The sequence below is a fragment of the Leifsonia sp. KNZ12-8B genome (genome assembly GCF_056755495.1).
The window spans coordinates 1-53463 of record NZ_JBPGXM010000013.1 but is presented as its reverse complement, the minus strand read 5'-3'; the positions used below and the strand labels follow the sequence as shown (position 1 = coordinate 53463).

The 53463-nt window shown below is 71.3% G+C and carries 48 protein-coding genes; 11 read left to right on the top strand and 37 right to left on the bottom strand.

The genetic code is table 11. The annotated features are described in order from the left end of the window. The 4 genes from ACR9ZG_RS03755 to sucC all read right to left on the bottom strand — a co-directional run. The coding region (locus tag ACR9ZG_RS03755; protein ID WP_481283481.1) for a cell division protein PerM at positions 1 to 584 on the bottom strand (584 nt) is incomplete at its 3' end. A gap of 55 nt (positions 585 to 639) precedes the next feature. Next, positions 640 to 2037 (bottom strand): hypothetical protein, encoded by a 1398-nt coding sequence (locus ACR9ZG_RS03750; RefSeq protein WP_481283480.1) that lies wholly within the window; start codon positions 2035 to 2037, stop codon positions 640 to 642. A gap of 150 nt (positions 2038 to 2187) precedes the next feature. Further along, positions 2188 to 3075 (bottom strand): succinate--CoA ligase subunit alpha, encoded by an 888-nt coding sequence (gene sucD, locus ACR9ZG_RS03745; protein ID WP_481283479.1) that lies wholly within the window; start codon positions 3073 to 3075, stop codon positions 2188 to 2190. A gap of 26 nt (positions 3076 to 3101) precedes the next feature. After that, positions 3102 to 4265 carry an ADP-forming succinate--CoA ligase subunit beta gene (sucC, locus tag ACR9ZG_RS03740; RefSeq protein ID WP_481283485.1) on the bottom strand — a complete coding sequence of 388 codons (1164 nt, stop codon included), beginning with the start codon at positions 4263 to 4265 and terminating at the stop codon, positions 3102 to 3104. 243 nt (positions 4266 to 4508) lie between these two features. Here sucC and ACR9ZG_RS03735 point away from each other — a divergent pair, with 243 nt between their 5' ends. Together ACR9ZG_RS03735 and ACR9ZG_RS03730 are read left to right on the top strand one after the other, a co-directional pair. Then, positions 4509 to 6110, top strand: coding sequence for a hypothetical protein (locus ACR9ZG_RS03735; protein ID WP_481283478.1), 1602 nt, complete (start codon positions 4509 to 4511; stop codon positions 6108 to 6110). A gap of 48 nt (positions 6111 to 6158) precedes the next feature. Next, positions 6159 to 7013, top strand: a complete 855-nt coding sequence (locus ACR9ZG_RS03730) for an oxygenase MpaB family protein (protein ID WP_481283477.1) — start codon at positions 6159 to 6161, stop codon at positions 7011 to 7013. Here the strand turns inward: ACR9ZG_RS03730 and ACR9ZG_RS03725 are convergent. Genes ACR9ZG_RS03725 through ACR9ZG_RS03715 form a run of 3 tightly spaced genes read right to left on the bottom strand, consistent with a single transcriptional unit; the run spans position 7010 to position 11685 of the window. After that, complete coding sequence (locus ACR9ZG_RS03725; protein ID WP_481283476.1) at positions 7010 to 8020, bottom strand: FUSC family protein; 1011 nt, start codon at positions 8018 to 8020, stop codon at positions 7010 to 7012. The two genes, ACR9ZG_RS03730 and ACR9ZG_RS03725, sit on opposite strands and share 4 nt — an antisense overlap. A gap of 38 nt (positions 8021 to 8058) precedes the next feature. Next, positions 8059 to 10575, bottom strand: a complete 2517-nt coding sequence (locus ACR9ZG_RS03720; RefSeq protein WP_481283475.1) for an ATP-dependent helicase — start codon at positions 10573 to 10575, stop codon at positions 8059 to 8061. 42 nt (positions 10576 to 10617) lie between these two features. After that, positions 10618 to 11685 (bottom strand): glycerophosphodiester phosphodiesterase family protein, encoded by a 1068-nt coding sequence (locus ACR9ZG_RS03715; protein ID WP_481283474.1) that lies wholly within the window; start codon positions 11683 to 11685, stop codon positions 10618 to 10620. Positions 11686 to 11749: 64 nt separating this feature from the next. On the opposite strand from ACR9ZG_RS03715, the gene ACR9ZG_RS03710 reads away from it, so the two are divergent. Continuing rightward, positions 11750 to 12277, top strand: coding sequence for a hypothetical protein (locus ACR9ZG_RS03710; protein ID WP_481283473.1), 528 nt, complete (start codon positions 11750 to 11752; stop codon positions 12275 to 12277). A gap of 41 nt (positions 12278 to 12318) precedes the next feature. Continuing rightward, positions 12319 to 13113, top strand: coding sequence for a Bax inhibitor-1/YccA family protein (locus tag ACR9ZG_RS03705; protein WP_481283472.1), 795 nt, complete (start codon positions 12319 to 12321; stop codon positions 13111 to 13113). 87 nt (positions 13114 to 13200) lie between these two features. Here ACR9ZG_RS03705 and ACR9ZG_RS03700 read toward each other — a convergent pair whose 3' ends face one another. Next, positions 13201 to 15030, bottom strand: coding sequence for a DUF4012 domain-containing protein (locus tag ACR9ZG_RS03700; RefSeq protein WP_481283471.1), 1830 nt, complete (start codon positions 15028 to 15030; stop codon positions 13201 to 13203). Between the two features lie 240 nt (positions 15031 to 15270). Between ACR9ZG_RS03700 and ACR9ZG_RS03695 the strand changes: the two genes are divergently transcribed. The 3 genes from ACR9ZG_RS03695 to ACR9ZG_RS03685 are packed head-to-tail and all read left to right on the top strand — an operon-like array spanning position 15271 to position 19234. Next, the gene (locus ACR9ZG_RS03695; RefSeq protein WP_481283470.1) at positions 15271 to 16539 is read left to right on the top strand and encodes a nucleotide sugar dehydrogenase; all 1269 of its coding nucleotides are present in this window, start codon (positions 15271 to 15273) and stop codon (positions 16537 to 16539) included. Continuing rightward, positions 16536 to 18002, top strand: coding sequence for a hypothetical protein (locus tag ACR9ZG_RS03690; RefSeq protein WP_481283469.1), 1467 nt, complete (start codon positions 16536 to 16538; stop codon positions 18000 to 18002). Before ACR9ZG_RS03695 ends, ACR9ZG_RS03690 begins: the two co-directional genes overlap by 4 nt. Then, positions 17999 to 19234 (top strand): hypothetical protein, encoded by a 1236-nt coding sequence (locus ACR9ZG_RS03685; RefSeq protein ID WP_481283468.1) that lies wholly within the window; start codon positions 17999 to 18001, stop codon positions 19232 to 19234. The genes ACR9ZG_RS03690 and ACR9ZG_RS03685 overlap by 4 nt, the downstream gene beginning before the upstream one ends. On the opposite strand, the gene ACR9ZG_RS03680 is transcribed toward ACR9ZG_RS03685, so the two are convergent. The 15 genes from ACR9ZG_RS03680 to ACR9ZG_RS03610 form a co-directional block, all read right to left on the bottom strand. Next, on the bottom strand, positions 19187 to 20239 hold the full coding sequence (locus ACR9ZG_RS03680) for a glycosyltransferase family protein (protein WP_481283467.1): 1053 nt from the start codon (positions 20237 to 20239) through the stop codon (positions 19187 to 19189). The genes ACR9ZG_RS03685 and ACR9ZG_RS03680 overlap by 48 nt on opposite strands. After that, positions 20236 to 21666 (bottom strand): O-antigen polymerase, encoded by a 1431-nt coding sequence (locus ACR9ZG_RS03675; RefSeq protein WP_481283466.1) that lies wholly within the window; start codon positions 21664 to 21666, stop codon positions 20236 to 20238. Before ACR9ZG_RS03675 ends, ACR9ZG_RS03680 begins: the two co-directional genes overlap by 4 nt. Next, the gene (locus tag ACR9ZG_RS03670) at positions 21663 to 22796 is read right to left on the bottom strand and encodes a glycosyltransferase (protein ID WP_481283465.1); all 1134 of its coding nucleotides are present in this window, start codon (positions 22794 to 22796) and stop codon (positions 21663 to 21665) included. Before ACR9ZG_RS03670 ends, ACR9ZG_RS03675 begins: the two co-directional genes overlap by 4 nt. A 44-nt stretch (positions 22797 to 22840) precedes the next feature. Further along, positions 22841 to 23779 carry an NAD-dependent epimerase/dehydratase family protein gene (locus ACR9ZG_RS03665; RefSeq protein ID WP_481283464.1) on the bottom strand — a complete coding sequence of 313 codons (939 nt, stop codon included), beginning with the start codon at positions 23777 to 23779 and terminating at the stop codon, positions 22841 to 22843. A gap of 75 nt (positions 23780 to 23854) precedes the next feature. After that, positions 23855 to 24493 carry an acetyltransferase gene (locus tag ACR9ZG_RS03660; RefSeq protein WP_481283463.1) on the bottom strand — a complete coding sequence of 213 codons (639 nt, stop codon included), beginning with the start codon at positions 24491 to 24493 and terminating at the stop codon, positions 23855 to 23857. Next, complete coding sequence (locus ACR9ZG_RS03655) at positions 24490 to 25107, bottom strand: sugar transferase (protein ID WP_481283462.1); 618 nt, start codon at positions 25105 to 25107, stop codon at positions 24490 to 24492. The genes ACR9ZG_RS03660 and ACR9ZG_RS03655 overlap by 4 nt, the downstream gene beginning before the upstream one ends. Further along, positions 25104 to 26240, bottom strand: a complete 1137-nt coding sequence (locus tag ACR9ZG_RS03650; protein ID WP_481283461.1) for a DegT/DnrJ/EryC1/StrS family aminotransferase — start codon at positions 26238 to 26240, stop codon at positions 25104 to 25106. The genes ACR9ZG_RS03655 and ACR9ZG_RS03650 overlap by 4 nt, the downstream gene beginning before the upstream one ends. After that, positions 26237 to 28120, bottom strand: a complete 1884-nt coding sequence (locus ACR9ZG_RS03645) for a polysaccharide biosynthesis protein (protein ID WP_481283460.1) — start codon at positions 28118 to 28120, stop codon at positions 26237 to 26239. Before ACR9ZG_RS03645 ends, ACR9ZG_RS03650 begins: the two co-directional genes overlap by 4 nt. A gap of 152 nt (positions 28121 to 28272) precedes the next feature. Further along, positions 28273 to 29859 (bottom strand): glutamine-hydrolyzing GMP synthase, encoded by a 1587-nt coding sequence (gene guaA, locus ACR9ZG_RS03640; RefSeq protein ID WP_481283459.1) that lies wholly within the window; start codon positions 29857 to 29859, stop codon positions 28273 to 28275. Positions 29860 to 29881: 22 nt separating this feature from the next. Beyond that, entirely contained in the window at positions 29882 to 30343 is a 462-nt protein-coding gene (locus ACR9ZG_RS03635) for a DUF3817 domain-containing protein (RefSeq protein WP_481283458.1), read from the bottom strand. A gap of 4 nt (positions 30344 to 30347) precedes the next feature. Next, positions 30348 to 31160, bottom strand: a complete 813-nt coding sequence (locus tag ACR9ZG_RS03630) for an SURF1 family cytochrome oxidase biogenesis protein (protein ID WP_481283457.1) — start codon at positions 31158 to 31160, stop codon at positions 30348 to 30350. Positions 31161 to 31217: 57 nt separating this feature from the next. Then, the gene (locus tag ACR9ZG_RS03625) at positions 31218 to 32612 is read right to left on the bottom strand and encodes a cation:proton antiporter (protein WP_481283456.1); all 1395 of its coding nucleotides are present in this window, start codon (positions 32610 to 32612) and stop codon (positions 31218 to 31220) included. A gap of 3 nt (positions 32613 to 32615) precedes the next feature. Next, complete coding sequence (locus tag ACR9ZG_RS03620) at positions 32616 to 33146, bottom strand: cation:proton antiporter regulatory subunit (RefSeq protein WP_481283455.1); 531 nt, start codon at positions 33144 to 33146, stop codon at positions 32616 to 32618. An 85-nt stretch (positions 33147 to 33231) separates the two neighbouring features. Next, on the bottom strand, positions 33232 to 35106 hold the full coding sequence (locus ACR9ZG_RS03615) for a glycerol-3-phosphate dehydrogenase/oxidase (protein WP_481283484.1): 1875 nt from the start codon (positions 35104 to 35106) through the stop codon (positions 33232 to 33234). Between the two features lie 34 nt (positions 35107 to 35140). Beyond that, a complete protein-coding gene (locus ACR9ZG_RS03610; RefSeq protein ID WP_481283483.1) occupies positions 35141 to 36259 on the bottom strand; it encodes a GuaB3 family IMP dehydrogenase-related protein in 1119 nt (372 codons plus the stop codon). A gap of 46 nt (positions 36260 to 36305) precedes the next feature. On the opposite strand from ACR9ZG_RS03610, the gene ACR9ZG_RS03605 reads away from it, so the two are divergent. Continuing rightward, positions 36306 to 37451, top strand: a complete 1146-nt coding sequence (locus tag ACR9ZG_RS03605) for a MalY/PatB family protein (RefSeq protein ID WP_481283454.1) — start codon at positions 36306 to 36308, stop codon at positions 37449 to 37451. Positions 37452 to 37474: 23 nt separating this feature from the next. On the opposite strand, the gene ACR9ZG_RS03600 is transcribed toward ACR9ZG_RS03605, so the two are convergent. From ACR9ZG_RS03600 to groES, 6 genes are all read right to left on the bottom strand, one after another. Then, positions 37475 to 37741, bottom strand: coding sequence for a hypothetical protein (locus tag ACR9ZG_RS03600; RefSeq protein ID WP_481283453.1), 267 nt, complete (start codon positions 37739 to 37741; stop codon positions 37475 to 37477). Then, positions 37722 to 39410, bottom strand: a complete 1689-nt coding sequence (locus tag ACR9ZG_RS03595; RefSeq protein WP_481283452.1) for an ABC-F family ATP-binding cassette domain-containing protein — start codon at positions 39408 to 39410, stop codon at positions 37722 to 37724. The genes ACR9ZG_RS03600 and ACR9ZG_RS03595 overlap by 20 nt, the downstream gene beginning before the upstream one ends. A gap of 121 nt (positions 39411 to 39531) precedes the next feature. After that, positions 39532 to 41034 (bottom strand): IMP dehydrogenase, encoded by a 1503-nt coding sequence (guaB, locus tag ACR9ZG_RS03590; protein WP_481283451.1) that lies wholly within the window; start codon positions 41032 to 41034, stop codon positions 39532 to 39534. Positions 41035 to 41133: 99 nt separating this feature from the next. After that, complete coding sequence (locus tag ACR9ZG_RS03585; protein WP_481283450.1) at positions 41134 to 42177, bottom strand: Fic family protein; 1044 nt, start codon at positions 42175 to 42177, stop codon at positions 41134 to 41136. A 219-nt stretch (positions 42178 to 42396) separates the two neighbouring features. Next, entirely contained in the window at positions 42397 to 43356 is a 960-nt protein-coding gene (rarD, locus tag ACR9ZG_RS03580) for an EamA family transporter RarD (RefSeq protein ID WP_481283449.1), read from the bottom strand. A 134-nt stretch (positions 43357 to 43490) separates the two neighbouring features. Further along, entirely contained in the window at positions 43491 to 43787 is a 297-nt protein-coding gene (gene groES / locus ACR9ZG_RS03575) for a co-chaperone GroES (protein WP_301212289.1), read from the bottom strand. Positions 43788 to 43924: 137 nt separating this feature from the next. Between groES and ACR9ZG_RS03570 the strand changes: the two genes are divergently transcribed. Continuing rightward, positions 43925 to 45112: a THUMP-like domain-containing protein gene (locus tag ACR9ZG_RS03570; RefSeq protein ID WP_481283448.1), complete on the top strand. Its 1188-nt coding sequence runs from the start codon at positions 43925 to 43927 to the stop codon at positions 45110 to 45112. 21 nt (positions 45113 to 45133) lie between these two features. Here the strand turns inward: ACR9ZG_RS03570 and ACR9ZG_RS03565 are convergent, their stop codons facing one another. The 8 genes from ACR9ZG_RS03565 to glmS form a co-directional block, all read right to left on the bottom strand. Then, a complete protein-coding gene (locus ACR9ZG_RS03565; protein WP_481283447.1) occupies positions 45134 to 45763 on the bottom strand; it encodes a DUF4190 domain-containing protein in 630 nt (209 codons plus the stop codon). Between the two features lie 117 nt (positions 45764 to 45880). Beyond that, the gene (gene tsaD / locus ACR9ZG_RS03560) at positions 45881 to 46948 is read right to left on the bottom strand and encodes a tRNA (adenosine(37)-N6)-threonylcarbamoyltransferase complex transferase subunit TsaD (RefSeq protein ID WP_481283446.1); all 1068 of its coding nucleotides are present in this window, start codon (positions 46946 to 46948) and stop codon (positions 45881 to 45883) included. Continuing rightward, positions 46945 to 47430 carry a ribosomal protein S18-alanine N-acetyltransferase gene (gene rimI / locus ACR9ZG_RS03555; RefSeq protein ID WP_481283445.1) on the bottom strand — a complete coding sequence of 162 codons (486 nt, stop codon included), beginning with the start codon at positions 47428 to 47430 and terminating at the stop codon, positions 46945 to 46947. Before rimI ends, tsaD begins: the two co-directional genes overlap by 4 nt. Then, complete coding sequence (tsaB, locus tag ACR9ZG_RS03550) at positions 47427 to 48047, bottom strand: tRNA (adenosine(37)-N6)-threonylcarbamoyltransferase complex dimerization subunit type 1 TsaB (RefSeq protein WP_481283444.1); 621 nt, start codon at positions 48045 to 48047, stop codon at positions 47427 to 47429. Before tsaB ends, rimI begins: the two co-directional genes overlap by 4 nt. Positions 48048 to 48072: 25 nt before the next feature. After that, positions 48073 to 48597 (bottom strand): tRNA (adenosine(37)-N6)-threonylcarbamoyltransferase complex ATPase subunit type 1 TsaE, encoded by a 525-nt coding sequence (tsaE, locus tag ACR9ZG_RS03545; RefSeq protein ID WP_481283482.1) that lies wholly within the window; start codon positions 48595 to 48597, stop codon positions 48073 to 48075. A 44-nt stretch (positions 48598 to 48641) separates the two neighbouring features. Further along, complete coding sequence (gene alr, locus ACR9ZG_RS03540) at positions 48642 to 49760, bottom strand: alanine racemase (protein ID WP_481283443.1); 1119 nt, start codon at positions 49758 to 49760, stop codon at positions 48642 to 48644. Further along, a complete protein-coding gene (locus ACR9ZG_RS03535; protein WP_481283442.1) occupies positions 49757 to 50113 on the bottom strand; it encodes a holo-ACP synthase in 357 nt (118 codons plus the stop codon). Before ACR9ZG_RS03535 ends, alr begins: the two co-directional genes overlap by 4 nt. 4 nt (positions 50114 to 50117) lie before the next feature. Continuing rightward, positions 50118 to 51968, bottom strand: a complete 1851-nt coding sequence (glmS, locus tag ACR9ZG_RS03530; protein ID WP_481283441.1) for a glutamine--fructose-6-phosphate transaminase (isomerizing) — start codon at positions 51966 to 51968, stop codon at positions 50118 to 50120. 42 nt (positions 51969 to 52010) lie between these two features. Here glmS and coaA point away from each other — a divergent pair, with 42 nt between their 5' ends. Both coaA and ACR9ZG_RS03520 read left to right on the top strand, forming a co-directional pair. Beyond that, positions 52011 to 52979 (top strand): type I pantothenate kinase, encoded by a 969-nt coding sequence (gene coaA / locus ACR9ZG_RS03525; RefSeq protein ID WP_481283440.1) that lies wholly within the window; start codon positions 52011 to 52013, stop codon positions 52977 to 52979. A 95-nt stretch (positions 52980 to 53074) separates the two neighbouring features. Beyond that, complete coding sequence (locus ACR9ZG_RS03520; RefSeq protein WP_481283439.1) at positions 53075 to 53383, top strand: helix-turn-helix domain-containing protein; 309 nt, start codon at positions 53075 to 53077, stop codon at positions 53381 to 53383. Positions 53384 to 53463 lie beyond the last annotated feature (80 nt).

Here is a 53463-nt window from a genome sequence, read left to right as displayed (position 1 = left end):
GTGTCGGGGCGGGCGCCGTGCGTGTCGCCCTCCGGCACGGCCGGAACCGACGAGGCCGTCGAGCGCGAGGCCGCCGACCGCAGCGCGGCGAGCACGAACCCGCAGCCGACTCCGACCGCGTAGACGAACGGCGGCAGGAGGAACCCCTGCCACACCGACGGCCGCACCACCGCACTGCCGGCCGTCAGCGCGACGAGGGCCGAGATCACGAGGAACACGGCGATCGCGGTGACCGCGCCGGTGATGCGGTGCGGCGTCTCCGCAGCCCTGGTGCCGGTGCGCACGCCCAGACCGGCGGTGAGCACGGAGAAGCCGAGCAGCGCGATCGTGAGCTGGAAGGGCGCCGCGGCTCCCGGCAGCCCGAGCGTCGCGACGGTCTGAGCGTCGAGCGCGACCGTCAGGTTGACGCCGTGGCCCACCAGCCAGATGTCCGCCGCCGCCCGCCAGACGACCAGCCAGTCCGCCCCGAGCTGGTACTGCACCGCCCACAGCAGCGTGAGCGGCACCAGGCAGACGCCCAGCCCGATGGCGGCGACGATGACCGCCTCCAACGCGGCGAGCAGGGCGACGGATGTGCGATTCATGACCGGATGGAGCCTACCCGGCCGCACCTCCCCCGTCCGGCCGACACTTCGCTGCTCAGGAGACGGTCATGATCGGCGTCTCCTCGTCGGCGCCCGCCGGGACCTGCACCACCGGCCGCTGCAGCAGCTCGAGCAGCGCGACGACCACGGCCGCGATGACGAGGGTCCAGACGATCAGCGACGTGGTGAGCGGCCGCACGAACAAGACGACGGCCGCCGCGATCACCGCGACGGCGGCGCGCAGCAGCGTCCGCTGGGCGTAGAGCCACTCCCCGACGCGGCCCGTCGTGATGCCGTGCCGCTCGGCCGCACCGCGCACCCAGGCGACGCCGTCGCCGAAGAAGCCGCGCAGCCTCCGCGGGACGCCGAAGGGGCCGGCGTACCACCCGACCAGCGCGACGACGATCGCCAGCACCAGCACGGCCACACCCGTCTCCCGCATCGCCGTCGTGACCGCGCTGTAGAACGTGTCGGCCACACTCGACGGCATGTACGCCGGAGAGACGGAGGCGGTGAAGAGCAGGCGCCCGATCCCGAGTCCTGCGACCACGACGACCATGGCGATGGCCAGGGCCACGGCCGCCCAGACGAGGGCGAGGGCACGTCGGCGAGCGACGATCACCCCGAGCGCGAGGAAGGCGATGGCGATCCACGGCAGCCAGGCGCCGGCCGCGACGGCGAGGCCGTAGAAGAGCTGTACGGTCGGGATGGAGCTGGACTGGGCGACCGTGATCGTGCGATCGATCGCGGGGATCTGGGCGGCGATCGTGAGCCCGCGGTCGACGAGCACCTGCTTCACCCGCTCGATGATCGGCCCGAGCTGCACGCCGATCGAGCCGTTGGAGCCGATCTCGACAGCGGCGTTCTGGTCGTTCTGCATCACCGCGACGAACTGCGTGTGCGTCGCCCGCAACGCCTCCTGCCAGACCTGTTCGAACGCATCGGAGGCGACGAACGACGAGACCGTCGACCGGATGAGCGACTGGATGCCCTGGGCGAGCGGAGCCTTCAGCGCTTCGAGCGCCTTCGTCGCGACCGGGCCCGTGCCCAGCTGGGTGATGCCGTCCACGACCTGGTCGGTGAGCTGCGGGATGTCGACGGAGTCCTCGATCGCGCCGACCGCCTGATCGGTGACGTAGGACTGCACACCCGGATCGTTCGCCAGCGGAGCGTACGCAGCGACGAAGGTGCTCGTGTCGGTCAGCTGGACCCGCGCCCACGACGCCACCACCGCCACCGGGGCCAGCACGGCGCCGATCACCAGGAGGACCACCGAGAGCAGCGTCCAGCCCCAGCCGCGCGACGTGCGGCGGACCGGGCGCTGGCCGGTCCCCGTGTCGACGCGGGGTATCTGCTCGGTGGGGCGGTTCTCCAGCTCCTCCCGCAGGCGGGCGTTCTCCGCCTCGAGGTCGGCCAGCCTCTGCAGCACATCGGTATCGGACGAGCGAGCCATGGCGCGCCCCCTTCCGGTCGCGGCCAGGGTAACGCGGGGAGGGCTCGGCGGGGCATACCCATCTGCGGACGAGCCGGGACGCGGAAGGCCGGGACCTTCCGGCCCCGGCCTCCCGATGTCGCGTGTCGCGTGTCGCGTGTCGCGGTGCGCTTACAGCGCCGCGTACACCTCGCGCAGCAGCGCGGCGGTCTCGGACGGGGTCTTGCCGACCTTCACGCCCGCGGCCTCCAGCGCCTCCTTCTTGGCCTGCGCGGTGCCCGCCGAGCCGGAGACGATGGCACCGGCGTGGCCCATGGTCTTGCCCTCGGGGGCGGTGAAGCCGGCGACGTAGCCGACGACCGGCTTCGTCACGTTGGCCTTGATGAAGTCGGCCGCGCGCTCCTCGGCGTCGCCGCCGATCTCGCCGATCATGACGATGGCCTTGGTCTCGGGGTCGGCCTCGAACGCGGCGAGCGCGTCGATGTGCGTGGTGCCGATGACCGGGTCGCCGCCGATGCCGATGGCGGTCGAGAAGCCGAGGTCGCGCAGCTCGTACATCATCTGGTAGGTCAGCGTGCCCGACTTCGACACGAGGCCGATCGGGCCCTTGCCGGTGATGGTCGCCGGGGTGATGCCGACGAGCGACTCACCCGGGGTGATGATGCCGGGGCAGTTCGGGCCGATGATCCGGGTCTTGCTGCCCTTCTCCTTGGCGTACGCCCACGCCTCGGCGGAGTCCTGCACCGGGATGCCCTCGGTGATGACGACGAGGAGCGGGATCTCGGCGTCGATCGCCTCGACCATCGCATCCTTCGCGAACGCCGGCGGCACGAAGATGATCGACACGTCGGCGCCGGTCTTCTCGATGGCCTCGACCACGGTGCCGAAGACGGGGAGCTCGACGTCGCCGTGGGTGACGGTCGTGCCGGCCTTGCGCGCGTTCACGCCGCCGACGACCTGGGTGCCGGCTTTCAGCATCAGCGCGGTGTGCTTGGTGCCCTCGCCGCCGGTGATGCCCTGGACGATGACCTTGGAGTCCTTGTTGAGGAAGATAGACATTCTGTTGTTCGTCCTTTACTCGGCGCTTACTTCGCGGCCAGCTCGGCGGCCTTGTCGGCGCCCTCGTCCATGGTGAGAGCGAGCGTCACCAGCGGGTGGTCCGCCTCGGTGAGGATGCGGCGCCCCTCGTCGACCTTGTTGCCGTCGAGACGGACCACCAGCGGCTTGTTGGCCTCGTCGCCCAGGATCTCGAGCGCCTTCACGATGCCGTTCGCGACCGCGTCGCAGGCGGTGATGCCGCCGAAGACGTTCACGAAGACGCTCTTCACCTGCGGGTCGTTGAGGATGACGTCCAGGCCCGCCGCCATGACCTCGGCGGACGCGCCGCCGCCGATGTCGAGGAAGTTCGCCGGCTTGACGCCGCTGTGCTTCTCACCCGCGTAGGAGACGACGTCGAGCGTCGACATGACGAGGCCCGCGCCGTTGCCGATGATGCCGACCTGCCCGTCGAGCTTGACGTAGTTGAGGTCGGCGGCCTTGGCCTTCGCCTCCAGCGGGTCGGCGGCGGCCTTGTCCTCGAGCGCCTCGTGCTCGGGGTGGCGGAACTCGGCGTTGTCGTCGAAGGTGACCTTGCCGTCGAGCGCGATGATGTCGCCCTCCTCGGTCAGGACCAGCGGGTTGACCTCGACCAGGGTCGCGTCCTCGCCCTTGTAGACGTCGTAGAGCTTGACGAAGACGTCGGCGACCTTGTCGACGAGCTCGTCGGGGAAGCCGGCCGCCTTCGCGATCTCGACGGCCTTGGCCGCGTCGATGCCGGTGGTGGGGTCGACCTCGATGCGGGCGAGCGCCTCCGGCTTCTCGACGGCGAGCTGCTCGATCTCCATGCCGCCCTCGACGCTCGTCAGCGAGAGGTAGGAGCGGTTGGCGCGGTCGAGGAGCACGGAGAAGTAGAACTCGCGGGCGATGCGGGCGCCCCCGGCGACCATGACGCGGCGCACGACGTGGCCCTTGATGTCGAGTCCCAGGATGGCCTTCGCGGCCTCCTCCGCCTCATCGGGCGACTTCGCGACCTTGACGCCGCCGGCCTTGCCCCGGCCGCCCGTCTTGACCTGCGCCTTGACGACGGTCACTCCGCCGAGCTTCTCGGCGGCCGCGCGCACCTCCTCGGGGGTGTCCGCGACGATGCCCGGCAGGACCGGGACTCCGTACTTCTCGAACAGGTCTCTGGCCTGGTACTCGTATAGATCCACGGTCATCCAATCCGCTGCTTGGTTCCGTCGCGCTCGTGGCGCTTCCGGCTGATTCTCCTGGCGGGCGACGCGAGAATAGCTCGACGCCGAGATAAATTCGCCACTGAGAACCTTACCGCGTCCCGCTGGACGGCCCGAATCTGTGGACCCCCGCGATCGTCCACCGCACCGGCCCTGCGGCGACTTCTCCACAGATCCGCCGCCCGCCGTCCGCGCCGCCCTCCGCCCGCCGAGGGTGGACCCATGATCAGTCGCATCTCACATCTCAGAACCATCGTGTCCCTGGCCGGCGCGGCCGTGCTGGTCGGCATCCTGAGCGGGCTCCTTCCCGCGAGCGGTGCCCGCGCGCTCGAAGGCGTCGGCCACGGGCCCGGCTACATGTCGACCGACGGGTGGTGGCTCGGCACGTACCGCCTCGACGACGGCGCCCAGGGCTTCTGCCTCAACGCCGGCAAGCCGAGTCCGACCGGCCACACGCTCGACTACGCCGACGGCGCAAGCCTCGGCTGGTACACGCCGGAGCAAGGGGCCCAGCTCGCCTACATCTCCCGCAACTGGGCGGGCACCGACGACCGGCTGACGGCGGCGGCCGGGCAGCTCGCGACCTGGCTGGTGGCCGGCCTGGGCGGTCATTCGCTCGAGAGCGTGGCGGCACGCGCGGGCGCCGATGCCGACGCGGCCATCGCCCGCGCGCACGAGATGAAAGCGGAGGCCGAGACGCGCGGATCGACGGGAGTGCACGCGGAGGCGCTGGTCGAGCTCGCCGAGACCGGCCCCGGCCGTGTGCGGGTCGAGCTGACCGTCGACCGGCTCTCCGGGGCCGAGGTGCTGCCGCCCGGTGCCCATGCGGCCACGGTGACCCTGACCGGAGCGACGTTCGAGGACGGATCCATCACCTCCGCCATCCCGACGGGAACCGACGTGGCGATCGTCCCGACGGGGTCGGACGCCAGCGTCTCGGTGACCGCGACGGCAGCACTGCAGGCCCTCCCCTATGGTGACGGCCTGCGCGTGGCCGTACCGCAGGACGACGCCCAGGCGCTGCTCGTGGCCGTCCCGGCCACCGCGACCGCCGCGGCCGGGGCGAGCGTGACCGGACCCTCTCCCCTCCCCTTCCAGCCGACCGTCACCACACGCACGAGTGCGACGACGGCTGAGCCGGGAGCGACCATCCTCGACCATCTGACGGTGGCCGTCGCCCCGGGCGAAGGCCTGCTCCCCACCTGGCCGGTGCGCAACGGCGAGGACGGGTTGGTGCCCGTGGAGGTCGTCGTCGAGAGCCGCCTGCTCGGCCCGTTCGAGACCCCGATCGAGCAGGCGCCTGCGGTGCCGGCGGACGCGCCGGAGGTGTGCACCGTCCGGACGGCCGTGGCCGGGACCGGCGACTACAGCACCCCCGAGTGCACCGTGCCGTCCCCCGGCTACTACGTGTGGGTCGAGCGGATCGATCCCGCGGCCCTGGCCCCGGGATCCGGGGGTGAGCGGGTGAGGGAGTGGCAGTCTCCGTTCGGGATCGCCGAGGAGGTGACGCACGTGGAGCCGCCGGCCGCGGCTCGCGTCGTGCCCGAGACGACGGCCACGGCCGCGCCGACCGCTCCTGCGGCGTCGGAGGCGCCGGCTGCCCCTGCGGCGGCGGCCGCGGTCGCCGGCGTGTCCACCGTGGAGCTGGCGGAGACGGGGTCCGACCTGCCGGCGACACCGGCGTGGCTGGCCCTGGGCGCGCTGGCGGGTGGTGGCACCCTCCTGCTCGCGGGTGGTCGGCGCCGGCGCAGCGCCTCCCACGCCCTGCGGACCTCCCGGGTGTCGCGGGCGCGGCTGTTCCGGACCCGCGGGGAGGCGGCGTGATGACGTGGCCTACGGGGCATTCGCAGGTGGTCCGGGCACGATGGGCGGGTGGAGACGACGCACGCGACCGCCCTCGAACAGCTCGCGGGCGAGGCGCTGCCGCTGGTGGGCGCCGGGCGGGCGCTGCTGCTGCAGATCGCGCACCCGGCGGTGGGCCGGGCGGTCGCCGAGCACAGCGACTTCCAGCATCGGGCGATGGACCGGCTGCACTCCACGTTGACCCTCGTCTATGCGTCGGTATTCGCGACGCCGGAGGAGCTCGCGGTGGTGCGGCGGGCGGTGAACCGTGCGCATGCGCCGGTGCGGGCGCGGGCGAACGAGGAAGGGCCGGCCTACAACGCGTTCGACCCGGAGTTGCAGCTGTGGGTCGCGGCGACGCTCTACGACACGATGGCGCAACTGCACGACCGGGTGTTCGGATCGCTTCCGCCATCGACGGCGGACGAGGTCTACAGCGCGGTGACGCGCTCCGGTCTCAACCTCCAGGTGCCGCCGGAGCTGTGGCCGCCCACCAGGGAGGCGTTCGCGGAGTACTGGCAGGCGATGGTCCCGCGGCTCCACGTCACCGAGTCGACCCGGCAGGTCGCCGCGCAGATCCTGTATCCGCGGGCCGTGCCGCTGTGGCTGCGAGCGTTTCTTCCGGATGTACGGCTGGTCACGGCGGGCCTGCTCCCCGGCACCGTGCGCCGGCAGTTCGGACTGCCGTGGGACGAGCGTCGCGCACGGAGGTTCGACCGGTGGATGCGGCGCCTGGCCGCCGTCTACCCGCGCGTGCCGCTTCCGCTGCGCCAGGCGCCGCGGGATGTGTACCTGCGGCGCCTGCGGCGGGCGGTGGCCGCGGAGGCGGCGGAGGCGGCGCGACGACCGGACGCGAACCGCGGTTCGGACAGCGTGCCCGGCTAGGGCGCCAGGCCGCGGGAGCGTTCGACCCAGCGTGCGAGCAGCACCAGCACGATGCCGATGCCCGCGCCGAGCAACGTCTCCAGCACGCGGTCCACGACCAGCTGGCCCAGCGGAGCTCCCGCCGAGAGGTAGGACACGGCGAGTGCCAGCGGGGTGATGAAGACGAGGGCCGCCCCGTAGTGCCGCCCCACCAGCACCTCCGCGAAGAACTGCGAGACGACGATCACGCCGATCACGAAGAGCGCGGGCGGGCTCCAGAACAGCAGCAGCGCGGTGACCGCGACACCCACGATCGTGCCGACGATGCGGTGCAGCGAGCGCGAGATCGAGTGCGCGGCACGCGCGGGCGGGATGACCGCGACGAGACTCACCACCGCCCAGTACGCGTGCCCGAGTCCCAGCGAGAGCGCGATGCCCCCGGCGATGAGCACGCCCACGACGTTCTGAGCGGCCGTCAGCCACACCCGGGGGTCTCGGACGGCCGAACGGTCGACCGCGGGGCGACGCCGCAGTTCCTTCAGCAGCGCCAAATGCGGGCGCGGGCCGGCCAGCCGGCGCAGCAGCCACCCGGACATGGTCAGCAGCCACGCGTACACGGCCACGACGACGGCCAGGCCGATCCGCGGCAGCGCGTCGGCGGCCGTGGTGGGCACCGCCGCGCAGACCAGCAGCGCGAACACGAAGAACAGCGTCTGCGGCGGCATCAGCTGGAAGGCGGTCGCGAGCACGGTCCCGGCGGCGACGATGAACACCAGCAGCAGCGCGGCGAGCCACAGCGGCTCGTGCAGCACGGCCAGCCACACGCCCAGCGAGATGCTGACCAGCAGAGCGATGCCGGCGACCGTGACGCTGCGCACGCGGAGGCGGTACGGCTCGTTGCGGCCGTAGAGCGCGGTCATGGCGCCGAAGCTCGCGTACGCCGCCAGGTCGAGGCGATCGGCCGCCAGCAGGATCAGCAGCGGGACGGCGACCGCCAGCGCGGCGCGCAGGCCGACTTCGACGCTCATCGAGGAGGGAGCGGACGCTCCCCCGGCTCCTCGCGCCCTCACAGCTTGTCGATGGGGGCGATCTTGATGAGGAGCTTCTTCGCGCCCACCTTCTCGAACTGCACGTGCGCGACGCGCTTGGCGCCCTCGCCGGTGACGGCCGTCACCCGGCCCTCACCGAAGTCGGTGTGCCGGATGCGGTCACCGGGAGCCAGCTCCAGGCCGCTGTTGTCCCGGACCTGCCCGGTCACCCGGTTGGGCCACTCCGCCTTCGGCCGTTCCGGCTTGGTGAAGCCGCCGGCCCGGAAGCTGTCGTTCCAGCGGCCGGAGTCGCCGGCGGCGAGACCGGGCCGCCTGGCGTTCAGCGCCCGCGACTGCGATCCGCCGCGGCCGTTGGCCGCGCCGGGCGACTGCCGCCAGTCGATGAGGTCTGCGGGGATCTCTTGCAGATAGCGGCTCGGCATCGCCACGGCGGTCTCGCCGAACTGCGCCCTGGTCATCGCGAGCGACAGGAACAGCCGCTTCTTCGCCCGCGTGATGCCCACGTAGAACAGCCGGCGCTCCTCCGCCGGTCCGCCCGGCTCGTTCGCCGACATGCGGTGCGGCAGCAGGTCCTCCTCCACACCGGTGAGGAAGACGGCGTCGTACTCCAGACCCTTCGCGGTGTGCAGCGTCATCAGCGAGACGGCTCCGCTCGAGTCGTCGATCTCATCCGCCGCGGCGACCAGCGACACCTCGGTCAGGAAGTCCACCAGCGTGCCGTCGGGGTTGTTGCGCGCGAACTCGCGCGTCACGGCGACGAGCTCGTCCACGTTCTCGGCGCGCGCCTCGTCCTGCGGGTCCCTGCTGTTGCGCAGCACCTCCAGCAGGCCGCTGCCGTCGAGGAGGAAGGTCAGCACATCCGGGACCGACGAGGCACCGGCCGGGTTCGCCGGATCGATCTTCGCGGCGGCCTCGTCGAGCAGGTTCGACAGCTGCAGGATCGCCGCGGTCACCTTCGGGCCGAGACCGAGCGAGCCCGCGTCGCGCATGGCGTCGCGGAAGCTGATCCCGTTGTCCTCCGCGTAGCTCGCGAGCTGCGTCTCCGTCGCCGGCCCGATGCCGCGCTTCGGGGTGTTCAGGATGCGCCGCAGCGCCAGGATGTCGTCCGGGTTGGCGACGCTGATCAGGTACGCCATCGCGTCCTTGATCTCGGCCCGCTCGTAGAACTTCGTGCCGCCCATCACCTTGTACGGCAGCGCGGAGCGGATGAAGATCTCCTCCAGCGCACGGGTCTGGGCGTTCGTCCGATAGAAGACGGCGATGTCCTTGTAGTCCATGCCGGCGGCGTGAAGCTTCTCGATCTCGTCGGCGACGAACTGCGCCTCGTCGTGACCGGAGTATCCGGTGTAGCCGATGATCTTCTCGCCGTCGCCGACCGCGGTCCAGAGCCGCTTGTCCTTGCGGTCGAAGTTGTTCGCGATGACCGCGTTGGCGGCGTTCAGGATGTTCTGGGTCGAGCGGTAGTTCTGCTCGAGCAGCACGACCTTCGCGCCGGGGAAATCGCGCTCGAACTCGACGATGTTGCGGATGTCGGCGCCGCGGAAGGCGTAGATGGACTGGTCGGAGTCGCCGACCACGGTGAGCGAGGCACCCGGGATGGCGCCGACGGCGTCGCGCATCCGCTCGACGTGCTGGCCCTGAGCCTCGAGCTCGTCGGCGATGGCCGGCGCGATCGGCATGGTCAGCTCGCGGATGAGGGCGTACTGCGCGTGGTTGGTGTCCTGGTACTCGTCCACCAGGATGTGCCGGAAGCGCCGCTGGTACAGCGCGGCGACCTTGGGGAAGGCACGGAACAGGTAGACCGTCTCGGCGATGAGGTCGTCGAAGTCGAAGGCGTTCGCCCGGCGCAGCGCCCGGGTGTACTGACGGAAGATCTCGAGGAACATCACCTCCTGCGGGTCGCTGAGGTTGGCGTTCCGCGCATGGGTCTCGAGATCGGTGAGCTCGTTCTTGAGCTTGGAGATGCGGTTGGCGGTCCCGGCGACCGTGAAGCCGAGCGTGTCCGCGTCGAGCTCCTTGATGATCCGCTTGAGGAGTGCGCGGGTGTCACCGGAGTCGTAGATGGTGAAGCTCGACGTCTTGCCGAGCGTCTCGGCCTCCCGTCGCAGGATGCGGACGCAGGACGAGTGGAACGTCGAGATCCACATGCCCTGGGCGCGGCCCCCGAGCAGCGCCTCCACGCGCTCGCGCATCTCGTTCGCCGCCTTGTTCGTGAACGTGATGGCGAGGATCTGGCTCGGCCAGGCCTCCCTGCTCTCGATGAGGCCGGCGATGCGCCGCGTCAGCACGCTGGTCTTGCCGGAGCCGGCGCCGGCGACGATCAGGAGGGCCGGGCCGCGGTACTCCGCCGCCTCGCGCTGCTGCGGGTTGAGCCCCGCGAACAGCCGGTCGTCGAGGCGGCGCCCGCCGCCGCGTCCGGCGGCGGAGTCGCTTCCGCCGCGGTCGTCGCCGCCGCGATCGCCCTCCCACCCGTCGAGGATGATCGGGACGGAGGAGGAGGGAGAGGAGGAGGTGGCGTCGGGGAGGCTCGTCATGTCTCCAGCGATTTTAGCCGCCCCCACTGTCATTGCGCCGGGTCAGCGGCCGTCGCGGACCGCCACGGCGAGATCGGGATGGTCGGCGAACACGCCGTCGACGCCCGAGTGCAGCAGGATCGAGTAGTAGCGGCGCCAGTGTCCCCAGGCCGCATCGCCTCCCTCGCCGCGGAAACGGTCGGGCATCAGCGCGTTCTCGGGCCGGAGCGTCCAGGTGTACACCGAGAGCCCGGCGGAATGCGCGAGATCGACCAGGTCAGAGGTCACCGAGCCGATGTCCCCGCCGTCGCCGTCATCCGCGAACAGCGCGACCGTCACCGAGCCGGAGGCCAGGATGCGGGAGGTCTCGACGCTGATCCCGTCGACCCGCTCGGCGGCGGACGCGGCGGAACCCAGCGCGTAGAGGCCGCGCAGGCTCAGGTCCGACTCGTACGACGCGGCTGCGGAGCCGTGCGCGGCGACCCGGTCGTATGGCGCGCCCGTGTCCTCCAGCAGGTAGACGCGCCGGCCGCGGAAGCCGCGGTCGTGCAGCAACTGCAACACCGTCGGCTCGAAGCTCTCCACCACGAGCCCGGGATGATCGGCCCAGCCGGCATCCGCCAGCTCGGCGGTGAACAGCTCGTCGAGCGGCAGTCCGGCCGCGGCGAAATGGGTGGCGTGCTTCAGCTCCGCCACGAGCCCGAGGGCGCGCCCCGCGGGCTCCGAGGCGGCGTCGATGAGCTGCAGCAGGTCGCGCAGGCGCAGGATCGGGTACTGACCGTCGAAGGTCGAGCTCGCCTGACGCAGGTGAGGCAGGCGCTCCCGCGCCCGCAGGGCGGACAGCTCGGCCCACGTGAAGTCCTCCGTGAACCAGCCGGTGAGCGGCGTGCCGTCGACCTCGCGCGTGGTCCGCCGGTCCGCGAACTCCGGATGGTCGGCGACGTCGGTGGTGCCGGAGATCTCGTTCTCGTGGCGGAGCACCAGCACGCCGTCCTTCGTGGCGACGATGTCCGGCTCGACGGCGTCGGCGCCGAGGGCGAATGCGAGCTCGTACGACGCCCTGATGTGCTCCGGCCGGTAGCCGGGCGCCCCGCGGTGACCGATCACCAGCGGGGTCGGACGGGCGCGCATGGTGCGATCCTAGCCCGCTCTCGGGGGCTGTCCCGGGTGGCGCAGCCGATGCCAGAATCGTGCCGTGCGCGCCTGGACCGAGCCGACCTCCCGCCTCCCGCTGCGCTGGGGCGGCTACCGGAGCAGGCTGGTCGCCGGGCTCGCGATGATCCTCGTCGGCAGCGGCTTCATCCTCATCACGACGGCGTACAGCCTCCCCTTCCTCCTGATCGGATCGATCATGCAGCCGGCCGGGTGGGCGGTGCTGCCGTCGACGATCGGGCGGCGGGTCGCCGTGGTGCTCCCGGTGCTGGGGTTCACGTGGCTGATGCTCGGCGGCTCTGGCTTCGCCTGGTGCTACGCCGTGCCGCTCGCGGCCTGGCTCCTGGTGCGGTTGCGCCCGCTGCCGAGCTACGCGGTGCTCGCCCTGCCGATCGCCGCGAGCCTCCTGCTGGTCCGGGTCGTGACGACGTACGAGCAGGGCTGGATCACCGTCGCGGTCGGCGTCGTCGTCGACGTCGCCGCCGCCTGGCTGGCCCGCTTCATCGCCATCCACCTGGATTCATGGCAAGCTGTCAGAACTCTCAGAAAAGCAACGGATAGATTGGACTGACCGAGACCCCGTCAGGCGGTCCCCGACAGAGCGAGGAACCCATGGCACTCACCAACCCGGCGTTCTCAACGAACCCGGCGTTCCAGAACGGCAAGGGCGCGGCCACCGCGACCGTCACCGCCGAGAACCTCGAGCAGATGTATGAGGCGCCGTCCGCGACGGCCGCCCAGACCGACCGGATGACGGTCGAGGATACGATCAACAAGACCGCGATCAGCTTCGCGGTGCTCGTCGCGGGCGCCGTGGTCGGCTGGCTCGTGCCGGTCCTCGCGCTGCCCGCCGCGATCGTCGGTTTCGTGCTCGCGCTCGTGAACATCTTCAAGAAGCAGCCGTCGCCGGCGCTCATCCTGAGCTACGCCGGAGCGCAGGGCATCTTCATCGGCGCCATCTCGATGGTGTTCGAGAGCCTCTACTCCGGCATCGTCCTGCAGGCCGTCATCGGCACGCTGGCGGTCGTCGGCGTCACGCTGGCGCTCTTCGCCTCGGGCAAGATCCGCGCGTCGGCGAAGGCGACCAAGGTCTTCCTGATCGCGATGTTCGGGTACCTGGCGTACTCGATCGTCAACGTCATCCTGGTCTGGACCGGCGTCACGAACAGCGCCTTCGGCCTGAGCGGCGACGTGAAGCTCTTCGGCATCCCGCTCGGCGTCATCATCGGCGTCCTGGTCGTCATCATGGGCGCCTACTCGCTCGTGCTCGACTTCGACTTCATCCAGCGCGGCGTCCGCAACCGCGCACCGCGCATCTACGGCTGGTCGGGCGCGTTCGGCGTCATGGTCACGGTGATCTGGCTGTACCTGGAGATCCTGCGCCTCCTCGCCATCAGCCGCGACTAGCGACAAGCCGCAGAGAACGACCGCACCGCCTCACGAGGAACGGGCCGGGAGCATCAGCTCCCGGCCCGTTCTTCGTGTCGGAGGGGCTTACTTTCCGATGGCCGCGCAGTCGAGGAGCGGCCCGCCGGTGATCTCCGTCGGGTTGACGGTCGGCGTCGCCGTCGCCTTCAGCGTCTTGATCGGGGTCTTGCCCGCGTCGAACAGGGCGTCGAACTCCACGGTCTGCCCCGGCGCCATCTGCTGCACCGCCTGGGCGACCGGGTACTTCCCATCGCTGCCGACCATCGGGGCCGCCTGCGGCACGGCGTCGATCGCGGTGCCGAGCACGGTGTAGCCGGGAGGGGCGTAGACCGAGGTCCCGATCTGCACGTTCCCCTGCGCCACGAGCACGCCGTTGCCGAGCACGTACTCCGGGAGCACGTCGGCGGCGTCCGCCGGCGCCGTGCTCAGCAGCGAGACGCGCGTCATGACGTAGCGGTGGCCGTCGGAGCAGATGTTCTGTCGCACGTTGAACTTCACCCGCAGGAAGTAGTCCATCTTCGAGGGCGTCTGGTCCATGAAGTAGGCGCCGAACCAGTCGGTGGTCTTCGTGCTGACCGGCGGCTCCGCGTAGAACGGCGTCAGCTTGATGAGCTTCTGCTCGGCCTTGTCGCCGGTCCACGCCTTCACGCGGCCCTCCTCGCCCGCCTTCATGAGGATCTCGAGCATCTTCTTCGGGTCGGCTCCCCCGCCGAGGATCTTGGTGAACGTGTTGATCGCGACGGCCTGCTGCACCTTGTCCACGGTCGCCGGGTCCGGGTAGAGGGCGTAGATGTCGATCAGGAGGAGTCGCGCCGCGTTCTCCGCGTTGAGCTGCAGACCGGGGAGGACGTCGACCGGCCCCGTCGCCTCCAGGAGCTTGCCGAGGGTGACGGTGTCCATCGCGAGGATCCCGTCGATGTCATCGCCCTTCGCCGTCTTCCACATCGCCTTCGCGACGTCGTAGGTGAGCGAGAAGCGCGGGGTGATCGTCAGGTCCTGCACCTGCTTGCCCAGGCCCTGCGGGTAGAGCTTCTTGATGTCTTCGGGGAGCGGGATGATGTAGTCGTCGAACCGCGGGAACTCCCGGCCCGACGCCGACGACTGCTTGACCAGGCTGATCTTGCCCTTGTCGAAGTTGAGCAGCGCCATCGACCCGGTCGTGCCGCCGTTCGCGAGCAGCTCGCCGCTGTTCTCGAAGATGATCAGGTAGTTGCGCGGCTTGTCGGAGCCCAGCGCCACCGGGAGGGCGTGCACGGCGGCCTTCGCCTGCTGCATCTGCTCGTCGACCTTGCCGAGCATGTCGCCGAGCTGGGTCGTGGCCGCCCGGACGGGACCGAACGTCGAACCCTCGTCGATCGAGGCGACCTGCTTGTTCGCCTCGGTCATCGCCGCTGCGGCCTTGTCCACGGTCGGGATGGCCTTCTCGAGGGGCTTCAGATCGAGCGCGCCGTCGACGGGCTTGAGATTGGAGGGCGAGACCGTGCCGAGGACGCCGACGAGCGGCTTGATGGACTTCGCGACGACGTCGTCGGTCGAGCCGGCGAGGATGCGGACGGCGGAGAGGTTCGGCCCGAGGACGGGCACCAGCTCGGCGACGCGCCAGATCGGATCGCTCGTGTTCGCGCGTGCGGCGGCCGTCTTCGGCTCCAGCTTCGCCAGCGTCTTCTTCGCGCCGGTCACATCCTGTGCGACGACCTGGGACTTGAGGGTGTTCACGAGCGGGAGGGCCGACTCCAGCTCGTTCTTGGCCGCGATCCCCCGCGCGCCGATCCAGATGGCGGCGAAGACGCAGACCGCCAGGGCGATCACCACTCCCATCGTCCAGCGGAAGCGGCGGCTGCGGGTCCGCCGGGCATGCGAGATCGAGACTCGCGTCGCGGAGGCGGAATCGGGCATTCCACTATTACAGCAGAGCGAGGTTGAGCGCCCGGTGAGGACGCGGGCTCCCGGACGGGCCGTGTCCCGCGAACGGGGGACGCCCTGAAAGGCCTCTCACCACAGCCCCCGGGCGCTCGGAGGCAGCACTGGGAGTGTTCTGATAATTTGGCACGGTGGGGCGAGCATGGCACGCCCCATCGTCGCGTCAGCGCCGCTCGCGCGCTCCGTTGCGAAGTTCGAGCGAGCGAACCGGGGATCATGAGTTCACAGACCAAACGCGCCGTCATCGTCGGACAGGGATACGTCGGGCTTCCCGTCGCCATGCGCGCCGTCGACGCGGGCTACCAGGTGGTCGGCCTCGACGTCGACGACCGCCGCATCGACGGCCTCCGCAACGGCGAGTCCTACGTCGACGACATCACCTCCGAGACGCTGGGCGCCGCGCTGCAGTCGGGCCGGTACGTGCCGAGCAAGGACTACGCCGACGCCGCCGGGTTCGACGTGGCCGTCATCACGGTGCCGACGCCGCTCAGCGAGGGCATCCCCGACCTGACCTTTATCGAGGAGTCGGCGAAGTCGCTGTCGGCGCATCTCACGCGGGGCGCGACCGTCATCCTGGAGTCGACGACCTACCCGGGCACGACCGAGGAGCTCCTCATCCCGCTGCTCGAGCAGGGCTCCGGTCTGACCGCCGGCGAGGACTTCTTCGTCGGCTACAGCCCCGAGCGCATCGACCCAGGCAACAAGACGTGGAACTTCGCGAACACCCCGAAGGTGGTCTCGGGCATCGACGCCGCCTCGCTGGAGCGCGTCCAGGCCTTCTACGACGACCTGGTCGAGCGGACGGTTCCCGTGAGCGGCACGAAGGAGGCCGAGCTCACCAAGCTGCTCGAGAACACCTTCCGCCACGTCAACATCGCCCTCGTGAACGAGCTGGCGATCTTCGGCCACCAGCTCGGCGTCGACGTGTGGGAGTCGATCGAGGCGGCGTCGTCGAAGCCGTTCGGCTACATGAAGTTCACGCCGGGCCCCGGCGTTGGCGGCCACTGCCTCCCGGTCGACCCCAGCTACCTGTCCTGGCAGGTGCGCCGCAAGCTCGGCCAGTCCTTCCGGTTCGTCGAGCTCGCCAACGACATCAACGACCACATGCCTGACTACGTCGCCCAGCGCCTGATGGTGCTGCTGAATCGCGCCGGCAAGGCCCTCAACGGGTCGCGCATCGTGCTCGTGGGCCTGTCGTACAAGCGGAACACGGGCGACATCCGCGAGTCGCCGTCGCTGCGGCTGATCGACGTGCTCCGCGAGCTCGGCGCCGTGATCGTCGGCGTCGACGACCGCGTGGAGCCGCACCGCTGGCCCGCCGGCGTCGAGCGCGCCCCGTACTCCGCCGAGACCATCGCGTCGGCCGATGCGGTCGTGCTCGTGACGGACCACGAGGAGTTCGACCTGGACCTGCTGGCCCAGTCCCCCGTCCCTGTGCTCGACACCAAGAACCGCGTGACCGGGCCGACGATCGAGCGGCTGTGACCAGCACGGAGGCGCCCCGCGGTTCCGGCTGGGGCGCACTGACGCTCGCGTGGCGGCGCGACCCCTGGCTGACGGCGATCCTCGTCTGGATCGTCATCGCGCTGGTGTACGTGACGCTGATCCCGGTCGGCAACAACGTGGTCCTGTACCCGATCCTCCTGTCGTTCGCCGTGATCGCCGGGGTGAACGTGGTCCGGCATCGCATCCGGCCCGACCGCTCCCTCCTGCTTCCGGCGGCGCTGTGGGTCGCCTTCCTGGCCCTGGGCATCATCACCGGGATCGTGCGCGACGCGGACTCCTGGGGCCGGACGCTGGTCTTCTTCCTGCTCTGGCCGGCCGTCTTCAGTGTGGTGGTGCTCGGGTTCGACCGCAGGGTCGTCCGCACGATCCTCGTCACCGGCGCCTGGCTGTCGGTGTTCATCGGCGCGCTCCTCTTCGTCCAGGCCCTGGCGGCCGGCGGGGTGCTCCCGTTCCGCCGGCTCCCCGCGTGGATCGAGCACCCCCTGCACATGGCCGGATCCAGCAGCGGAGGCGTCGTCGCGCTCACGGCGACCACCATCCCGCCGCTGCTCTGGTGGGGCGGCATCTGGATCGCGTCGATGTTCGTCTCCGCGAAGGACGCGTACCTCCCGCCCGTGTGGCTCCGGACGCTCGCCGCGGCGCTGATCATCATCGGCGCGGTCGCCTCGTGGCGTCGCGGCGTGGTGCTCGTGCTGATCGCGACGCCGGTGATCGCGGTCATCGCCCTGTTCGCGCTGACGGTCCGCAACCGTCCGCAGACCGACGCGGTGCGGTTCACCTGGCGCGCGCTGCTGCGCCTGCTCGTCGTCCTCGTCATCGCCGCGGCCGGCGCGTTCGCCTGCCAGCCGCAGATCATCTCGATGCTCGGGGCGGTCGCGCACTCCACCGGCTCCGTGGTCTCGAAGGACCCGACGGGCCTCACCACGGACGAGCTCGAGGATCCCGGACGCCTCACCAATGAGGAGACCGACTCGCTCGCCGACAAGATCCGGACGAACGAGAGCCAGGTCCTGCTGAGCCCCGACTCTCCGGCCGACTGGGTGGTCGGCCGCGGTTTCGGCGCGACCATCGACCGCGGGTCGATCGAGCGCGAGATCCGGCCGTGGCAGACGGAGCTGCAGTACCACGCGCTCTTCTACTGGACCGGCATCGTGGGGCTGCTGCTCGTGGCCGCGGTGTTCGTGACCGCGTTCCTCGCGGTCCGCAAGGCGTTCGGCGTGGCCGGGCCGCTCCGCGGCGCGCTGTTCGTGAGCTCCGTCGGAGCCCTGTGCGTCCTCGCGGCGAACGCGAGCAATCCGTATCTCCAGGCGCCCGGCCACATGTGGCCGGTGTTCCTGCCGCTGATGGTCGCCAGCGCGGTGTTCACGGCGCGGCGGCAGGAGGCGGCGGGCACCTCGCCGTCACCGGCGGAGCCCCTGCCCGCCCCGGCGGAGAGCCGGTGACCGGAGCGAGCGGGGTGACGGCGTCGGGGGCCCCGCGCGGGCGCGGCCTCCTCCTGCTGAGCACCGCCTCCAGCGCCCTGTTCTCGCTGGCCGCGCAGCTGCTCGGCCTGGTGTCCCTGCCGCCGTCGTCGTTCGGCCTGTTCTCGCTGCAGTACCTGGTCTTCGCGCTCGGGACCTCGGTGTGCCTCTCGACGGTCAGCGAACCGTGGCTGCGCACCGAGCTCGGCCGCGGGCACCGCTCCCCCTGGCCGGACTACGCCGCCGCCCTGCTGTATCTGAGCGCGCTCACCGTGCTCGCGACGCTCGTTCTGTCCCTGATCGTCCCGGGCCTCGCGCCGGTCGCGATCACGGGCGCGCTGGCCGCCGGCGCGAACGTGTACCGGTCCGGCACCCGCTACCACCAGGTCCGCACCGGCCAGTGGAGGCTGGCGCTGGTCGCCGACATCGTCGGCGTCTCCCTCACGGTGCTGGTGTGGCTGGCGCTGACGTTCACCCCCCTCGACGCGCTCGAGACGCTGTCGTGGGCGTGGCTGGCCGGCGGTCTCGGCGCCGCCGCGGTCGCCGCCCGCCCCTACCTGCGCGGCCCGGCCGCCGCGATCGGCTGGGTTCGCCTCCACCGGGAGCACATCTCGCCGCTGCTGCGCGACTCCATCCTGATGGACGTCGGCTCGATCGCGACGCCGTTCGCGGTCGCACCCGTGCTCGGCCTCGCTGACTTCGGCGTCTACCGCGCCGTCTCGAACGTCGCCGCGCCGGTGCGCCTGGTGCTGAACCCGCTGCGCCCGGTGCTCGCCGGCGCCAGCCTGGCGGCGTTCCGCTCGCTCGCCCGCATCGCTCTCGTCGTCGGCCTGTCCGTCGGTTTCGGCGCCGCGGCCGCCGTCGCCCTGCTCATCATCGGGTCGCTGCACATCGAGTTGGGCTCCCTCACCGCCCTCGCCGACTACGCGGTCCCGACGGGGCTGTTCGTGGCCTCCAACTTCCTCACACTCTTCTACTACATGCTGGCGCGCGCCCACCTGTCCGGCCGCGCTCTGCTGGTCGGCCGCATCTTCCAGACCGTCCTCGCCATCGCCTGCCCCATCGCGGGCGCGCTGCTCGGACAGCTGACCGGCGCGATCTGGTTCTACGCGGTCGGGACGGCGCTCAGCGGCGTCGTGTGGCTGTGGGTCGTGCTGCGCGCACGCTCAGAGGTCGCCGGACCGGTCGACATCGAGGACGAACCGCTGCCATGAGGCGCTCCACGCGCTGAAGCTGTAGTGCTCCTCGACCGCCGCGCGGGCGGCGGCACCGCGTCGCGCTCGCTCGGCGGCGCTCTCGCGAGCCAGGCCGACGAGCCCGTCCCGCCACTCGCCGGCCGTCCGGGCCGCGACGCCCTGCGCACGGTCCAGCACGCGGGCGTTCTCGCCCACCGGGCTCGCGACGGACGGCAGACCGGCCGCCGAGTACTGCAGCAGCTTGTACGCGCACTTGCCGCGCGACCACAGGTCGTCGGTGAGCGGCATGATGCCGAAGTCGGCGCGCAGGAGGTCGGCGGCGTACGTCGACGGACCCCACGCCACGCGGTCCACCATCGCGTCGAGGTCGCCGAGCGGCGCCTCCCCCGCGCTGATCACCACGAGCCGCAGCCCGGTCGCGGCGTGCGCGGCCAGCAGCGGCTCCGCGACGTCGGCCAGATACTTCTCGGTGCTCGGAGACCCCAGCCAGACGGCCGTCGGCGTCTCGCCATCGACGTGCTCCTTCACCGGGTAGCGGTCGGGCTCGACGCAGCTCGGGACGATCACGACCTCGCGGGCGTGGCGCCGCGCCTCCTCGGCCAGGAATTCGTTGCCCGCCACGACGACGTCCGCCGCCTCGACGCTGCGCCGCCAGATGCGCCGCTTCGACCAGAGGCGCTCGGTCGCGGACAGCGGGCTGTGCATCAGGGCGTCGTCGAAGTCGTAGACGCCGTGCGCGGCGTTGCGCAGCATCCGCGCCTCCACGCCGCCGTTGCTGAACGGCCCAGCCTGGCGCGAGAGCAGCAGCGGCCCGTCGGTGCGGCGCGCCTCCGACCGGAGGCGCAGCTCGGCGGAGGGGATGCGCGCGGCGTTCCGCGCCAGCACCCCGAGTCCGTTGGAGGACAGCCCCAGGTAGCTGGAGCCGTCGGCGTCGAGGCCCAGGTGGTCGATCCAGTCGAAGACGCGCACCCGGGCGCTGCCGGCCCCGCGGCCGTAGCTCGTCGCGTACCGGAGCGCGGTCACGAGACCCGCTCCTCGATCGGCTCCTCGTCGGGATCGGCAATGCCCCGCCCATGGACGCTCCAGCGGCTGACGAGCGTGATGGCGGCCGCGAAGACGATGAGCGACAGCACCAGGGTGCTTCCGATCCTGGTCACGAACGGTGCGAGGAAGACCGTCGTCATGCAGACCGCGGAGATCCAGTACATCGTCTGCGAGCGGAACCGGCGGATGAACAGCCAGCCGAACAGCGCGCCGAGAAGCACCGTGCCGACCAGCACGCCCGGGAGGCGGAAGTCGCGGTAGAACGGCTCCAGCCAGGTGTACACGTTGGTCGGGACCCCGGTGTCGATGAAGGGGCTGATCGGGTCCACATGCGGTATCCCCGGGATGACCTTCAGCACGCTTCCGAAGGTGCTCGCCCCCCAGGTCTGCGGGTCCCAGTCGCCGACGACGAACACGCCGCGCACACGCTCCGGCGGCCACTCGTGGTTGTCGGAGTCCGCGAGCTGAAGGAACGCCATCGTCCCCGCCGTGTAGTACTGGAAGGGCGAGGTCAGGCCCGAGCGGGCGAGAGCGGGTGCCACGACACCGCTGCGCAGCGACTCCTGCCCGGTCTTGTTGAGCGCTCCGCCCAGTCCCTGGAACACCAGGAGGGCGCCGACCCCGAGCACCGCGACCCCGCCGATGATCTGCACGGCCCGCGGCAGGCGCGACCACAGCCGCGTCACGCCACGCGCGCGGTCGCCGCGCTCGGCGCCGCGTGCCGGCCACTGCTGCGAGACGAGGACCGCGACCCAGAGCAGGACCGCGATGACGATGTTCGTCCGCTGCAGCAGAGCCAGCATCGAAGCGCAGAGGGCGAGCGCCCCGACCACCCGGACGGCGATCGGGAACGGCCGATCGATTCCCGGCCGGTGGACGAGCAGCACGAACAGAAGAGGCCCGAGGTAGAGCAGGACGCGCGCGGGCAGCGGCACCGTCTCGAGGTACGACGCTCCGTGCGCACCGCGGATCGCTGCCGGGTGCAGCAGCAGCGTCGTGATCCCGAACCGCAGATGCACCGACACGAGGTAGGCGACGAACCCTGCGCAGTACAGCGCCAGTGCCACGTAGAACACCGGCCGGGTCGCCGCGAACGTCGTCTCCTGCACGCGCCAGGCACCCCAGCGCGGCAGTGACGGCCGCTCCCGGCGGCGCGCGAGGAGGATCGCGATCGCGCCGGCCCCGACGTCGAAGGCGGCGATGCCCGTCGCGAGCGTCAGCCAGGCCCCCGCGGTGGCGGGCTTGTACGCGATGAGGTTGGTCGCGATGAGCGCGAGCGCGCCCGCCCAGACCACGTTGTGGCAGAGCACGAGCACGAACACCGTGCGGGCGTAGCGGTGCACGAGCAGGCTGAGCACGACGAGCATCCCGAGCAGGAGCAGGCACCAGACGAGATTCGGCATCATGCGCGCGGCCCCTTCCGGTCGAGCAGTCCCCGGTAGAACGCCTCCTGTGCGGCCCACACGACCGGGCGGTCGAAGCGCGCCCGCGCGCGCTCGTGGGCCGCCCGGCCGTAGCCGCGGCGCCGCTCGGGGTCGGCGATGAGGGCAGCGATGGCGTCGGCCAGCGCCTCCGCATCGCGGACGGGGACGATCAGCCCGGTCTCGCCGTCGATCACGGAGTCGACGGCGCCCGTGGCGTCGGTCGTGACCGTCGGCACGGAGGCGGCGGCGGCCTCCAGCACGACGTTCGGGAAGCCTTCGCGGAAGGTCGGCAGGCAGAGCAGGTCCATCAGCGCGTAGTAGCGCTCCGGGTCGGTGACGAAGCCGGTGCGCGCCATGCGCATCCCCGGGACGTCGAGGAAGGCGGCGCCCGCCTCGTTCTCGCCCGACCCGACGAGCAGCAGCTGCGCGGCCACCCCGCGGCCCTGGAGCAGGCGGAGGGCCTCCTCCAGCACCCCGACGCCCTTGTCCTCGGTGAGGCGGCCGACGAAGCCGATGACCGGGAGGCCGGCGTCGAGTCCGAGCTGCTCGCGCAGCTGCTCCTTCGCCGTCGCATCGTCGGGGAGCGCGCGCTCGACCGCGTCGACGTCGACGCCGTTGGACGAGCCGTCACCAAGGACGATGAAGCGCTCCGGACGGCCCAGGCGCAGCTCAACCGCGCGCGCGGCCAGGCTGCGGCTGACGGCGACCGTCGTGACCGCACTCGCCACGCTGAGCCGCTCCAGCACGGTGAGGATGCGGCGTCCGAGGCCCTGCGCCGTCTCGAGCCGGAGCCCGCGCAGCAGGTATACCCGGCCCTTCACGCGCGTCAGTCGCGCCGCCAGCGTGCCGAGCAGGCCCGCCTTGGGCGTCCCGGCGCTGACGACGTCCGGCCGGAGCCGGCGCAGCAGCCGCAGCCACGCGAACAGCGAGCGGAGGTCGGCCAGCGGTGAGGGGTCCCTCCGCATCGGGAGGGCGTGCGCCGTGACGTGCGGGGTCCCGTCGAGTGCCGCCAGCGCCGCACCCGGCGAGCAGACGACGTGCACGTCCCAGCCCCGAGAGGCCAGGAACGCCGGGAACCCGGCCATCAGCCGCAGCGAGAGGTCGACGGTCACCCCGAGGACGATCGTCGGCCGGTGCGCCGGCGCACCCCCGGGCGTCATCCGTCTCGCCGCTCGCGGTACCAGTCGATGGTGCGCGTCAGCGCCGTCGCGAAGTCGGTCGGCTGCACCTCGGGGAACAGCTCGCGGATGCGGACGCCGTCCGACTGGGAGGCGCGCACGTCGCCGACCCGCGGCTCCACGTGCTCGACGGCCAGCTCGACGCCGAGGTGCTCCTGCATCAGCTCGACCACGCGCAGCAGCGGGGTGCTCGTGCCGAAGGCGAGGTTCACCGGGTGCGTGTCCGAGATCTGCCGCTCCACGGCGGACATCAGCGCCGCACACACGGTCTCCACGTAGGTGAAGTCGCGCGACTGGAGGCCGTCGCCGTGCACGATCAGCGGCTTGCCGTCGAGCGCCGCCTCCACGAACTTCGGGATGACCGCGGCATACACGTGGTCGGCCGCCTGCCGGGGGCCGAAGACGTTGAAGAACCGGAACGCCAGCGTCTTCATGCCGTACGAGTGGTTGTAGGCGATCGTGTAGCCCTCGGTGGCGTGCTTGCTGACCGCGTACGGGCTCATCGGCCGGGTCCAGTCGAACTCCGACTTCGGCAGCTTCGTGTTGCTGCCGTACACCGAGCTCGACGAGGCGACGACGACGTGCGGCACCCCGGCGAGGCGCGAGGCCTCCAGCACGTGGAGGGTGCCGGTCGCGTTGGCGTGGTGCGACGGGATCGGCGCGGCGACCGAGCGCGGCACGCTGCCGAGCGCCGCCAGGTGGACCACCGAGTCGACGCCCTCCACCACCGACGACAGCAGGTCGAAGTCCAGGATGCTGCCCTCGGTGAACTCGACGTTCGTGTCCTCGAGGTTCGCCAGGCTGCCCGTGCTGAGGTCGTCGAGCACCCGTACCTCGGCCTCCGGGTGGACGGCGTTGACGTGGCGGACGAGGTTGGAGCCGATGAAGCCGGCTCCTCCGGTGATCAGGATTCTCATGGGTCTCTCAGGTCGGACGGCGGTTCTGACGTTTCGGTTTGCTGGTTCCGGTGCTGCTGGTTCGGTGCTGCTGGGTCAGCGGGCGGGCACGCCCTTGACGACGACGTGCGAGGCCACATCCCTCGTCACGCAAGCCGCGGCGCCGACGGTGCTCTCGGCGCCGACCGTCAACCCCTGCAGGACGACGCTACCTGCTCCGAGCAGCACACCCCCCTCGACGCGCACCTCGCCGGAGACGATGGCGCCGGGATTGACGGAGACGTAGTCGGCCAGGACGGCGTCGTGCCCGATCACCGCGCCGGGGTTCAGGTGCACCCCGCGCCCGAGCGTCACGTTGGTCGAGAGCTGCACGCCGCCGCACACCACCGAGCCCGCGCCGATGCGGGCGCGCGACCCGATCTCGGCACGCGGATGGAGGAGCGTCTCCGGCTCGAGGCCCGCCGCGGTCAGCCGGCTGTCGATGGTCCGGCGCACGGCCGGGGAGCCTATCCCGACGACGTAGCGGGCGGACGGACGCGCCTCCAGCCACTCGTCGAGCGTGCCGAGGTAGGCGACGCCGCGGTCGGCGAGCCGGCTGAGCGCGAGCGCGCTCGGGGCGTCATCGACGACGCCGAGCACGTCGTAGCGGCCGGGCTCGGCGCGTTCGGCGGCCTCCGCGACGTCGAGCGCCTCGCGGCCGAAACCTCCTGCACCGACGACGACGAGCGCCGTCACGCGACCTCCTCCGGCCGGAACTCCGGCATGGTCGCGTGCCCCTCGGCCGAGATGCCGTCGCGGCGGACGACCGAGAGGGCCGTCTGCAGCAGGATCCAGGCGTCGAGGCGGAGGCTGCGGCGCTCCACGTACTCCACGTCCAGCTCGAAGCGGCGCGACCACTCGACGGTGTTGCGGCCGCTCACCTGGGCGAGGCCGGTGATGCCGGGGCGCACCTCGTGCCGCCTGGCCTGCTCCGGCGTGTACCGGCCGAGGTACGAGACGAGCAGAGGCCGCGGGCCGACGACGCTCATGTCGCCGCGGAGCACGTTCACGAAGGACGGCAGCTCGTCCAGGCTGGTCGAGCGCAGCACCCGGCCGAACCGGGTCAGCCTGGCCTCGTCGCTGACATCCTCGCCAGGACGCGCCTCGCGCATCGTCCGGAACTTCAGGAGGGTGAACACGCGCCCGTCGCGGCCGGGACGCGGCTGCCGGAACAGCACGGGCCGGCCCAGGTTGCGGGCGACCAGCACCGCGACGAGGGCGAACACGGGCGAGCCGACGACGAGCACGATCGCGGCGCTGACGATGTCGAGCGCGCGCTTCACGGCGTCGTAGGGTCGCCGGCGGGTCACGACCGGGCCTCCAGGAAGGCGGTGATGCGGTCGGTCACCCGGCTCAGCTCCTCGTCGCCGAGGACCGAGCCGCTCGGGAGCGTCACGCCGGTCTCGAACAGCCGCTCGGCGCTCCCGTCGACCACCGCGGTGGCGCCGGCGAAGACCGGCTGCAGGTGCATCGGCTTCCACAGCGGACGGCTCTCGATGTCGTCCTCGGCGAGCCAGGCGCTCAGCTCGGTGGCACGCCAGCCGGCGACCTCGGGGTCGACCAGGATGGACGTGAGCCAGCAGTTGTCCTCGGCGTCGCCGTCGCCCTGGAAGAGGCTGACGCCGGCCACGGGTGCGAACAGCTCGCGGTACCGCTCGCGGATGTCGCGGCGGCGGGCGATCATCCCGTCGAGCCGGGCGAGCTGGGCGCGCCCGAGAGCGGCGAGCAGGTTGCTCATGCGGTAGTTGTAGCCGATGTCGACGTGCTCGTAGTGCGCGACCGGCTGGCGGGCCTGCGTGGCGAGGTAGCGGGCGCGCTTGGCGACCTCCGCGTCGGCGGTGAGCAGCATCCCGCCGCCGGAGGTCGTCATGATCTTGTTGCCGTTGAACGAGAGCCCGGCGGCCATGCCGAACGACCCGGCAGCGCGGCCGCCGCGGGAGGCTCCGAGGGCCTCGGCCGCGTCGGACACGACGGGCACCCCGTACCGGGCGGCGATCGGCTCGATGCGGTCGTACTCCGCGACCCGGCCGAGCAGGTCGACCGGCAGCACGGCCGCCACCGTCACGCCCTGGGCCGCCGCGTCGCGCAGCGCCTCCTCGAGCAGCTCGGGCGACATGTTGCCGGTCACCGGGTCGCAGTCGACGAAGATCGGCGTGGCGCCGGTGTAGACGATCGAGTTGGCGGTCGCCGCGAACGTCATGGTCGACGTGATCACCGACGTGCCCTGACGGGCGCCGGCGGCGAGCAGCGCGAGGTGGAGCGCGGCCGTGCCGGAGCTCAGCGCCACGGCGTGCGCCACACCGGTGCGGTCGGCGATCTCGCGCTCGAAGGCGTCGACGTCGGGGCCGAGCGGCGCGATCCAGCCGGAGCGCAACGCGCCGAGCAGGAACTCCTCCTCGAGGGCTCCGACGTCGGGGGACGACATGTAGATGCGGGGGCTCACGAGGCGGTACCGCCCCGGCGGGACCGGCTGACCTCGGTCGCCTGGCTCACGCCGACCATGTTCGTGTCGGCGCGCCCCTCCGACCAGCGGCGCTCCCACTCCGCGCGGTCGAGCCGCTCGGGGCGCAGCGGGCGGATGCGCGCGTGCGAGATCAGCGGGTGCCGCGGCCGCACGTCGACCTCGTCCTCGCCGATCAGCTCCTCGTGCAGCTTCTCGCCAGGGCGCAGGCCGGTGAAGACGACCTCGATGTCTTTGCCCGACTGCGCGATCATGCGGTGGGCGATGTCGAGGATGCTGACGGGCTCTCCCATGTCGAGGATGAGCACCTCGCCCGCGGTGCCGATCGCCCCCGCCTGCATGACGAGCTGGCAGGCTTCGGGGATGGTCATGAAGTAGCGGGTCGCCTGCGGGTGCGTGACGGTGAGCGGCTTGCCCTCGTCGATCAGGCGCTTGAAGGTCGGGATGAGCGAGCCGCGGCTGCCGAGCACGTTGCCGAACCGCACCGACAGGTACGCGAGGCCCGAGGTCTCGCCCGCCCACGCCGTGAGGCGCTCCGCCACCCGCTTGGAGTGGCCGAGGATGCTGCTCGGGCGAGCCGCCTTGTCGGTCGAGATGTTGATGAACTGCTGCACGCCGGAGGCGAGGGCGGCGTTCAGCACGTTGAGGGTGCCGAGCACGTTCGTCTTCCAGGCCTCGCCGGGGTACCGCTCCAGCATCGGCAGGTGCTTCAGCGCGGCCGCGTGGAAGACCACGTCGGGCCGGCGCTCCTGGAACAGCTCGTGCAGCGCGTCGGCGTCGCGGATGTCCGCGAGCACGATGTCGCGCGAGTCGAGGAGGCCGTTGCCGGCGATGTTGAGCTGCGCGCCCTGGAGGCCGGTCTCGTCGCGGTCGAGCATGATCAGCTCGGACGGCCGGTACTTCGCGATCTGGCGGCACAGCTCCGAGCCGATGGAGCCTCCGGCGCCGGTGACGAGGACGCGGCGGCCGGTCAGGTAGCCGCCGATGCTCTCCACATCGGTGTCGACGGGGCGGCGGCCGATGAGGTCCTCGATCGACAGCGTGCGCATGTCGCTCAGCCGCGTCTTGCCGCCCAGCACCTCGTCGAGCTCCGGGAGCACCTTGACGGTCATCCCGAGCGGCTCCGCGTAGTCGGAGATGCGCTTGAGCAGGGTGGCGTCGGCGCGCGCGACGCAGACGATGACGACCGTCGCGGAGGTCGCCTGCGCCGCCGAGGCCATGTCCGCGATGGTCCCGAGCACCGGGACGCCGAGCAGCCGCAGGTTGCGCTTGCTCTTGTCGTCGTCCAGGAAGCCGACGGGCAGGTACGCCGACTCGGGGTCCGTCAGCATGCGCCGCACCATGATGCTGCCCATGAAGCCGGCGCCGACGATGATCGCGCGACCCGCGTCCGGGTTCACCTTGAGCTTGCGGATGACGTACTGGCGCTTCAGGTACCGCGCGAGCCCCATCAGGCCGAACGCGATCGGGCCGGCGATGAGCGCCAGGCTGCGCGGCAGGTGCAGCGCCGAGCTGAAGGCGGCGAGCGGGAGGGTGATGATGACGGACACACATGCGACCGTGACGGCGACCGCGGTCGCCTCCTCGAAGCTGCCGTAGGTGTACCGCCCTCGGTACAGCCAGAACAGCCAGCCGAGGACGAGCTGCAGCAGCAGCACGACCACGCACAGCACCAGGACGGGCAGGATGTCGATCTTCGTCAGGTTGAAGTCGTACCGGAAGATCACGGCGACGAAGATCGCCACGACCCAGGCGAGCGAGTCCGCCAGGTACTGGCTGCCGAAGCGTGCCACGAGCGACTCGCCGCGGGCGCGCGTCTCGTCCTGGACGCGCTTGGCCCAGAGCCGATCCTTGAAAGTCATACTGGCAGTTCCTCGTTCTCTAGCCAGGCCATGCTACCTAATCCCACGGCGAGACCTGGAACGCGCCGTCTGCCGCGACACGGAGAACGGCCGGAACGCGTGCGTTCCGGCCGTCGTCCGGCCCTCGTCGGACGCGTGAGTCCGACGAGGGGTCACTCCCACTCGATGGTCCCCGGCGGCTTGGACGTGACGTCGAGCACGACGCGGTTGACCCCGTCCACCTCGTTGGTGATGCGGTTGGAGATGCGGGCCAGCAGCTCGTACGGCAGGCGGGTCCAGTCGGCCGTCATCGCGTCCTCGCTGGAGACCGGGCGCAGCACGATCGGGTGGCCGTAGGTGCGGCCGTCGCCCTGCACGCCGACCGAGCGCACGTCGGCCAGCAGCACGACCGGGCACTGCCAGATCTCGCCGTCGAGCCCGGCGGCGGTCAGCTCGGCGCGCACGATCGCGTCGGCGTCGCGCAGCAGGTCGAGCCGCTCCTGGGTGACCTCGCCGACGATGCGGATGCCGAGGCCCGGGCCGGGGAACGGCTGCCGGGCGACGATCTCCTCTGGCAGGCCGAGCTCGCGCCCGATCGAGCGCACCTCGTCCTTGAACAGCGTCCGCAGCGGCTCCACGAGCTCGAACTGCAGGTCCTCCGGCAGGCCGCCGACGTTGTGGTGGCTCTTGATGTTCGCGGTACCGGTGCCGCCGCCCGACTCCACGACGTCCGGATAGAGCGTCCCCTGAACGAGGAACCGGATCGGATCGCCCTCGCTGGCCGCCTCCGCGATGAGGTCGGCCTGCGCCTGCTCGAAGACGCGGATGAACTCGCGGCCGATGATCTTGCGCTTGGTCTCGGGGTCGCTGACGCCGGCGAGCGCGGTCAGGAACTGCTCCTGCGCGTTCACCGTGACCAGCCGGATGCCCGTGGCCTTGACGTAGTCCTCCTCGACCTGGCGCGCCTCGTCCTTGCGCAGGAGGCCGTGGTCGACGAACACGCAGACCAGCTGGTCGCCGACGGCCTTGTGGACGAGCGCGGCCGCGACGGCCGAGTCGACGCCGCCCGACAGGCCGCAGATGACGCGGCCGGAGCCGATCTGCGCGCGGATCGCGGCGACCTGGTCGGCGATGACGTTGCCCGCGTTCCAGTCGCCGGGGAGGCCGGCGGCGCGGTGCAGGAAGTTCTCGAGCACGGCCTGGCCGTACGCGGAGTGCTTCACCTCGGGGTGCCACTGCACGCCGTACAGCTTGCGCTCGTCGTTGGCGAAGGCGGCGACGGGGGTGCCGTCGGTGGAGGCGAGGACGTCGAAGCCCTCCGGAGCACGCGACACCGAGTCGCCGTGGCTCATCCAGGCCGTCTGCTCCGCCGGCTGCCCGTCGAGGAGGACGCCGCCGTCGGAGATGCGGACCGCGGTCGAGCCGTACTCGCGCTGCCCTGTCTTGGCGACCTCCCCGCCGAGCGCGGTGGCCATCACCTGGAAGCCGTAGCAGATCCCGAGTACCGGGACACCGAGGTCGAGGATCGCCTCGTCGAGCTTCGGCGCGCCCTCCTCGTACACGCTGGACGGGCCGCCGGAGAGCACGATGCCGGCGGGCCGTTTGGCCGCGATCTCCGCCGCCGTGACCGTGTGCGGCACGATCTCGGAGTACACGTTGGCCTCGCGCACGCGCCGCGCGATCAGCTGCGCGTACTGCGCGCCGAAGTCGACGACGAGGACGGGCCCCTGCGGGGCCGCGGAGTCTGCGCCGCGCAGCATGTCGCTGAAGGCGCCGTCGGTTTCAGGATTCGCGTTGATGTGTCGCCTCCACGAGCGTCGCTGCCTCGGCCTCGCGGCCGGCCAGATAGGTCTTGACCTGCTTGCTGACCCGCGCCTCCACGAAGAACGAGAGGAACGGGACGACGCCTCCGAGCGCGATGGTCACGAACCGGATGAACGGCCAGCGCATCAGGCTCCAGAGGCGGAAGTCGGAGATGAGGTACACGACGTACAGCCAGCCGTGTGCGATGAGGATGCCGGTGCTGAGGTCGAGGCCGGTCGGCTCGACGGCGGTCTCGACCGGGACGAAGGTCAGCGCGCCGTAGTTGCTGAAGGCGAACAGCTGGAGGCCGATACCGTACTTGAGGATCATCTCGGCGCACAGCAGCAGCAGCATGATGCCGGTGACGTAGGCGAAGACCTGGTAGAACCGGAGCGCCCCGCGGATCTTCGGGAAGTCTTCGAGCTTGGGAGCGAGGGGCATACCGCTATTCTACGTGGCCCGCCGGGGCCCGCTCCCCCGCCGCATCGGCCGCCTCCTGGGCCTCGAGCTCGCGCAGCTCGTCCTCCTTCTGCTTCGCGTCCTTCACCAGGCGGTACCACATGAAGACCGCGAAGCCGGCGAAGATGATCCACTCCGCGGCGTAGAAGATGTTGAGCCAGTTGAGCTCGGTCTGGGCGATCGGGGGCGGCGAGTCGATGTCGGTCAGGCCGGCCGGCGCGTCGCGGTCGACGACATAGGCCGCGTACACGTCCATCCCGTCCACGCCCGTCCACAGGTTGTAGAGGGCGCCGACGCCGACCGTCCGCATGGCCAGCGGCGCGTTCTTGCGATCCTGCGGCAGCTGCGGCTGCTCGTCGGGGAGGATGCGGCCGGTGACGCGCTGCTTCGTTGCGGGCTGCTCGGCCAGGCGTGCGGCCGCGGCCTTCGCCGCCTGCTCGGTCGGCGCCCACCCGCGTGCGACCGCGAGCGCGACCGGCTCGCCGCCCGATCCTGCCACCGTCGCGTGGCTGACGACCCACCAGCCCGTGCGGCCGTCGTTGATGCGGTCGTACAGGAGGTGCTCGTCGCCTGGCACGAAGGTCGCGTCGAACTCCACCAGCTGGCCGACGGCCGCGTCGCGCAGCGGGCCGCCCGGCTGCGCCACCTGCGTCAGCGGCAGCGCGGTCTCGGTCGGCGCCTCCACGGCCTTCCCCGACTCCACCGCGCGCGCCAGCTGCCACTGGCCCAGCGCCGCGAAGCCCGCGGCGAGCGCGAGCGCGAAGACGAGCGCCCCGATCCAGCGGGGTCGCAGCATCATCTGTAACAGCGTGGTCCCGCCCGTCGCTGACGGGCGGCCGGGGGTGGTGTCGATGGGTCAGTCCCGCTTTCGGTCGCCGGAGTCTTCCTGCTGCACGGCCGGGCCGGAGGCGCTCTGCTCCAGCATGGCCTGCTCGACGATCCGGTCGACGGCGGCGGTGGTGTCGTCCGCGTTCCGGTCGTCGCGACCGGACTCGGGAACGAGGTCGGCGGTGGCCGCCTCGACCAGCGCGATCTCCTCGTCGAGCATGGGATCGCGCTTCGGCTTCTTCCTGCGCCTCGTGGACGCGCCGGTCCTGAGGATCATCCCACCGATCTTCTCGGAGTTCGCTGCGAGGATCGGCCCGAGCACCGCCATGATGAGCACGTAGAGGCCCGCGAACGGCTGGATCCGCTCGTCCAGCCCGGCGCTGATCGACAGCGTGGCGAGGATCAGCGCGAACTCGCCGCGGTTCTGCAGGATGACGGTGGTGTTGATGCCCGCCTGCACGCCCATCCCGTTGATCCAGGCGACGAACTGGCCGGCGCCGATATTGAGCACGATCGTCATCCCGACCGCGATGAGCACCGGGACGAGCACCGACGGGAACTGCGCGGGGTCGAGCTCCAGCCCGAAGTTGAGGAAGAAGAACGCGGCGAAGACGTCGCGCAGCGGGATGGCGATGTGCTCGATCTTGTTGCGGTACTTGGTCGCGCCGAGCACGAGCCCGATGAGGAAGGCGCCGATCGCGTCGGTGACTCCGAGGATCTCGCCGATCCCGGCGAACAGCACGGCGAAGCCGAAGAACAGGATCGTGAAGAGCTCGTCGTCCTTGGTCCGGAACAGGCGCGAGACGAACCTCCCGCCCCAGCGCGCGATCGTGAACATGACCACGAGGAACGTGAAGGCGATGGCCAGCTTGCCGACCACCGGCCAGAAGTCGGTCTCGCCGCTCAGCACGACAGAGACGATCGCGAGGTAGATCGCGATGAAGATGTCCTCGACGACCGTCACGCCGAGGATCATCGGCGTCTCGGTGTTGGGCAGCCTGCGCAGGTCGATCAGCAGCTTCGTGACGATCGCCGACGAGGAGGTCGCGGTCATCCCCGCGATGATCAGCGCCTCCCGGGTGCCCCAGCCGACCATGAAGCCGAACACGAGCCCCACGCCCATGTTGATGACGATGTAGGAGCCGCCCGAGATGATCAGCTTGCCGAAGTTGCCGAAGAACTCGTCCTGGTCGAACTCCAGCCCCAGGTTGAACAGCAGCAGGATGAGGCCGAAGACCGCGATCAGCTCGATGTAATGGCTCTCGAAGTCGAGCGGGAACCAGCCGGTGTGCGGGCTCGCGAGCAGCCCGACGACCATGTAGACGGGGATCGCGGGGAGACCCACCAGCCTGCCGAGCCGCCCCAGCACGTAGGCGACGAGCAGGAGGATTCCGAGGATGATGAGGTCTTCACCGAGATGCATCGATCAACCCCCCGGCGGAGCGTCGACGGTGGCCCGGGCGGCGACTTCGCCGGTCCGGAAGAACGAGAAGGCCTTGGCGACCTTCTCCGGGGTGCCCGCGACGACGAGGGTGTCGCCGGGGAAGACCTTGAAGTCGGGCGCCGGGGCCGGGTTGGCGGAGTCGCCGCGCACGACCGCGACGACGGTGAGGCCGACGAAGCCCCTGTCGCCCGGCTGGCCGAGCTGCTGCCCGGCGATGTAGTCCTCGTAGTCGACCGTGAACCAGTCGATGCTGAGCCCCGGGATCTGGTCGAGCGCGGTCAGCGACTCGGTGATCTGCGTGCCGCCGAGCAGCTCGGCGAGCGTGTGCGCCTCGTCCTCGCTGAGCCGCAGCGACACCTTCGTCACGTCCGAACCGTCCTCGTGGTCCGAGAACGTGATCAGGTCGCTGTGACCCGAGCGGTGTGCGATGACGCCGACTTTGCCGCCGTCATCGGTGACGAAGGTGTGCAGCACCCCCACTCCGGGGAGCTTCACCCGTCGTACGTCGACCATCGTCCGTCTCCATCCGCCGATCCACTGGTTTCTGTGGGTTCTCTCATACCCTATCGAAGCGCCCTGAACGGAGCCGGGGGCCCGCTCAGCCGTCCGTGATAGGGGCGTCCTCCGCGCCGGCACCGGTCACGCCGGACGCGTCGGCATCGGCTTTCGACGGCACGCCGGTGCGCGCGGTCCTGGTCACCCGCTGTGCCGCGGCGTCCACGTCCACGATGTCGGGCGCCTCCAGCCGCGCCCGGTCGGCGGACTCGTCGTCCGGCTGCAGCTGGCTGGCCCGCTCCGCGGCGACGCGCTTGAGATAGGTCTGCACCTCGCGCTCCTCGCGCTCGGAGTCCCAGCCCAGCATGCCCGCCATGAGCCGCGCGGCGACAGGTGCTGCCGAGACGCCGCGGTCCCACGCCTCGATGGAGATGCGGGTGCGGCGGGCGAGCACGTCCTCCAGGTGCAGCGCGCCCTCGTGCGAGGCCGCGTACACCACCTCGGCGCCCACGTAGTCGTCGGCGCCGGGCAGCGGCTCCGCGAGCGAGGGGTCGTCGCGGATCAGCGCGAGGATGTCCTCGGTGAGCGTGCCGTACCGGTTGAGGAAGTGCTCGATGCGGGCGACGTGGAGGCCGGTGTCGGCGGCGATCCGCTTGCGGCGGTTCCATGCCGCCTGGTATCCCTCGGCCCCGACGAGCGCGATGTCCATCGTGGTGCTCTCGGGGATCTTGCCGTCGAGGGCGTCGACGGCGGCATCCACCGCGTCCTTCGCCATGACCCGGTACGTCGTCCACTTGCCGCCCGCGATCACGACGAGCCCCGGGACGGAGTGCGCGACGAGGTGCTCGCGCGACAGCTTCGAGGTCTCCTCCGACTCGCCGGCGAGCAGGGGCCGCAGGCCGGCGTAGACGCCCTCCACATCCTCCCTGGTCAGCGGCACGTTGAGCACCTCGTTGACGTGCGCGAGCAGGTAGTCGATGTCGGCGGCCGTCGCCGCCGGGTGCGCCTTGTCGAGGTGCCAGTCCGTGTCGGTCGTGCCGATCAGCCAGTGCCGGCCCCAGGGGATGACGAACAGCACGCTCTTCTCGGTGCGCAGCAGCAAGCCCATCTTCGACTGGAACCGGTCGCGCGGCACGACGAGATGGATGCCCTTCGAGGCACGGACCTTGAACTGGCCGCGCTCCCCCACCATCGCCTGCGTGTCGTCGGTCCAGACGCCGGTCGCGTTCACGACCTGCTTCGCGCGGATCTCGAACCGCTCGTCGGTCTCCAGGTCGTGCGCCTGCACGCCAACCACGCGCTCGCCGACCTTCACGAAGCCCTCGACGCGCACCCGGGTCGCCACCTGGGCCCCGTAGTGCGCCGCCGTGCGGGCGAGGGTCGCGGTGTAGCGGGCGTCGTCGACCTGCGCGTCGTAGTACGTGATGCCGCCGACCAGCGCGTTCGGGGCGATGCTCGGGATGGCGCGCAGCACCTGCCGCTTGCTGAGGTGCCGGTGGTGCGGCACGCCGGGAGGTCGGCCGCCGGTGTACGAGAAGATGTCGTAGAGCATCATCCCGGCGCCGATGTAGAAGCGCTCCCAGACCCGCTTGTGCAGCGGGTAGAGGAAGCGCACCGGCTTGACCAGGTGCGGAGCGATGCGCTGGAGCAGCAGGCCGCGCTCGATGAGCGCCTCCCGGACCAGCCGGAAGTCGAGCTGCTCGAGGTACCGGATGCCGCCGTGCACCAGCTTGGAGGAGCGGCTGGAGGTTCCGGACGCGAAGTCGCGCGCCTCCACCAGCCCGACGCTGAGCCCGCGGGTGACGGCGTCGACCGCCGCACCGGTGCCGACGATGCCGCCGCCGACGACGAGGACGTCGAGCTCCGTGTCCTTGAGGGCGGCGATCGCGGCCGAGCGCTCCGCCGGGCCGAGGCGCGACGGCTTGGCGACCGCCGGGTTCGACGTGACCGTGCTCACGGCTGACTGGGATGTGACCATCATTGTCTCCCTCCTCGGCCGCTGCGGCCGACAGCTAGTGCGACTGGTACGGCGCGACGACGACCTCCACGCGCTGGAACTCCTTCAGGTCCGAGTATCCCGTCGTCGCCATGCTTCGCCGCAATGCTCCCACCAAATTGGCAGACCCCTCGGCGACGGGCGCCGGCCCGTAGAGGATCTCCTCCAGCGGCGCCACCTGACCGACCTGCACGCGGTTGCCGCGGGGGAGGTGGGGGTGGTGCGCCTCCGCTCCCCAGTGCCAGCCGCCGCCGGGGGCGTCGGTGGCGCGGGCGAGGGTGGTGCCGAGCATGACGGCGTCGGCACCGCACGCGATGGCCTTCACGATGTCGCCCGAGCTGCCGAGGCCGCCGTCGGCGATCACGTGCACGTAGCGGCCGCCCGACTCGTCCATGTAGTCGCGGCGCGCGCCCGCGACGTCGGCGACGGCGGTGGCCATCGGGGCGTGGATGCCCAGGGTCGAACGGGTGGTGGAGGCCGCGCCTCCGCCGAACCCGACGAGCACGCCCGCGGCGCCCGTGCGCATGAGGTGCAGGGCCGCCGTGTAGGTGGCGGCGCCGCCCACGATGACGGGGACGTCGAGCTCGTAGATGAACTTCTTGAGGTTGAGCGGTTCCACGCTCTTGGAGACGTGCTCGGCCGAGACGGTGGTGCCGCGGATGACGAACAGGTCGACGCCCGCCTCCACCACGGTCTCGTACAGCTCCTGCGTGCGCTGCGGCGACAGGGCGCCGGCGACGGTCACCCCGCCGGCGCGGATCTCGGCCAGGCGCTGGGTGACCAGCTCCGGCTTGATCGGCTCGGAGTAGATCTGCTGCATGCGGGCGGTCGCCTTGTCGGCCGGCAGCTCGCGGATCTCGGCGAGCAGCGGCTCCGGGTCCTCGTAGCGCGTCCACACGCCCTCGAGGTCGAGCACGCCGAGTCCGCCCAGCTGGCCCATCATGATCGCGGTGGTCGGCGAGACCACCGAGTCCATCGGGGCGGCGAGGAACGGGATCGCGAACTGGTAGGCATCGATGCTCCAGGAGACCGAGACGTCCTCGGGGTCGCGGGTGCGCCGGCTGGGCACCACGGCGATGTCGTCGAAGGCGTACACGCGGCGGGCGCGCTTGGCGCGGCCGATCTCGATCTCCATGCTCACCTGTTCAGTCTAGGCCGACGGCCCTGGCAGAGTGGGTGGCGTGACCCTCCGCGCCGATGCCATCGACCTCCTCCGCACCCGCACGAGCGAGAAGTGGACCGCGTATCCGGACGACGTGCTGCCGCTGTTCGTCGCCGAGATGGACTACCCGCTGGCCCCGCCGATCGCGGCCGCGCTGCACGCGGCGATCGACCGCAACGACACCGGCTACGTCGGCACCGGGCGCGGCCTCCACCGCGCCTTCGCCGACTACGCGGGCGCCGCATGGGGATGGGAGGTCGACCCCGCGGCCGTGCGCACGACCGCCGACATCGGGGTCGTCGTGGTGGAGGCGCTGCGCCGGCTGATCGAGCCCGGCGACCGCGTCGTGATCACGCCGCCGGTGTATCCGCCCTTCTTCTCGTACATCCCGGAGGCCGGCGGCGTCGTGGAGGAGGTGCCGCTGATCGAGGGCGGCGCCGCGGGCTGGTCGCTCGACCTCGACGGGCTGGAGCGGGCGTTCGCGGGCGGGGCGCGCGCGTTCCTGCTCTGCAACCCGCACAATCCGCTCGGCCTGGTGCACCCGGCCGACGAGCTGGCGGCCGTCGCCGAGCTCGCCGACCGCTACGGTGTCGCGGTGGTCAGCGACGAGGTGCACGCCCCGCTGGTGCACCGCGACGCGCGGTTCACGCCGTTCCTCGCGGTCTCGGAGGCAGCACGCCGGGTCGGCATCGCGGCGCACTCCGCGAGCAAGGCGTGGAACCTGGCCGGCCTCAAGTGCGCGTTCTTCGTCACCGCGTCGCCCGAGCGCCGCGCGCTGGTCGACGCCCTCCCCGTCGAGGTGGAGGAGCGCACGAGCCTGTTCGGTGTGCTCGCGGCCGAGGCCGCCTACCGCGAGGGCGGCCCCTGGCTGGCGGACGCCATCGACGCCATCGAGGCGAACCGCCGCCTGCTGACGGCCCTCCTCGCCGAGCACCTCCCCGAGGCGCGGTACCGGGAGCCGCACGCCAGCTACCTCGCGTGGGTCGACCTCCGCCCCCTCGGCTGGGGCGACGACCCGGCCGCCCGCATCCTCGAGCAGGCGCGCGTCGCCCTCGGCAATGGGCCGCAGTTCGGCAGGGAGGGCACCGGGTACGCCCGGATCAACCTCGCCTGCTCGCCGGAGGTCCTGACCGAGGCGGTGCGGCGGATGGGGGCGATGCGGTAGGGCGATGCGGCAGGGGTCAGCGATCAGCGCCGCCGCCGCAGCCCGCCCGCGGCCCATACACCGCATCCCGCCACGATGAGCAGCAGCCCCACGGCGGCGCCGACCCAGAGCGGGACCAAGGAGTCACCCGGGTCGACCATCCGCTCGTCGACGATGAGACCGGCGACGTACAGCGCAACGGCAGAGCCGAGCACGAGAAGCGTTCCCGCGGCTGCGAGGGCGATGGGGAGGGCCTGGATGCGGGGCGCGTTCCGCTGGCGCAGCCCCACCTCACCGCGCCCGGCTGACACGTCCCTCCTCCCACACCGGCTCGTCCGTCTCGTAGACCTCGCCGTCGGCGCCGAACACGAGGTAGCGGTCGAAGCCGCGGGCGAACCAGCGGTCGTGGGTGACGGCGACGACCGTGCCCTCGTAGTCGGCCAGGCCCTCCTCGAGCGCCTCCGCCGACACCAGGTCGAGGTTGTCGGTGGGCTCGTCGAGCAGCAGCAGCGTCGCTCCGGAGAGCTCCAGCAGCAGGATCTGCAGCCGCGCCTGCTGACCTCCCGAGAGCGAGTCGAACGTCTGCTCGGCCGACGCGGCCAGGCCGTAGCGGTCGAGCACGCGGCTGGCGGCCTCCCGGGGCAGGCCGGTGCGGCGGTCGTCGCCGCGGTGCAGGATGTCGAGCAGCGTGCGCCCGCTCAGCTCGGGATGCTCGTGCGCCTGCGCGAAGAGCCCCGGCGCCACCCGGGCCCCCAGCTTGGCGACGCCCGTGTGCGCCACGTGCTGGCCCGCCTGGTCCGCCGCGGCGAGGTGCCCGGCCGCGGGGTCGGGGTCCGTCCCGCCCGCCGCCAGGAGGCGGAGGAAGTGCGACTTGCCCGAGCCGTTGGAGCCGAGCACGGCGACCCGCTCGCCGAACCACAGCTCGCCGTCGAAGGGGCGCATCAGGCCGGTGAGCTCCAGGCGCTGGAACTCTGCGACCCGGCGGCCCGTGCGTGCGCCGGTCAAGCGCATCCGCACGTTCTGCTCGCGCGGCCTGGCCTGCGGCGGCCCGGCGGCCTCGAAGCGCGCCAGCCGGGTCTGAGCGGCCTGGTACGCGTTCGCGACGTCGCTGTTGTACTTCGCCTTCTCACGGAAGCGCAGGACGAGCGCCTTCAGCTTGGCGTGCTCCTCGTCCCAGCGCCGGCGGAGCTCCTCCAGCCGGGCCATCCGCTCCTCGCGGGCGACGTGGTACCCGGCGAAGCCGCCGCCGTGCGTCCACGCGGTGTTGCCGGCGCCGCCGAGCTCCAGCGTGACGATGCGGTCCGCCGCGTTGGCCAGCAGCTCGCGGTCGTGCGAGACGAGCAGGACGGTCTTGGGCGTCGCCCGCAACTGCTCCTCCAGCCAGCGCTTCGCCGGCACGTCCAGATAGTTGTCCGGCTCGTCGAGCAGCAGCACCTGCTCGGGGCCGCGCAGCAGCGCCTCCAGCACCAGTCGTTTCTGCTCCCCGCCGGAGAGCGTCCGCACCGCCCGGTACTGGGCGCGCTCGAACGGCACGCCCAGCGCCGCGACCGTGCAGTTGTCCCACACGACCTCCTGGTCGTAACCCCCGGCGTCGGCGTACTCGGCGAGCGCCGTGGCGTAGCGGAGCTGGGTGTCCGTCTCGTCGCGCTCGATGATGGCGTCCTCCGCGCGGGCGAGCGTCTCGGCGGCGCGGCGCACTGCCGCCGGCGCCACGCGCACCAGGAGGTCGCGGACCGTCCGCTCGTCGCGCACGTGACCGACGAACTGGTCCATCACCCCGAGCCCGCCGTCGATCACCACACCGCCGGCGTCGGGACGCAGCTCGCCGCGGATGATGCGCAGCAGCGTCGACTTGCCGGCACCGTTGGCGCCGATCAGCGCGGTGACGGTTCCGTCCGCGACCCGGAAGGAGACCTCGTCGAGCAGCGGCCGCCCGTCGGCGAGCGCGTACGAGACCCCGGAGACGTCGATGTGACCCACGGCGGCATTCCCTTTCCCTGGTCGGCGAAAAGCCCTCCAGCTTAGGGGACGCGGCCGGAACGCGGAACCGCCGCCCACGAATGCGTGTGGGCGGCGGTCCGTAGTTCAGTGCTGGTGGCGGCTACCGGCGGTAGTTCGGCGCCTCCACGACCATCTGCACGTCGTGCGGGTGCGACTCCTTGAGACCGGCCGCGGTGATGCGGACGAACTTGCCGTTCTGCTTCAGCTCGGGGATCGTGCGGGCACCGACGTAGAACATCGACTGGCGGAGGCCGCCGACGAGCTGGTAGGCGACGGCGGCGAGCGGGCCGCGGTACGGGACCTGGCCCTCGATGCCCTCGGCGATCAGCTGCTCGTCGCTCGGAACGTCCGCCTGGAAGTAGCGGTCGCGCGAGTACGAGGTCTTCTTGCCGCGGGTCTGCAGCGCACCCAGCGAGCCCATGCCGCGGTAGTTCTTGAACTGCTTGCCGTTGACGAAGACGAGCTCGCCGGGCGACTCGGTCGTGCCGGCCAGGAGCGAGCCGAGCATCACGCTGTCGGCACCGGCGACGAGGGCCTTCGCGATGTCGCCCGAGTACTGGAGGCCGCCGTCCGCGATGAGCGGGACGTTCGCCTCCCGCGCCGCCAGCGACGCCTCGTAGACCGCGGTGACCTGCGGCACGCCCACGCCCGCGACGACGCGCGTGGTGCAGATGGAGCCCGGTCCGACGCCGACCTTGATGGCGTCCGCGCCCGCGTCGATGAGCGCCTGCGCGCCCGAGCGGGTCGCGACGTTGCCGCCGATGACGTCGATGTGGGAGGCGCGCGGCTCGTGCTTGAGCCGGCTGATGATGTCGAGCACGCCGCGGCTGTCGCCGTTCGCGGTGTCGACAACGATGACGTCGACGCCCGCGTCGACCAGGGTCATCGCGCGCTCCCACGCGTCGCCGAAGAAGCCGATGGCGGCACCGACGCGCAGGCGGCCCTCGTCGTCCTTGGTGGCGTTCGGGTACTTCTCGCTCTTGTCGAAGTCCTTGACGGTGATGAGGCCGCCCAGCTTGCCGTCGGCGTCGACCAGCGGCAGCTTCTCGATCTTGTGCTCGGCGAAGATCGCGACCGCGGCGTCCGGGTCGATGCCGACCGGCGCCGTGATGAGCGGCTGCCGGGTCATGACGTCGCGCACGCGGGTGGTCGAGCGCTCGAACGGCGACACGAACCGCATGTCGCGGTTGGTGATGATGCCGACGAGGGTGCCGTCGGCCTCCACGACCGGCAGACCGCTGACGCGGAACTGGCCGCACAGCGCGTCGACCTCCTCGACCGTGGCGTCGGGGGTGGTGGTCACCGGGTTGGTGATCATGCCGGACTCGGACCGCTTCACCTTGTCGACGTGCGACGCCTGGTCCTCGATGGAGAGGTTGCGGTGGATGATGCCGATGCCGCCCTGGCGCGCCATCGCGACGGCCATGCGCGACTCGGTGACGGTGTCCATCGCGCTCGACAGCAACGGCGTCGCCATCGTGATGCGCTTGGTCAGACGAGTGGACGTGTCCGCCTCGCTCGGGATGACGTCGGTGTGCCCGGGGAGCAGCATGACGTCGTCGTAGGTCAAACCGATGAATCCGAACGGATCCGGCTGGTCCATTTCACCCCTATCAGGTCGCGCAAGTCGGTGGATGTCTCATGGTAACGGGAGAACCTGGGCGCGTATTCCGAGGGGCTGGCACCGCCGCTTCGAGCACCGTCACCGCGACTCACGACGACCGGCCCGGCGGGCGAATCGATCGACGGCCGCGAGGATCTCGTCGCTGCGCCAGAACGGCCCCAGGTTGTGCTCGGCCTTCGACTTGACGATGCCGGCGTCCACCAGCGCCCGCATGGCCGGATACACATTGGGCTGCCTTACCCCCAGTTCACGCGCGGCTGTGGCGGAGTCGAGAACCGGTCGGCGGATGAGGATGTCGAGCACTCTCCACGCATGGCTGTCGCGCCGAACGCGCAGCCGGGAGTCCCATGCGGCGCGGATGTCGTCGATCTCGCCCACCAGCCGGCGAGCATTCCCCACGGCGCGCATGGACGCGTCCGCGAACGCCTGCACGATGGGTTCGAGCCGGCCGTTCCGGTAGGCCGTGAGCGCGGCATGGTATCCCTCGACGTCGGCGAGCAAGCCGGCGGATACCGGAACGGCGACACTCCGCGTGACTCCGCGGTGGCGCAGCATCGCCTGTGCCAACGCCCTGCCGGCGCGGCCGTTTCCGTCCGTGAACGGATGGATCGTCTCGAACTGCGCGTGCGCGATGGCGACGGCGACCAACGAGGAGACCTCCGGCCGATCGGCGAACGCCACGAGATCGTCGATGAGCTCTGGCACCCGCTCGTGACTCGGCGCGACGAACTCGGCGCCTGCCGGGCTGTCGGAGCGGGTGCCGATCCACACGGCCTCCTCGCGCCATTCGCCCGGGGTGTGATGCGGCTGGTGAGCCATCAGGACCTTGTGCATGGAGGCGATGGCCTCCGCCGAGATCTCCTCCGACAGGCCGATCGCGGCCTGGAGAGCCCGCGTGTTCGCCGCGATCTGCTCCGCATTCCTGCCGGTTCTCGCACCGAGCTCCGCACTGAAGATCGCGCGCGCCGACGCAGTCAGATTCTCGATCTGCGAGGAGGACGCCGCTTCGGAGCGCAGCAGCACCGGGGCGAAGGAGATGACGCGCGCGCCGAGCTCCGCGTCGAGTCGACTGAGCTCCCTGGCGGCAGCTTCGGCCTCGGCTGCGACGGCCGGCTCGACCACCGGGGTCCTCTCCGCGATGCGCGGAGGGATCGCCGCCCTGTAGACGGTCGGGTGCGACGCGCGTTGAGCGTCGGCCCCCCAGACCGTGCTGGGAGTCCAGCGCTTGTCCTCCCATGTCAGCGACGGCCAGCCTGTAGAGGTCATAACGCCGCCCTCCCGTTTTATGGACTAGTCGGTCAACTCATAAATCCGCAACCAGTTCATTATGCACTCCGGGGGTCAGTCCACCGCAGCGACGTCCAGCTCCACCGTCTTCCTCCGCCCCTGGCGCGCCGCGACGATCATGTCGACGCTCAGGATGAGCAGGGCGAGCCAGACGATGCTGAAACCGACCCATCGCTCGGGCGGCATCGCCTCGTGCAGCAGGAACACGCCCACCAGGAACTGGATGAACGGCGCGAAGTACTGGATGAAGCCCATGTACACGAGCGGGAGCCGGCGGGAGGCCGCGGCGAAGAACAGCAGCGGGACGGCCGTGATGACGCCGGCGCCGACCATCGCGACGGTGTGCCACGCGCTCACCGTGCCGAAGGTCAGCCCGGCCGTCGCCGCGACCACGATGAGCTGCACGATGGCGACCGGCGTGAGCCACAGCGTCTCGAGGGTGAGGCCGGACACGGCGTCGACCGTCGGCCCCACACGCTTCTTGATCAGGCCGTAGAAGCCGAACGAGAACGCGAGCACCAGGGCGATCCACGGGAACGACCCGTACCCGACCGCCAGCACGATCACCGCCACGATGCTGACGCCGACCGCCACCCACTGTGCGACCCGCAGCCTCTCGCGCTGCACGACGACGCCGAGGAAGACGGTGACGATCGGGTTGATGAAGTAGCCGAGCGCCGCCTCCACGACATGACCGCTCACCGTGGCCAGCACGTAGGTCTGCCAGTTGATGTAGATGAAGACCCCGGCGAGCCCCATCGTGAAGAGGATGCGCCGGTTGCGCAGCAGCGCGCCGAACCGGCTCCAGGACCGCGTCACCGTCAGCGCGATCGCGCAGAAGACGAGCGAGAACAGCACACGCCAGCCGACGATCTCCCACGCGCTCGCGGGCACGAGCGACAGGAAGTAGATGGGGAGGATCCCCCACAGCACATAGGCGGAGATCGCGTACGCGAGGCCGGCACCGCGGTGCTGGTCGAGGGAGGCGGGAGCGGGAGCAGCTGCGCGGGTCACCGCGGATGGGTCTGGCTGTGGCACTCGCACGAGATTACTCCGGACCGGGGACATCACGGACCCGTCCGGAGCCGACCCGGGAACGGCGAAGGCCCGGACGCGCGAGCATCCGGGCCTTCGTCAGAGCGGGTTCGTCAGCGGACGACGACCGCGAGCACGTCGCGGGCCGAGAGGACGAGGAACTCCTCGCCGCCGAACTTGACCTCGGTTCCGCCGTACTTCGAGTAGAGGACCTTGTCGCCGACGGCCACGTCGAGCGGGACGCGGTTGCCGTTGTCGTCAATGCGGCCGGGGCCCACGGCCACGACCTCGCCCTCCTGCGGCTTCTCCTTGGCGGTGTCGGGGATGACCAGACCCGAGGCGGTGGTCTGCTCAGCCTCGACCTGCTTGATGACGATGCGATCCTCGAGCGGCTTGATGGAGACCGACACGGTTGACCCCTTTCATGTGACGAACACTGTCTTGACAGAAGACTGGAGTTAGCAAACTCACACCGAGAGTGCTAACACGAGTCTAGGGGGTGCTTTAGCAGTCTCGCAACGTGAGTGCCAAGCGGTAGTTTGAGGGCATGGAACGGTCGGAACTCGTCGAGCTGCTGAGCACGGAAGGGCTGCGCCTGCTCGACTCGCTGCCGCCGTACGAGACCGAGAAGGACGTGCTGCGAATGGTCTCCGACCTCCGCAAGCAGGGCCACTCCCCCGGCCTGGTGGCCGCCGTCCTCACCCAGGCCAAGCTGCGGCGCAAGGCGGTCGCCAAGTTCGGCGACTTCGCGTCGCGCATGCTGTTCACAGAGGCCGGGCTGGAGCAGGCGACCCGGCTCGCCGTCGCCGCCCGTCACGCGGGGCGCTTCCGCACCGCCGGGCTGCGCCGGGTCGCCGACCTCGGCTGCGGCATCGGCGGCGACGCGCTCGCCCTGGCCGCGCTCGAGCTGGAGGTGACGGCGGTGGAGGCGGACGAGGTCACGGCCGCGATCGCCGCCTTCAACCTGGCGCCCTTCCCGACGGCGACGGTCGAGCACCGGCGCGCGGAGGACGTCGATCTGCGCGACATCGACGGCGTCTTCCTCGACCCGGCCCGCCGCACCGCGGGCCACACCCAGACGGAGCGGCTGACCGACCCCGACGACTACACGCCGTCGCTCGGCTTCGCGTACGAGCTGGCGACGGGCCGCTCCGTCGGGCTCAAGCTCGGCCCGGGTTTCGACCGCGACCTCATCCCGTCGACGGCGGAGGCCCAGTGGATCTCGGTCGACGGGCAGGTCGTGGAGCTGGGCCTGTGGTTCGGCGTGCTGGCCAGGCCCGGCATCCACCGGGCCGCCCTCATCGTGCGCGGCGACGCCGGTCACGAGCTGGTCGCCGAGTCCGACAGCGAGGACGCCGAGACCGGACCGCTCGGCGAGTACCTCTACGAGCCGGACGGCGCGGTCATCCGCGCCCGGCTCATCGGCGACCTCGCCCGCAGGATCGACGGCAGGATGCTCGCCGACGGCATCGCGTACATCACGTCCGACGAGGCGGTGGAGACGCCGTTCGCGGCGGGTTTCCGCGTGCTGGAGACGCTGCCCTTCGCCGAGCGCGACCTCAGGCGGGCGCTGCGCGAGCGCGGCATCGGCACGCTCGAGATCAAGAAGCGCGGCGTGGATGTGGACCCCGCAGCGCTGCGCAAGCGTCTCGCGCTCAGCGGCGACCGATCGGCGGCCCTGGTGCTGACCAGGGTCGCCGGACGGCACACCGCGCTGCTGGCCGAGCGGCTCTGAGCCGCCCCGGCCGGCGACGGCTCAGTAGTTGTACGTCGACAGGCTGGCGAACAGGATGGCCGCGAAGATCCAGAAGATGATCGCGATGGCCACGCTGACGAAGCCGAGGATGATGCCGGTCAGCCAGAAGCCGCGGGCCTGCGGCTCCTTGGTGCGGCCGATGAAGCCGAGGATGATCGCGGCGACGCCGAACACGAAGCCGATGCCCCAGGCGATGTTGAGGACGATGCCGATGATGCCGCCGACGAGCGACAGGATGCTGAGGATCGGCGACTTCGTGGCCGGCGCGTACGGCTGGGTGTAGCCGGGCGCCGGCTGGCCGTACGGCTGCTGCGGCTGGCCGTATGGCTGCTGGCCGTACGGCTGCTGCTGGCCGTACGGCTGCTGCGGCTGGCCGTATGGCTGCTGCTGGCCGTATGGCTGCTGCCCGTACGGCTGCTGCGGCTGACCGTAGCCCGGCGCGGGCGGCTGCTGGCCGTATCCGGGGCCGGCGGCGCCGGGCGCGGGAGGCGGCACGGGCGGGACGGCGCCGGCGTCGGGAGCGGGAGGCGGCACGGGTGCGCCGGTGGGCTCCGAGCCCGCGGCGGGCGGGACCGCGCCGTTCGGGGCGTCGGGATCCGTCGGGCCGGCGGGTGCGTTCGGGTCGGTCATTGTTCCCATCTCCTTCGTGGCGGCGCGTCGTCCGAGGAATTCCTTCCTGAGAAAACGCTGATCATACTTATGCTCCCAGCGCCGCCGGAGAGTGTCAACGCGCGTGTCGTTGCGTGGTCAGGGGACCTGGATCTCCGTGACCGGGAGGGTCGAATCCGCAGCGAAGTCGAGTCCGCTCGGTGCGTGCCCGGCCATGATCAGCTGCGCACCGAGGGCAGCGATCATGGCGCCGTTGTCGGTGCACAGCGAGAGCGCGGGGATGCGGAGGGCGACCCCGGCCTCCCGCGCCCGCTGCGTCGCGACCTCGCGCACCCGGGCGTTCGCGACGACGCCCCCGCCGAGCAGCAGCCGGGGGACGCCGTGCTCGCGGCAGGCGGCGATGGCCTTGCCGATGAGCACGTCGACCACGGCCTCGCGGAAGGACGCGGCGACATCGGCGACCGGCACCTCCTCGCCCGCGTCCTGGCGCTGCTCGACCCAGCGCGCGACAGCGGTCTTGAGCCCCGAGAACGAGAAGTCGTAGCGGTGCCGCTCCAGATCCTTCGGCTTCGTCAGACCGCGCGGGAAGCGGATCGCGGTGGGGTCGCCGTCGGTGGCCACCCGGTCGATCTGCGGCCCGCCCGGGTACGGGAGTCCGAGCACGCGCGCCACCTTGTCGAAGGCCTCGCCGGCCGCGTCGTCGATCGTCTCGCCCAGCAGCTCCACATCAGACACGAGGTCGCGGACGAGCAGCAGGGAGGTGTGCCCGCCCGAGACGAGGAGCGCGATCGTCGGCAGCTCGACCGGGTGCCCCGGCCCTCCGGCCGCATCGAGCAGGTCGGCGCCCACATGCCCGACCAGGTGGTTCACGGCGTAGAGCGGCTTGCCGAGCGAGACGGCGAGCGCCTTCGCGGCCCCGATGCCGACCATGAGCGCGCCGGAGAGCCCGGGACCGCTGGTGACGGCGATGGCGTCGACGTCGGCGAGCTCGATGCCCGCGTCGGCGACCGCGGTCGTCAGGGTCGGGGTGAGCGCCTCCAGGTGGGCGCGGGCGGCGACCTCCGGCACGACACCGCCGTACCGGGCGTGCTCCTCCATCGAGGAGGCGATCGTGTTCGCGAGGAGGGTCGTGCCGCGCACGATCCCCACCCCGGTCTCGTCGCAGGAGGTCTCGATGCCCAGCACCAGGGGCTGTTTCGTGTTCATGCCAGTGTCGTTTCGGGGGTCGGGACGGTCAGGCGCATCACGATCGCGTCGACGCCGTCCGGCTGGTAGTACCGGGGTCGCACCCCGATCTCCTCGAAGCCGAGGGCGCGGTACAGCGTCTGCGCCCCCGGGTTGTCGGCCCGGACCTCGAGGAACACCTCGCGGGCGCCGCGTGAGCGGGCCTCGCCGATCAGGGCGAGCATGAGCGCCCGGCCGAGCCCGTGCCGGCGGGCGTGCGGCGCGACCGCGATGGTCTGGATGTCGCCCTCACCGGAGCCGCGCGGCGCGAGCAGCCCCGCATAGCCGTCGATCCGTTCTGGATGCTCCGGCTCGAAGGCGACGAGGTAGTAACCGTGCTGCCCGGTCACCTCCGTCCGCATCGACCGCTCCGACCAGGCGTCGCTGACGAAGGTCGACCGCTCGAGCTCCATGATCGCGGGCACGTCGTCCTCGGTGGCACGGCGCAGCTGCCAGGCGGTCACGCGGAGACCCGCTTCGGTCCGGCGGACAGGGTCACGTCGGGCGAGCGCAGGTAGAGCGGCTCGTCGGCGTCGAACGGCAGCCCGTTGGCGTAGCGCAGCTCGGCGAGCATGCCGAGCCGGCCGGCGGGGACCGCCCATGCCTCGACGCGCTCGACGTCGGGATGCGGGAGGTCGTCGGGTCTGGCGAGGCCCGGGCCGTCGAGCCGCACCGGCAGCCCGAGTTCGTCGGCGCCGCTGTAGGCGGTCCAGTACCGCTCGCGTCGGCGGGCGTCGGTGACGATCAGCAGTGAACCCACGTGGCCGTCGGCGTAGCGCTCGTACGCGACGGCGTCGTGGCTGACGACGGGGACCAGCGGCTTGCCCGCGCCGAACGCGAACGCCTTGGCCGCGGCGATCCCGACGCGCAGCCCGGTGAACGGGCCGGGACCCATCCCGGCGACGACGCCCGACAGCGCGGACACCGCGACGCCGGACTCCTCCAGCACCGCGCGGATCAGCGCGCCGACGACCTCGGCGTGCCGCATGCTGTCGGTCTCGATGCGCTCGGCCAGGACGCCGCCGTCGCGGTCGACGACGGCCGTGCTCGTGCCGGCGGAGGTGTCGATGGCGAGGAGCATGACTCCAGCCTAGGCGGGATGCGGGCTACGCGGGATCGACGGGGGCGTCCGGTGCGGAGGTCGCGGCCGGCACGGCCTGCGTCCAGCGCGGGCCGTGGCCGGTGACGGTGACGTGACGCGGCTCGTCGCCGTCCAGGCCGTCGCTCTCCAGGTCGTCGCTGTCCAGGTCGTCGCTGTCGCGGTCGCCCGACTCGTCGGCCCCGGTGGGCCGCTCGATCACGACGTCGAGCCACGACTCGGCGACGCCGTCGAGCATCCCGCTCCCCCACTCGACCACGACGACGGCGTTCGCGAAGTCGATGTCGAGATCGTCGAGCTCGAGCGCGCTCGCGAGCCGGTAGGCGTCCACATGCACGAGGGGCGCCCCGCCGACCAGGCTCGGGTGCGTGCGGGCGAGCACGAAGGTCGGGCTCTGCACGGGGCCGCGCACCTTCAGCCCCTCGCCGATGCCGCGGGTCAGCGTCGTCTTGCCGGCGCCGAGCGGTCCGGTGAGCACGACGAGGTCGCCCGCGCGCAGCACCTGCGCCAGTTCGAGACCGAGCGCGTACATGTCGTCGCTGGTCGCGACCGTTCGCTGCACCGGCGGGTGGAGGGTCACCGCGCGCCTCCGACGTAGCTGTGCTTCAGCCTCCCGCCGAGCCTCGTGACGATCTCGTAGTTGATCGTGTCGGCCGCGGCAGCCCAGTCGTCGGCGCCGGGAACACCGGTCGCGGGGTCGCCGAACAGCACGACCTCGTCGCCGACCGACACGTCGAGGTCGCCGACGTCGACGACGAACTGGTCCATCGCGACCCGGCCCGCGATCCGGAACGTCCGGCCGCCGATCGACACGGGGGCGCGGTTGGAGGCGTGCCGCGGGATGCCCTCGGCGTACCCGAGCGGCACCAGCGCGAGCGTGGTCTCGCGCTCCGTGCGGTACGTGTAGTCGTAGGAGACGCCCTTGCCCGCCGGCACCCGGCGGACCGCGGCGACGCGGCCGCGGAGCGTCATCGCCGGCCGCAGGCCGAGCTCGCGCGCGGAGTCGGCGCCGAACGGCGACAGCCCGTACACGGCGATGCCCAGCCGGACGAGGTCGAACCGCGCCTCGGGGAGGCTGAGGGCCGCCGCGCTCGCGGCGATGTGCCGCAGCTGCGGGTGGAGCCCGGCGGCGTCCGCGCGCTGCAGCCCGCGGGAGAACACCGCGACGGCCGCCAGGTCTTCCTCCGGGGAGGCGTTGGAGAGATGGCTGAACAGCCCGCGCAGCACGATGTGCCCGCTCTGCTCGAGCTCGGCCGCCCGCGCGAACACCGCCTCCCACTGCTCCTCGGGGATGCCGTTGCGGCTGAGGCCGGTCTCGAGCTTGAGCTGCACCGCGACGGGCTCGTCGAGCCGGGCGGCAGCGGCCGCCTCCAGCTGCGCGAGCGACGAGAGGCCCAGGTCGATGCGCTCGGCCACCGCCTCGGCGAAGTCCTCCGCCGGGTCGTGCAGCCACGCCAGGATCGGCGCGTCGATGCCCGCGGCGCGCAGCTGCAGCCCCTCCGAGAGGTCGGCGACGCCGAGCCAGTCCGCACCGCCGGCCAGGGCGGCGCGTGCGCATTCGACGGCGCCGTGGCCGTACGCGTCCGCCTTCACGACGGCCATCACGTGCGGGGTGCCGACGACCTCCCGCAGCCGGGCGACGTTGTCGCGGACGGCGTCGAGGTCGACGAGGATCTCGCGGAAGCGGCCGGTCACGGCTCGCGCTCCGTCACCACGTAGGCGACCGCGACCCCGGCGTCGTGCGACATCGAGACGTGGATGTGCGCGATGCCGCGCTCGCGCACCTGGCGCTCGACCACGTTGTGCAGCACGAAACCCGGGTTCCTCTCCTCGTCGGGAACGATCTCCATGTCGTGCCAGCGCACGCCCTCGGAGCCGCCCAGCGCCTTGATCAGCGCCTCCTTGGCCGCGAAGCGCGCCGCCAGCGAGTGCACCGGCAGCCGGCGCTCGGCCTCGGTGAACAGCCGCTCGCGCAGCCTCGGCGTGCGCCGCAGCGACCGCTCGAACCGAGTGAGGTCGACCACGTCGACCCCGATCCCGGCGATCACGGCGTCACTCCACCGTGACGGACTTGGCCAGGTTGCGCGGCTGGTCCACGTCCAGGCCCTTGGCCGCCGAGAGCTCCATGGCGAAGATCTGCAGCGGCACGACCGCGAGCAGCGGCTCGAACAGCGGCGCGGCCAGCGGGATGCGGATGACCTCGTCGGCGAACGGCAGCACGGCGGCGTCCCCGGCCTCGGCGATCGCGATGACGCGGGCGCCGCGCGCGCGGATCTCCTGGATGTTCGAGACCACCTTCTTGTGCAGCTCGTCCGACCAGCGCGGGCTCGGCACGACGACGAAGACCGGCTGACCGGGCTCGATCAGCGCGATCGGGCCGTGCTTCAGCTCGCCGGCGGCGAAGCCCTCGGCGTGGATGTACGCGAGTTCCTTGAGCTTCAGCGCACCCTCCAGGGCGATCGGGTAGCCGACGTGACGGCCGAGGAACAGCACCGAGCGGGTGTCCGACATCCAGCGCGCCAGCTGCGCGATGGTGTCGTGCGCCTCCAGCACGGTCGCGATCTTGGCCGGGACCTCCTGCAGCTCCTCGATCGCGTCGCGCTGTGCGGTCTCGGACAGGGTGCCGCGGACGCGGCCGAGGTGCAGGCCGAACAGGTAGAGCGCGGTGATCTGCGCCACGAACGCCTTGGTCGACGCGACCGCGACCTCCGGGCCGGCGTGGGTGTACAGCGCGGCGTCGGACTCGCGCGGGATGGTCGCGCCCTGGGTGTTACACACCGAGATCGCCTTGGCGCCGGCCTCGCGGGCGTACTTGACCGCCATCAGCGTGTCCATGGTCTCGCCGGACTGGCTGATCGAGATGACAAGCGTGCGGTCGGTGAGCACCGGCTCCCGGTAGCGGAACTCGTGGCTCAGCTCGACCGTGACGGGCACGCGCGCCCACTTCTCGATCGCGTAGCTGCCGACCAGGCCGGCGTAGGAGGCGGTGCCGCACGCGATGATCGTGATGCGGTCGATGCCGATGAAGTAGTCGTCGCCGAGCGCGTCGAGCTCGGGGATGTGCACCGTGCCGTCGACCAGGCGGCCGCGCAGGGTGTTGGCGACCGCGTCCGGCTCTTCGGCGATCTCCTTCGCCATGAAGGAGGACCAGCCGCCCTTCTCGGCGGCGGAGGCGTCCCACGCGACCTCGAACGGCTCCACCTCGACGGGCGCGCCCGCGAAGTCGGTGACGATGACGGACTCGGGGGTGATCGTGACGATCTGGTCCTGCCCGATCGCCATCGCGCGGCGGGTGTGCTCCACGAACGCGGCCACGTCGGAGCCCAGGAAGTTCTCGCCCTCGCCCAGTCCGATGACGAGCGGGGAGTTGCGGCGGGCGCCGACCACGACGTGCGGCTGGTCCTTGTGCAGCGCCAGCAGCGTGAAGGCGCCCTCCAGGCGGGACACGGTGCGGCGGAACGCCTCCTGCAGGTCGCCCGTCGCGCGGTACTCGCGGCCGAGGAGCACGGCGGCGACCTCGGTGTCGGTCTCGGACTCGAAGGTGAAGCCCTCGTCGAGCAGCTCGCCCTTCAGGGTCGCGAAGTTCTCGATGATGCCGTTGTGGATGACCGCCAGCTTGCCGTCGTCGCCCAGGTGCGGGTGCGCGTTGCGGTCGGTCGGACCGCCGTGCGTCGCCCAGCGGGTGTGACCGATGCCGGTGGCGCCGTTCGGGATCGGGTGCTCCTTCAGATCCTCGGAGAGCACCGACAGCTTGCCCGCCTTCTTGGCGGTGCCGAGCGAGCCGTCGGGGGCGATCACGGCGATGCCGGCGGAGTCGTACCCGCGGTACTCCAGGCGCTTCAGACCGCCCAGGAGGACCTCGAGGCTCTTGTCGGTACCGACGTATCCCACGATTCCACACATGGACCCGAGTCTAACCGAGGGCACACCCTAGACTTGTCGCCTATGGCTGAGAACGGCGCCGCGCGCGGCGGATCCACAGGCGGCGGCGACTCCAGCACCCCCTTCGTCGAGCTCGGCAGGGCCGATTGGGCCGAGCTGGCGCAGAACACGCGCCTCCCCCTCCAGGAGACCGAGATCGTGCAACTGCGCGGCCTCGGCGACCCGCTCGACATGCGCGAGGTGGCGGAGGTGTACCTGCCGCTCAGCCGGCTGCTCAACCTCTACGTCGGAGGCACCCGGCAGCTGCATCGGGTCACGAGCGACTTCCTCGGCGAGCGGGCCGAGCGCACGCCCTTCGTCATCGGCGTCGCCGGGTCGGTCGCCGTCGGCAAGTCGACGATCGCGCGCCTCCTGCGCGAGCTGCTCTCGCGCTGGGACGACACCCCGCGGGTCGAGCTCATCACCACCGACGGGTTCCTGCTGCCGAACGCCGAGCTCCAGCGCCGGGGCATCATGGAGCGCAAGGGCTTCCCCGAGTCGTACGACCGCCGCTCGCTGCTGCGGTTCGTGACCGCGGTCAAGAGCGGTGCGGCGGAGGTGCGCGCGCCCTTCTACTCGCACCTCAGCTACGACATCGTGCCCGACGCCGAGATCCTGGTCCGGCGCCCCGACGTGCTCATCGTGGAGGGCCTCAACGTCCTGCAGCCCGCCGGCGGCGGCAACCGGCTGGCGGTCAGCGACCTGTTCGACTTCAGCGTCTACGTGGATGCGCGCACCCGCGACATCGCGCGCTGGTACGAGGAGCGATTCCTCAAGCTGCAGCGCGGCGCATTCGCCAACCCGAAGTCGTACTTCCACCGCTACGCCGATCTCACGGAGGAGGAGGCGCGGGCGCGTGCCGCCTCCATCTGGTCGAGCATCAACGAGCCCAACCTGGTGCAGAACATCCGGCCGACGCGGTCGCGGGCGCGGCTGGTCCTCCGCAAGGATGCGGACCACACGGTCAGCTCGGTGCTGCTGCGCAAGCTCTGACGCTCCGGATCCGATGTGGCATAAGAGCCACAGGCATGAAGCATTCATGCCCTGGTGCTCTGGTCATCCCTGCGCCCGTCGCGTAGTCATGAGGTATGTCGTCTCCCCGCTCGCGCGCCGCCGAGGTCTTCGGCCGGCGGGTGCGGGATGCACGCATCGCGCTCGGCATGAGCCAGGAGCAGATCGCCGGGCTGGCCGACATGCACGTGACCAACTACGGACGCGTGGAGCGCGGCGAGGCGAACTCGGAGCTGCACACGATCGTGCGGCTCGCGACGGCGCTCGACACGGACCCGGGCGAGCTCCTCGCTGGCCTCTACGGGCAGGGGATGCTGCCGGAGCGCTCCCGCGCCTACTCGGTCGCGGACTTCCTCGCGGCCCGTCGCGCCGAAGAGCGCCGCTGAACGCGCGTCGCCTAGCCGCCGAGCCCACGGAAAAATTGGTGGGTCATGGCGCTCGGGGGCCTTTTTTATGTGGTCGCGGG

Bases quoted from the DNA above. Each gene is read 5' to 3' on its own strand.
- sucD (WP_481283479.1), bottom strand. From the start codon at position 3,075: ATGTCTATCTTCCTCAACAAGGACTCCAAGGTCATCGTCCAGGGCATC.
- ACR9ZG_RS03520 (WP_481283439.1), top strand. From the start codon at position 53,075: ATGTCGTCTCCCCGCTCGCGCGCCGCCGAGGTCTTCGGCCGGCGGGTG.
- ACR9ZG_RS03675 (WP_481283466.1), bottom strand. From the start codon at position 21,666: ATGATGCCGAATCTCGTCTGGTGCCTGCTCCTGCTCGGGATGCTCGTC.
- glmS (WP_481283441.1), bottom strand. From the start codon at position 51,968: ATGTGTGGAATCGTGGGATACGTCGGTACCGACAAGAGCCTCGAGGTC.
- ACR9ZG_RS03570 (WP_481283448.1), top strand. From the start codon at position 43,925: ATGGAACGGTCGGAACTCGTCGAGCTGCTGAGCACGGAAGGGCTGCGC.
- ACR9ZG_RS03565 (WP_481283447.1), bottom strand. From the start codon at position 45,763: ATGACCGACCCGAACGCACCCGCCGGCCCGACGGATCCCGACGCCCCG.
- ACR9ZG_RS03630 (WP_481283457.1), bottom strand. From the start codon at position 31,160: ATGATGCTGCGACCCCGCTGGATCGGGGCGCTCGTCTTCGCGCTCGCG.
- ACR9ZG_RS03735 (WP_481283478.1), top strand. From the start codon at position 4,509: ATGATCAGTCGCATCTCACATCTCAGAACCATCGTGTCCCTGGCCGGC.
- ACR9ZG_RS03695 (WP_481283470.1), top strand. From the start codon at position 15,271: ATGAGTTCACAGACCAAACGCGCCGTCATCGTCGGACAGGGATACGTC.
- ACR9ZG_RS03615 (WP_481283484.1), bottom strand. From the start codon at position 35,106: ATGGTCACATCCCAGTCAGCCGTGAGCACGGTCACGTCGAACCCGGCG.
- coaA (WP_481283440.1), top strand. From the start codon at position 52,011: ATGGCTGAGAACGGCGCCGCGCGCGGCGGATCCACAGGCGGCGGCGAC.
- ACR9ZG_RS03705 (WP_481283472.1), top strand. From the start codon at position 12,319: ATGGCACTCACCAACCCGGCGTTCTCAACGAACCCGGCGTTCCAGAAC.
- ACR9ZG_RS03610 (WP_481283483.1), bottom strand. From the start codon at position 36,259: ATGGAGATCGAGATCGGCCGCGCCAAGCGCGCCCGCCGCGTGTACGCC.
- ACR9ZG_RS03725 (WP_481283476.1), bottom strand. From the start codon at position 8,020: ATGAGCGTCGAAGTCGGCCTGCGCGCCGCGCTGGCGGTCGCCGTCCCG.
- ACR9ZG_RS03635 (WP_481283458.1), bottom strand. From the start codon at position 30,343: ATGCCCCTCGCTCCCAAGCTCGAAGACTTCCCGAAGATCCGCGGGGCG.
- ACR9ZG_RS03645 (WP_481283460.1), bottom strand. From the start codon at position 28,120: ATGACTTTCAAGGATCGGCTCTGGGCCAAGCGCGTCCAGGACGAGACG.
- ACR9ZG_RS03750 (WP_481283480.1), bottom strand. From the start codon at position 2,037: ATGGCTCGCTCGTCCGATACCGATGTGCTGCAGAGGCTGGCCGACCTC.
- ACR9ZG_RS03665 (WP_481283464.1), bottom strand. From the start codon at position 23,779: ATGAGAATCCTGATCACCGGAGGAGCCGGCTTCATCGGCTCCAACCTC.
- guaA (WP_481283459.1), bottom strand. From the start codon at position 29,859: ATGCTGCGCGGCGCAGACTCCGCGGCCCCGCAGGGGCCCGTCCTCGTC.
- ACR9ZG_RS03620 (WP_481283455.1), bottom strand. From the start codon at position 33,146: ATGGTCGACGTACGACGGGTGAAGCTCCCCGGAGTGGGGGTGCTGCAC.
- guaB (WP_481283451.1), bottom strand. From the start codon at position 41,034: ATGGACCAGCCGGATCCGTTCGGATTCATCGGTTTGACCTACGACGAC.
- ACR9ZG_RS03715 (WP_481283474.1), bottom strand. From the start codon at position 11,685: ATGCGCGCCCGTCCGACCCCGCTGGTGATCGGTCACCGCGGGGCGCCC.
- ACR9ZG_RS03720 (WP_481283475.1), bottom strand. From the start codon at position 10,575: ATGACGAGCCTCCCCGACGCCACCTCCTCCTCTCCCTCCTCCTCCGTC.
- tsaB (WP_481283444.1), bottom strand. From the start codon at position 48,047: ATGCTCCTCGCCATCGACACCTCCGCCGGCACGAGCACGGCCGTCGTC.
- ACR9ZG_RS03700 (WP_481283471.1), bottom strand. From the start codon at position 15,030: ATGCCCGATTCCGCCTCCGCGACGCGAGTCTCGATCTCGCATGCCCGG.
- tsaE (WP_481283482.1), bottom strand. From the start codon at position 48,597: ATGTACGCGCTCGGTCTCGAACTGGCGCAGGTGCTGCGCGCGGGCGAC.
- tsaD (WP_481283446.1), bottom strand. From the start codon at position 46,948: ATGAACACGAAACAGCCCCTGGTGCTGGGCATCGAGACCTCCTGCGAC.
- ACR9ZG_RS03625 (WP_481283456.1), bottom strand. From the start codon at position 32,612: ATGCATCTCGGTGAAGACCTCATCATCCTCGGAATCCTCCTGCTCGTC.